Origin of the sequence: Sphingobium aquiterrae (assembly GCF_037154135.1) — a bacterium.
Lineage (GTDB): Bacteria > Pseudomonadota > Alphaproteobacteria > Sphingomonadales > Sphingomonadaceae > Sphingobium > Sphingobium aquiterrae.
The window spans coordinates 1-56,212 of sequence record NZ_JBANFL010000003.1 but is presented as its reverse complement, the minus strand read 5'-3'; the positions used below and the strand labels follow the sequence as shown (position 1 = coordinate 56,212).

Annotated in this window: 54 protein-coding genes and 1 other RNA gene (1 of these 55 cut by a window edge); 23 read left to right on the top strand and 32 right to left on the bottom strand. The window is 66.5% G+C overall.

What is annotated here, in order from left to right; genetic code table 11:
• The 3 genes from rnpB to WFP78_RS04210 form a co-directional block, all read left to right on the top strand.
• An RNA gene (rnpB, locus tag WFP78_RS04220) (RNase P RNA component class A) lies at window positions 1-87 on the top strand (it extends 306 nt beyond the left edge of the window).
• A 55-nt stretch (window positions 88-142) separates the two neighbouring features.
• Window positions 143-703, top strand: a complete 561-nt coding sequence (locus tag WFP78_RS04215; protein ID WP_336959034.1) for a J domain-containing protein — start codon at window positions 143-145, stop codon at window positions 701-703.
• Window positions 700-1,002, top strand: a complete 303-nt coding sequence (locus tag WFP78_RS04210) for a (2Fe-2S) ferredoxin domain-containing protein (protein ID WP_336959032.1) — start codon at window positions 700-702, stop codon at window positions 1,000-1,002. Before WFP78_RS04215 ends, WFP78_RS04210 begins: the two co-directional genes overlap by 4 nt.
• 223 nt (window positions 1,003-1,225) lie before the next feature.
• On the opposite strand, the gene WFP78_RS04205 is transcribed toward WFP78_RS04210, so the two are convergent.
• Window positions 1,226-1,837: a TetR/AcrR family transcriptional regulator gene (locus tag WFP78_RS04205; protein WP_336959030.1), complete on the bottom strand. Its 612-nt coding sequence runs from the start codon at window positions 1,835-1,837 to the stop codon at window positions 1,226-1,228.
• A 121-nt stretch (window positions 1,838-1,958) separates the two neighbouring features.
• Here WFP78_RS04205 and WFP78_RS04200 point away from each other — a divergent pair, with 121 nt between their 5' ends.
• The 4 genes from WFP78_RS04200 to WFP78_RS04185 all read left to right on the top strand — a co-directional run bounded on the left by WFP78_RS04200 (window position 1,959) and on the right by WFP78_RS04185 (window position 7,458).
• A complete protein-coding gene (locus WFP78_RS04200) occupies window positions 1,959-3,143 on the top strand; it encodes an acetyl-CoA C-acyltransferase (RefSeq protein ID WP_336959028.1) in 1,185 nt (394 codons plus the stop codon).
• A gap of 40 nt (window positions 3,144-3,183) precedes the next feature.
• Window positions 3,184-3,945 (top strand): SDR family NAD(P)-dependent oxidoreductase, encoded by a 762-nt coding sequence (locus tag WFP78_RS04195; protein WP_336959404.1) that lies wholly within the window; start codon window positions 3,184-3,186, stop codon window positions 3,943-3,945.
• A gap of 84 nt (window positions 3,946-4,029) precedes the next feature.
• Window positions 4,030-4,818, top strand: a complete 789-nt coding sequence (locus tag WFP78_RS04190) for an enoyl-CoA hydratase/isomerase family protein (protein ID WP_336959026.1) — start codon at window positions 4,030-4,032, stop codon at window positions 4,816-4,818.
• Window positions 4,819-4,929: 111 nt separating this feature from the next.
• A complete protein-coding gene (locus WFP78_RS04185) occupies window positions 4,930-7,458 on the top strand; it encodes a zinc-dependent metalloprotease (RefSeq protein WP_336959024.1) in 2,529 nt (842 codons plus the stop codon).
• A 6-nt stretch (window positions 7,459-7,464) separates the two neighbouring features.
• Here WFP78_RS04185 and WFP78_RS04180 read toward each other — a convergent pair whose 3' ends face one another.
• From WFP78_RS04180 to WFP78_RS04165, 4 genes are all read right to left on the bottom strand, one after another.
• Complete coding sequence (locus WFP78_RS04180; protein WP_336959022.1) at window positions 7,465-9,141, bottom strand: hypothetical protein; 1,677 nt, start codon at window positions 9,139-9,141, stop codon at window positions 7,465-7,467.
• A gap of 16 nt (window positions 9,142-9,157) precedes the next feature.
• Complete coding sequence (locus tag WFP78_RS04175) at window positions 9,158-10,288, bottom strand: glycosyltransferase family 2 protein (protein ID WP_336959020.1); 1,131 nt, start codon at window positions 10,286-10,288, stop codon at window positions 9,158-9,160.
• A 244-nt stretch (window positions 10,289-10,532) separates the two neighbouring features.
• Complete coding sequence (arfB, locus tag WFP78_RS04170; RefSeq protein WP_336959018.1) at window positions 10,533-10,955, bottom strand: alternative ribosome rescue aminoacyl-tRNA hydrolase ArfB; 423 nt, start codon at window positions 10,953-10,955, stop codon at window positions 10,533-10,535.
• 9 nt (window positions 10,956-10,964) lie between these two features.
• Window positions 10,965-11,654, bottom strand: a complete 690-nt coding sequence (locus WFP78_RS04165) for an RluA family pseudouridine synthase (protein WP_336959016.1) — start codon at window positions 11,652-11,654, stop codon at window positions 10,965-10,967.
• A 164-nt stretch (window positions 11,655-11,818) separates the two neighbouring features.
• Between WFP78_RS04165 and WFP78_RS04160 the strand changes: the two genes are divergently transcribed.
• Window positions 11,819-12,979 carry an acyltransferase family protein gene (locus WFP78_RS04160; RefSeq protein WP_419722913.1) on the top strand — a complete coding sequence of 387 codons (1,161 nt, stop codon included), beginning with the start codon at window positions 11,819-11,821 and terminating at the stop codon, window positions 12,977-12,979.
• A gap of 179 nt (window positions 12,980-13,158) precedes the next feature.
• Here WFP78_RS04160 and wrbA read toward each other — a convergent pair whose 3' ends face one another.
• Together wrbA and WFP78_RS04150 are read right to left on the bottom strand one after the other, a co-directional pair.
• Entirely contained in the window at window positions 13,159-13,758 is a 600-nt protein-coding gene (wrbA, locus tag WFP78_RS04155) for an NAD(P)H:quinone oxidoreductase (protein WP_336959014.1), read from the bottom strand.
• Window positions 13,759-13,869: 111 nt separating this feature from the next.
• On the bottom strand, window positions 13,870-14,586 hold the full coding sequence (locus tag WFP78_RS04150; RefSeq protein ID WP_336959012.1) for a pirin family protein: 717 nt from the start codon (window positions 14,584-14,586) through the stop codon (window positions 13,870-13,872).
• A 138-nt stretch (window positions 14,587-14,724) separates the two neighbouring features.
• Here WFP78_RS04150 and WFP78_RS04145 point away from each other — a divergent pair, with 138 nt between their 5' ends.
• Window positions 14,725-15,618 (top strand): LysR family transcriptional regulator, encoded by an 894-nt coding sequence (locus tag WFP78_RS04145; protein ID WP_336959010.1) that lies wholly within the window; start codon window positions 14,725-14,727, stop codon window positions 15,616-15,618.
• Window positions 15,619-15,833: 215 nt separating this feature from the next.
• Here the strand turns inward: WFP78_RS04145 and WFP78_RS04140 are convergent, their stop codons facing one another.
• A complete protein-coding gene (locus WFP78_RS04140) occupies window positions 15,834-16,610 on the bottom strand; it encodes a hypothetical protein (RefSeq protein WP_336959008.1) in 777 nt (258 codons plus the stop codon).
• Between the two features lie 307 nt (window positions 16,611-16,917).
• Here WFP78_RS04140 and ctrA point away from each other — a divergent pair, with 307 nt between their 5' ends.
• Entirely contained in the window at window positions 16,918-17,625 is a 708-nt protein-coding gene (ctrA, locus tag WFP78_RS04135; protein ID WP_336959006.1) for a response regulator transcription factor CtrA, read from the top strand.
• A 167-nt stretch (window positions 17,626-17,792) separates the two neighbouring features.
• Complete coding sequence (locus WFP78_RS04130; protein ID WP_336959004.1) at window positions 17,793-17,975, top strand: DUF4169 family protein; 183 nt, start codon at window positions 17,793-17,795, stop codon at window positions 17,973-17,975.
• A gap of 367 nt (window positions 17,976-18,342) precedes the next feature.
• On the opposite strand, the gene dcd is transcribed toward WFP78_RS04130, so the two are convergent.
• From dcd to WFP78_RS04110, 4 genes are read right to left on the bottom strand one after another with little or no spacing between them, the layout of a single operon-like run.
• On the bottom strand, window positions 18,343-18,897 hold the full coding sequence (gene dcd, locus WFP78_RS04125) for a dCTP deaminase (RefSeq protein WP_336959002.1): 555 nt from the start codon (window positions 18,895-18,897) through the stop codon (window positions 18,343-18,345).
• 4 nt (window positions 18,898-18,901) lie between these two features.
• The gene (locus tag WFP78_RS04120; RefSeq protein WP_336959000.1) at window positions 18,902-19,420 is read right to left on the bottom strand and encodes a cytidine deaminase; all 519 of its coding nucleotides are present in this window, start codon (window positions 19,418-19,420) and stop codon (window positions 18,902-18,904) included.
• Entirely contained in the window at window positions 19,417-20,127 is a 711-nt protein-coding gene (locus tag WFP78_RS04115; protein ID WP_336958998.1) for a GH25 family lysozyme, read from the bottom strand. Before WFP78_RS04115 ends, WFP78_RS04120 begins: the two co-directional genes overlap by 4 nt.
• Window positions 20,124-20,606 carry a UPF0262 family protein gene (locus WFP78_RS04110; protein WP_336958996.1) on the bottom strand — a complete coding sequence of 161 codons (483 nt, stop codon included), beginning with the start codon at window positions 20,604-20,606 and terminating at the stop codon, window positions 20,124-20,126. The genes WFP78_RS04115 and WFP78_RS04110 overlap by 4 nt, the downstream gene beginning before the upstream one ends.
• Window positions 20,607-20,755: 149 nt before the next feature.
• Here WFP78_RS04110 and WFP78_RS04105 point away from each other — a divergent pair, with 149 nt between their 5' ends.
• A complete protein-coding gene (locus tag WFP78_RS04105) occupies window positions 20,756-22,240 on the top strand; it encodes a replicative DNA helicase (protein WP_336958994.1) in 1,485 nt (494 codons plus the stop codon).
• A gap of 161 nt (window positions 22,241-22,401) precedes the next feature.
• The gene (locus tag WFP78_RS04100; protein ID WP_336958992.1) at window positions 22,402-23,232 is read left to right on the top strand and encodes a L,D-transpeptidase family protein; all 831 of its coding nucleotides are present in this window, start codon (window positions 22,402-22,404) and stop codon (window positions 23,230-23,232) included.
• Between the two features lie 350 nt (window positions 23,233-23,582).
• On the opposite strand, the gene WFP78_RS04095 is transcribed toward WFP78_RS04100, so the two are convergent.
• The 5 genes from WFP78_RS04095 to cobA are packed head-to-tail and all read right to left on the bottom strand — an operon-like array spanning window position 23,583 to window position 27,486.
• Entirely contained in the window at window positions 23,583-24,362 is a 780-nt protein-coding gene (locus WFP78_RS04095; protein WP_336958990.1) for a phosphoadenylyl-sulfate reductase, read from the bottom strand.
• Entirely contained in the window at window positions 24,355-24,795 is a 441-nt protein-coding gene (locus WFP78_RS04090) for a DUF934 domain-containing protein (RefSeq protein WP_336958987.1), read from the bottom strand. Before WFP78_RS04090 ends, WFP78_RS04095 begins: the two co-directional genes overlap by 8 nt.
• Entirely contained in the window at window positions 24,788-26,419 is a 1,632-nt protein-coding gene (locus WFP78_RS04085; RefSeq protein WP_336958985.1) for a nitrite/sulfite reductase, read from the bottom strand. The genes WFP78_RS04090 and WFP78_RS04085 overlap by 8 nt, the downstream gene beginning before the upstream one ends.
• A 6-nt stretch (window positions 26,420-26,425) precedes the next feature.
• On the bottom strand, window positions 26,426-26,713 hold the full coding sequence (locus WFP78_RS04080; protein WP_336958983.1) for a DUF2849 domain-containing protein: 288 nt from the start codon (window positions 26,711-26,713) through the stop codon (window positions 26,426-26,428).
• Entirely contained in the window at window positions 26,710-27,486 is a 777-nt protein-coding gene (gene cobA, locus WFP78_RS04075; protein ID WP_336958981.1) for a uroporphyrinogen-III C-methyltransferase, read from the bottom strand. Before cobA ends, WFP78_RS04080 begins: the two co-directional genes overlap by 4 nt.
• 293 nt (window positions 27,487-27,779) lie before the next feature.
• Here cobA and WFP78_RS04070 point away from each other — a divergent pair, with 293 nt between their 5' ends.
• Window positions 27,780-31,169, top strand: a complete 3,390-nt coding sequence (locus WFP78_RS04070; protein ID WP_336958979.1) for a hybrid sensor histidine kinase/response regulator — start codon at window positions 27,780-27,782, stop codon at window positions 31,167-31,169.
• A 240-nt stretch (window positions 31,170-31,409) separates the two neighbouring features.
• A complete protein-coding gene (locus WFP78_RS04065) occupies window positions 31,410-31,715 on the top strand; it encodes a hypothetical protein (protein WP_336958977.1) in 306 nt (101 codons plus the stop codon).
• 58 nt (window positions 31,716-31,773) lie between these two features.
• On the opposite strand, the gene WFP78_RS04060 is transcribed toward WFP78_RS04065, so the two are convergent.
• Window positions 31,774-32,406, bottom strand: coding sequence for a response regulator transcription factor (locus WFP78_RS04060; protein ID WP_336958975.1), 633 nt, complete (start codon window positions 32,404-32,406; stop codon window positions 31,774-31,776).
• A 44-nt stretch (window positions 32,407-32,450) separates the two neighbouring features.
• Window positions 32,451-34,394, bottom strand: a complete 1,944-nt coding sequence (acs, locus tag WFP78_RS04055) for an acetate--CoA ligase (RefSeq protein WP_336958973.1) — start codon at window positions 34,392-34,394, stop codon at window positions 32,451-32,453.
• Window positions 34,395-34,571: 177 nt separating this feature from the next.
• Here acs and WFP78_RS04050 point away from each other — a divergent pair, with 177 nt between their 5' ends.
• From WFP78_RS04050 to WFP78_RS04035, 4 genes are all read left to right on the top strand, one after another.
• Window positions 34,572-36,029: a DcaP family trimeric outer membrane transporter gene (locus WFP78_RS04050; protein ID WP_336958971.1), complete on the top strand. Its 1,458-nt coding sequence runs from the start codon at window positions 34,572-34,574 to the stop codon at window positions 36,027-36,029.
• A gap of 32 nt (window positions 36,030-36,061) precedes the next feature.
• Entirely contained in the window at window positions 36,062-37,729 is a 1,668-nt protein-coding gene (locus WFP78_RS04045) for an MFS transporter (RefSeq protein ID WP_336958969.1), read from the top strand.
• 184 nt (window positions 37,730-37,913) lie between these two features.
• Window positions 37,914-39,782 (top strand): AMP-binding protein, encoded by a 1,869-nt coding sequence (locus tag WFP78_RS04040; RefSeq protein ID WP_336958967.1) that lies wholly within the window; start codon window positions 37,914-37,916, stop codon window positions 39,780-39,782.
• 149 nt (window positions 39,783-39,931) lie between these two features.
• On the top strand, window positions 39,932-40,327 hold the full coding sequence (locus WFP78_RS04035; protein ID WP_336958965.1) for a globin domain-containing protein: 396 nt from the start codon (window positions 39,932-39,934) through the stop codon (window positions 40,325-40,327).
• A 233-nt stretch (window positions 40,328-40,560) separates the two neighbouring features.
• Here WFP78_RS04035 and ccoS read toward each other — a convergent pair whose 3' ends face one another.
• From ccoS to WFP78_RS03975, 12 genes are all read right to left on the bottom strand, one after another.
• The gene (gene ccoS / locus WFP78_RS04030; RefSeq protein WP_336958963.1) at window positions 40,561-40,725 is read right to left on the bottom strand and encodes a cbb3-type cytochrome oxidase assembly protein CcoS; all 165 of its coding nucleotides are present in this window, start codon (window positions 40,723-40,725) and stop codon (window positions 40,561-40,563) included.
• Entirely contained in the window at window positions 40,722-42,893 is a 2,172-nt protein-coding gene (locus WFP78_RS04025) for a heavy metal translocating P-type ATPase (RefSeq protein ID WP_336959401.1), read from the bottom strand. The genes ccoS and WFP78_RS04025 overlap by 4 nt, the downstream gene beginning before the upstream one ends.
• Before the next feature lie 38 nt (window positions 42,894-42,931).
• On the bottom strand, window positions 42,932-43,429 hold the full coding sequence (locus WFP78_RS04020) for a FixH family protein (protein ID WP_336958961.1): 498 nt from the start codon (window positions 43,427-43,429) through the stop codon (window positions 42,932-42,934).
• Window positions 43,426-44,862 carry a cytochrome c oxidase accessory protein CcoG gene (gene ccoG / locus WFP78_RS04015; protein WP_336958958.1) on the bottom strand — a complete coding sequence of 479 codons (1,437 nt, stop codon included), beginning with the start codon at window positions 44,860-44,862 and terminating at the stop codon, window positions 43,426-43,428. The genes WFP78_RS04020 and ccoG overlap by 4 nt, the downstream gene beginning before the upstream one ends.
• A 138-nt stretch (window positions 44,863-45,000) precedes the next feature.
• A complete protein-coding gene (gene ccoP / locus WFP78_RS04010) occupies window positions 45,001-45,948 on the bottom strand; it encodes a cytochrome-c oxidase, cbb3-type subunit III (RefSeq protein WP_336958956.1) in 948 nt (315 codons plus the stop codon).
• Window positions 45,941-46,117, bottom strand: a complete 177-nt coding sequence (locus WFP78_RS04005; protein WP_336958954.1) for a cbb3-type cytochrome c oxidase subunit 3 — start codon at window positions 46,115-46,117, stop codon at window positions 45,941-45,943. The genes ccoP and WFP78_RS04005 overlap by 8 nt, the downstream gene beginning before the upstream one ends.
• The gene (ccoO, locus tag WFP78_RS04000; RefSeq protein ID WP_336958951.1) at window positions 46,114-46,860 is read right to left on the bottom strand and encodes a cytochrome-c oxidase, cbb3-type subunit II; all 747 of its coding nucleotides are present in this window, start codon (window positions 46,858-46,860) and stop codon (window positions 46,114-46,116) included. Before ccoO ends, WFP78_RS04005 begins: the two co-directional genes overlap by 4 nt.
• A gap of 67 nt (window positions 46,861-46,927) precedes the next feature.
• A complete protein-coding gene (ccoN, locus tag WFP78_RS03995) occupies window positions 46,928-48,586 on the bottom strand; it encodes a cytochrome-c oxidase, cbb3-type subunit I (protein ID WP_336958948.1) in 1,659 nt (552 codons plus the stop codon).
• Window positions 48,587-48,723: 137 nt separating this feature from the next.
• Window positions 48,724-49,509, bottom strand: coding sequence for a Crp/Fnr family transcriptional regulator (locus WFP78_RS03990; RefSeq protein ID WP_336958946.1), 786 nt, complete (start codon window positions 49,507-49,509; stop codon window positions 48,724-48,726).
• Between the two features lie 76 nt (window positions 49,510-49,585).
• Complete coding sequence (fixJ, locus tag WFP78_RS03985) at window positions 49,586-50,200, bottom strand: response regulator FixJ (RefSeq protein ID WP_336958944.1); 615 nt, start codon at window positions 50,198-50,200, stop codon at window positions 49,586-49,588.
• A 4-nt stretch (window positions 50,201-50,204) separates the two neighbouring features.
• Window positions 50,205-51,344, bottom strand: a complete 1,140-nt coding sequence (locus WFP78_RS03980; protein ID WP_336958940.1) for a sensor histidine kinase — start codon at window positions 51,342-51,344, stop codon at window positions 50,205-50,207.
• Window positions 51,345-51,364: 20 nt separating this feature from the next.
• Entirely contained in the window at window positions 51,365-52,180 is an 816-nt protein-coding gene (locus tag WFP78_RS03975) for a universal stress protein (RefSeq protein WP_336958938.1), read from the bottom strand.
• A gap of 179 nt (window positions 52,181-52,359) precedes the next feature.
• On the opposite strand from WFP78_RS03975, the gene WFP78_RS03970 reads away from it, so the two are divergent.
• Window positions 52,360-52,662 (top strand): hypothetical protein, encoded by a 303-nt coding sequence (locus WFP78_RS03970; protein ID WP_336958936.1) that lies wholly within the window; start codon window positions 52,360-52,362, stop codon window positions 52,660-52,662.
• 96 nt (window positions 52,663-52,758) lie between these two features.
• The gene (locus WFP78_RS03965; protein ID WP_336958934.1) at window positions 52,759-53,277 is read left to right on the top strand and encodes a GNAT family N-acetyltransferase; all 519 of its coding nucleotides are present in this window, start codon (window positions 52,759-52,761) and stop codon (window positions 53,275-53,277) included.
• Window positions 53,278-53,722: 445 nt separating this feature from the next.
• Here the strand turns inward: WFP78_RS03965 and WFP78_RS03960 are convergent, their stop codons facing one another.
• Complete coding sequence (locus WFP78_RS03960; protein ID WP_336958932.1) at window positions 53,723-54,385, bottom strand: OmpW/AlkL family protein; 663 nt, start codon at window positions 54,383-54,385, stop codon at window positions 53,723-53,725.
• A gap of 137 nt (window positions 54,386-54,522) precedes the next feature.
• Here WFP78_RS03960 and hemN point away from each other — a divergent pair, with 137 nt between their 5' ends.
• Together hemN and WFP78_RS03950 are read left to right on the top strand one after the other, a co-directional pair.
• Window positions 54,523-55,830, top strand: a complete 1,308-nt coding sequence (hemN, locus tag WFP78_RS03955) for an oxygen-independent coproporphyrinogen III oxidase (protein WP_336958930.1) — start codon at window positions 54,523-54,525, stop codon at window positions 55,828-55,830.
• Window positions 55,820-56,059 (top strand): hypothetical protein, encoded by a 240-nt coding sequence (locus tag WFP78_RS03950; protein ID WP_336958928.1) that lies wholly within the window; start codon window positions 55,820-55,822, stop codon window positions 56,057-56,059. The genes hemN and WFP78_RS03950 overlap by 11 nt, the downstream gene beginning before the upstream one ends.
• Window positions 56,060-56,212: the final 153 nt, after the last annotated feature.

The window sequence follows — 56,212 nt, the reverse complement described above, 5'->3', positions numbered from 1 at the left end:
AGGGCGGGAGCAATCCCGCCCCTAGAGGAATGGTCGCCCATCCCCGCAAGGGGTGGACAGAACCCGGCTTACAGGCCCTCTGGCAAGATTTATCTGTCCGGCTTTCTTCCTTTGGCGGCCCGCCGCCGCTACATTGGGCGCGATGGCGCGATATTCACGATCCAATGATTGGGGTTTTCCCCGCTGGCGGGGCTATGGTTCAGGCCGGGAGGCGCAGCAGGTGCGGCTGTGCGACCGGCACGGCTGCGACCGGCCGGGCGACTGCCCCGCGCCCAAATCCCCCAACAGCCCGGAACGCTGGTATTTCTGCACCGATCATGCGGGCGAATATAACCGCAACTGGGACTATTTTCAGGGCCTGGACGCCGAGGAACGGGCGGAGCGCACGCGGACGGAACAGCGCGACGCCAGTGGGTTCCAGAACAGCGGCTTCTATGGCTGGGGCGGGCCGGGCGACGGCACCCGCTCGCGCGACGAGATGCGCGCGCTCAGCGTGCTGGAGCTGGAAGACGATGCGGATTTCGAATCGGTGAAGAAAAGCTGGCGCCGGCTCGCCAAGGAAAATCATCCCGATGTGAAACCGGGAGACGCGGACGCCGCCGTGAAATTCCACGCGATCCAGGCCGCCTATGAGGTGCTGCGCGCGGCCGAGGAGCGGCGCACATGGAAGCCCGCGGGCACCGCTGCCGGCACCACGGGTTGACGCAGCACGTCCGCTCCAACTGGCGCAATGCCGTTCTCGTCTGCCGCAAATGCTCGAAAAAACTGGATGGCGGCTTTGGCGAGAAGGGGCGCTCTTCGCTCGCCAAGGCGCTGCGCAAGCAGCTCTCGCTGAAAAAGGGCCGCAAGGCGGCTGCCGGCATCGTCGAGGTCGGCTGCCTCGGCGTCTGCCCCAAGGGCGCGGTGACGGTGGTCAACGGCAGCGCCAGCCGCGAATGGCTGCTCGTGCGCCCCGGCGCGTCGCTGGACGATCTCGTGACCGAACTGGGGCTGGATCAGTAGGGGAGGGGCTGTTCGCACGTTGCTTTGAGGGCATGGCATGACCGGAAGCGGCCAGAGGCGGACGTCTAGTCATCGTCACCCTGAACGTGTTTCAGGGTCCATTTCTCCGAATTGCGCGAAGGCGCGTGTGGCGCGATGGATGCTGAAACACGTTCAGCATGACGAAAAATGAACGTCCGCTAAGTCCCCAAAGCCGCCACTCCATCCATGAACCAACCCCCGCTCAGGGCCGCAGGCTCAGGATCAGGAAGTCGGCCATGCGCGCGGCCACTTCCTGGGCGGAGAGCTTGCCGTCGGGGCGTTGCCAGCGGGCGGGCCAGTTGAGGGCGCCGGCGAGCGCGGCGGCGGCGATGCGCACGTCCGCGACCGCTGCGGAGCCATCCGCCACGGCCTCTTCGATCAGGGCGCACAGGCTCTGGTCGACCTCCCGCTTGATCGCGCGAAATTCCGCCCGGCTCTCCGGCGAGAGCAGTTCGTCCCCGGTCCGCACCACGCAGCGCCCGAAATCGTCCATGATGACGAGGGCATAGCAGCGCAGAAATGCGCGCAGGCGCAACAGGCCGCTGCCCTCCTGCATGCGGGCGGCGCTGGCCGCGTCGGCCAGCTGGTCGACGCCCATCCTGACGCAGGCGAGCAGCACCTGATCCTTGTTGCCGAAATAATGGTAGATCACCGGCTTGGTGATGCCCAGCCGGGCCGCGACATCGTCCAGCGACGTCGCATGGAAGCCGCGCTCGTTGAACATCTGCACGGCGGCGAGCAGCACGGCGTGGCGCTTGCGTTCCCGCGCCTCCGCGCGGGCGCCGCGATCGGGGAAGGGCGATGGCTGGTGCATGTCCGCCATGGCTTGACATATACCGATCCGAAGAACAACTACCCATGAGTAAAGAAACCGCGCGTGGAGTCCCTCCAGGGCTCCCGGCCGGGCATGGCGCCCGAGATGATGAGGAAGAGAGATGCCCAACGATCCCGTGATTATCGCCAGCTATGCCCGCACGCCGATGGGCGCCTTCCAGGGTGCGCTCTCCGGCCTCACCGCGCCGGAACTGGGCGCTGCCGCCGTGAAGGCGGCGGTGGAGCGGGCCGGCGTCGCGGGGGAGGCGGTGGAGCGCATCTACATGGGCTGCGTGCTGCCGGCGGCGCAGGGGCAGGCCCCGGCGCGGCAGGCGGCACTGGGCGCCGGATTGCCGACATCGGTGGAGGCGACCACCGTCAACAAGATGTGCGGATCGGGCATGCAGGCGGCGATCATGGCGAGCGAGGCCATTGCGGCGGGCAGCATCGACATCGCCATTGCCGGCGGCATGGAAAGCATGACCAACGCACCCTATGCGCTGCCCAAGCACCGCGCCGGCGCGCGCATCGGCCATGATCGCGTGATCGACACGATGATGATGGACGGGCTGGAAGACGCCTATGACCGGGGCAAGCCGATGGGCGCCTTCGCCGAGGATGCGGTGCGCGACTATCAGTTCACCCGCGCCGATCAGGAAGCCTTCGCCATTGAAAGCCTGTCGCGCGCCAATGCCGCGATTGCGGGCGGCGCTTTTGTCGATGAAGTGGTGCCGGTGACGGTGCCGGGCCGGGGTGGCGATGTCGTCGTCGCGCAGGACGAACAGCCCGGCAAGTCAAAGCCGGAGAAGATCCCCGGCCTCAAGCCCGCCTTCGCCAAGGATGGCACGATCACGGCCGCCACCTCCGCCTCCATTTCCGATGGCGCGGCGGCGCTGGTGCTGGCGCGTGAAAGCGTCGCGAGGGCAAAGGGGCTGACGATCGAGGCGCGCATCGTCGCGACCGCCGCCCATGCGCATGAGCCTGCGCTGTTCACGACCGCGCCGGTGCCCGCGATCCGCAAGGCGCTGGCCAAGGCGGGCTGGTCGGTCGCGGATGTCGACCTGTTCGAGATCAACGAAGCCTTTGCCGCCGTGTCGATGATCGCGATGCGCGACCTTTCCATTCCGCATGAGAAGGTGAACGTGAATGGCGGCGCGACCGCACTTGGCCACCCCATTGGCGCCAGCGGCGCGCGGATCGTCGCGACGCTCATCGCGGCGCTCAAGGCGCGCGGCCTGAAAAAGGGCGTGGCGGCGCTCTGCATCGGCGGCGGCGAGGCGACGGCCATGGCGGTCGAACTGGTCTGAAAACAGACCCGAAAACAGATTTATATCCAGGGAGAATATGATGGATGTGAAGGGCTTTGCCGCAATCGTGACGGGCGGCGCCTCCGGGCTTGGCGGGGCGACCGCGAAGATGCTGGCGGACAAGGGGGCGAAGGTCGCGATCTTCGACCTGAACGAGGAGGCGGGCGAGGCGGCGGCCAAAGCGATCGGCGGTCTCTTCTGCAAGGTCAATGTGTCGGATGACGAGGGCGTGAGTGCCGGCATCGCCAAAGCGGAAGCCGCCCATGGCGTCGCGCGCATCCTGGTGAACTGTGCCGGCGTCGCGCCCGCGATCAAGACGGTCGGCCGCGACAATGTGGTGCATCCGCTCGATGCCTATCGCCGCTGCATCGAAATCAACCTGATCGGCACGTTCAACATGCTGTCGAAATTCGCCGCGACGCTGGCCGCCGCCGATCCTGTCGGCGAGGAGCGCGGCGTCGTCATCAACACCGCCTCGGTCGCGGCCTTTGACGGGCAGATCGGGCAGGCGGCCTATGCCTCGTCCAAGGCGGGCGTTGCCGGCATGACCCTGCCGGTCGCGCGCGATCTGGCGCAGCTCAAGATCCGGGTGATGACGATCGCGCCCGGCATCTTCTGGACGCCGATGCTGGCGGGACTGCCGCAGGCCGCGCAGGACAGCCTGGGCACGCAGGTGCCGCACCCCAGCCGCCTGGGCAAGCCGGAAGAATATGCGCAGCTGGTGGAAAGCATCATCGCCAATCCGATGCTGAACGGCGAAGTCATTCGTCTGGACGGCGCGATCCGTATGGCGCCGCGCTGAGGGCTGACCTATGAAATGGCTGGGGGGGGACACTCCCGCCCACGCCAAACCGATCCCGATCGCCAGTTGAGAGGCTGAAGGCCCATGACCGAACCCGTCCTTTTTTCGCAGAATGGCAGCGTCGCCACCATCACGCTCAATCGCCCGGATATCGGCAACGCGATCAATCGCGATCTTGCCCTCGCCCTGCTCGATGCGGCGATCCGCTGCGATCAGGACCCTGGCATCCGGGTGGTCGTGCTGACCGGTGCCGGGCGGATGTTCTGCGCGGGCGGCGACGTGTTCCTGATGCAGGCGGCGGGCGATGGGGCCGGGGCGGCGCTCAGCGAGCTGGCCAGTCTTGTGCATATGACGACGACTCGGCTGGCGCGGATGGCCAAGCCGTTGATCTGCGCCGTCAACGGGCCGGCGGCCGGGGCCGGGCTTGGCCTTGGCATCATGGGGGATGTCGTGCTGGCCGGTCAGTCGGCGCATTTCACGGCGGCCTATGGCGGCATCGGCCTGACGCCGGATGGCGGCGCGACCTTCCTGCTGCCCCGCCTGATCGGTTTGCGCCGCGCGCAGGAAATGCTGATCCTCAACAAACGGGTAAGCGCGCAAGAGGGCGAGGCGATCGGCCTTGTCACCCGTACCGTCGACGATGTCGGGTTGATGGATGAAGTCGCGGCCATCGCGGAGCGGCTGGCCGCAGCCCCCATCGCGGCCATCGCCACCGTGCGTTCGCAACTGCTCGGCAGTTTCGGGGCCGGGCTGGAAACCCAGCTAGAACTGGAAGCGCGCGGCATTTCCGCCGCCGCCGCCGGGCCGGAGGGGCGGGAGGGCGTCGCCGCCTTCAACGAAAAGCGCAAGCCCGATTTCACGTCGCATTGCTGAAGCGCGCATCCGCCACGGTTTCTCGATGGCGGCATGGCGGATTTGCTATCGCTCACGCGTTCACACAGCCGGCAGGCAGGCGTCAGGCTTTGCCCAGGCGGGAGTGCGGACATGAAGCGGATCAATGGGTTGCCGGGACGGGGGGTGCCGGATCGGCGGACAGCTTTTCTCGTGGCGCGGGGCGCAGGCGCGCTGACCGCACTCGCGCTGGTCCTGGCCGCACCCGCAGCCCTGGCGCAGGCGCCCGCCGCCGCCGGCACCGCACAGGCCAAGGGCGTATCGGGCCAGCGGATCGAGGGCTTCATCCCGATTATCTGGGACGCTGCCAAGGGCAAGGTCTATCTGGAGATCGGCAGCTTCGGCGAGGACATCCTCTATTATGTCTCCGCCGCGACGGGGGGCGGATCGGTGGAGCTGCCCTTCGACCGCGGGATCATGAACACCGCCGTCATCCATTTCGAGAGGGTCGGCAAGAAGGTTCTTGTTACCGATATCAACACCGATTTCCGTTCGCTCAGCGGGGACGCCGCCCATGCCCAGGGCGTGGCCGATTCCTTCCCCACCTCCGTGCTGGCCTCGTTGCCGATCGAACAGGAGGCGGGCGGCAAGGTGATCGTGGACGCGACGGCGCTGTTCATGCGCGACGCCGCCGGGATCGAGGCGACGCTGAAGCGTGCCAATCAGGGCAGCTTCAAATTCGATGCGAACCGCAGCGCCTTCTACACCAAGCATCTGAAGGCTTTCCCCGAGAATAGCGAGATCGAGACGATCTCGACCTTCTCCGCCGATGGCCCCGGCGCGCTCGTCCGCAACGTCACGCCCGATCCGACCGCGCTCACCATGCGCATCCACCACAGCTTCCTCAAGGCGCCCACCGGCTATACCCCGCGCGCGGCGGACCCGCGCATCGGCGTGAGCGCATTGCGCTTCCAGGATTATTCCCGGCCGGTCAACGAAGGGCCGGAAACCACATGGATCACTCGCTGGCGGCTGGAAAAGCAGGACCCTTCGGCGGCGATGAGCCCGCCCAAGAAGCCCATCATCTTCTATTTCGATCCCGCCATTCCCGCGCCCATCCGCCATGCGATGAAACAGGGCCTGCTGTGGTGGAACGCATCGTTCGAGGCAGCCGGCTTCATCAACGCGATCGAGGCGAAGGACGCCCCGGCGGACATGGACCCGGAGGATATCCGCTATGCCTATGTCCAGTGGATCAACCGCGACGAGCGCGGCTTTTCCAGCGGCGGCACCTATCGCGATCCGCGCACGGGCGAAATCCTGGGGTCCAAGACGCGGATGGACACCCACCGCATCCGCACCATCGCCAATTATTGGGATGCCTATATGGGTGGCCTGCCCGGCGACGGCACCGGCATCACCGTGGCCGACCCCAATCTGCTCGCGCCCAATGGCATCACCGGCATGCCGGATGGGCAGCGGGACATGCTGCTGCTGCGCCAGGCGCTGCTGACCGCGCATGAGCTGGGCCATGCGCTCGGCTTCGGCCATAATTTCGCCTCCAGCCTCAACGATCGCGCGTCGGTGATGGAATATCCCACGCCGCGCGTGAAGGTGGCGAACGGCAAGCTCGACCTGTCCGACAGTTTCATGAAGCAGATCGGCGCCTATGACACGTCGATGGTGCGTTATTCCTACACGCCCTTCGCATCCTCCGGCGAGAAGCCGGGGCTGGACGGGGTGATCGCCGACATGCGCGCCAAGGGGCTGCTTTATGTGCCGGACAGCGATCCGCGCTGGACCTGGTATGACGACCGCGCGACCCCGACCGAGAATCTGAGCGAGGCGATGGCCGCGCGCAGGATCATGCTCGACCATTATGGCCCGGACATGCTGCTGCCGGACGAGCCGATCGGTGCGCTGCGCAATGTGCGGCTGTGGATGGCCTATCTGCACCATCGCTATGCGATTGAATCGGCGGTCAAATATATCGGCGGCCTCTATACCAACATCACCGTGAAGGGCGAGGCGATGCCCGCCACGCAGTTCATCCCCGGCGCGCTGCAGAAGGATGTGCTGGGGCTGCTGATGGACGCGATCGAGCCGGCCAATCTTGCCCTGCCCGAAAGCCTGCTGGCGCAGCTGACGCCCGATCCGGGCAAGAATCTGGAAGACCTGTCGAAGGACGATGTGTTCGACCAGCTGCGCGCCGCGCGCATCCTTTCCGCGCTGGTGCTGGAGCCGCTGTTCGATGGCGACCGCGCCGCGCGGCTGGTGGCGATCGGCGCGCGCCAGAGCGATGCCGTCACCCTGCCGCAGATGGTCGACGCGGTCATGGCACATACGTGGAAGGCAGGCGGAGACAGCACGACCGCCATGAAGGCGCTGCGCCGCGTGACGCAGGAAGTGGCGCTGGAATCGATGATGATCCTGGGTGCGGACGACGATACCTCGGCGGAAGCGCGGGCCTATGTTCTGGACCAGATCGCCCAGCTCGGGGAATCGCTCAAGTCGCGCAAGGACAGCGACCCGCTGACCGCCGCCTTCTATCGCCAGACCGCGCGGACCATTGCCACCTATCTGGAAGACCCCAAGGCCCATGCGCCCAAGACGTCATCCTCGCCCTGGGGCAGCGGCCCGCGCTCCCGCTTCCCGCAGCCGCCCGGACCGCCTCTGGGCTGATCGGTCCTAGCCGATCGGCGTCCAGAAGCGACCGCGCCGCACGTCGAGGTCGCACAGCCCCGATAGCCCGGTGATATGGGCGTAGCGGCGGATGCGCGCGCGATAATCCGGCGCGTCCGGATCGGCGAAGTCCCAATGCGGCGGATTGAAGGTGGACACGCCGTTGACGGTCGGCCTGGCGAACCATTGGGCAAGGACCATGGCGTCGACATTATGGGCGTAGATCCGGTCGCCCTCGGGATCGAGCGGGGCATAGCCATGGGGCCGGGTCGACGTGACGGCGAAGGCCCGGCAAGCGGGCGGCGGCGCGGGGATGGCGGCGATCATCGCCAGTTGCTCCGCCTTGTCCAGTTGTACCGGCGCGGTCAGGCTGACCTGTTCGCCCAGCAGCAGCGCGGCGAGCGTGAGGGCCAGCGTGCGGCGGGGCATCCGCGCCAGCATCATCGTCACCAGCATGATCGCAGGGACCAGCAGCAGGATGTTGAAGCGGCCCAGCACGCGGATGCCGCTTGCGCCGGGGATGGTGGCGTGGATGATCCGCCACAGGCTGAAGCCGAACAGGTTGAAGATCAGCAGCCATGACAGCAGTAGCGCGGCCCCGATCCACGCATAGGCAGGGCCGTCCTTCCGGTCGCGCACCTGCCGCCATGCCGCGCCCAGCGCCAGCAGGAACAACAGCAGCGGCATGCCGAAAATACGGTCGCGATGGGCCTGGAGCCCCGGCAGGATCGTCTCGCGCAGCCATTGCACCGGCGCCCCCCAGACGATGTTGCCGGGCACGACATTGACATAATCGAACAGGGTGAAGCTGGTCCAGCCGACCGCGCCATAGCCATGCGCCCCGGTCTCCGCCATTTTCGGCAGATAGACGAGCAGGAAAGGGGTCAGCAGGAATATCCCCATGCCCGCAATGGCGATGATCGGCGCGCGGCATTGCCACAGCGCAGCGCCCAGCCCACGCATGCCGGCGCGTCCGCTCATGACGAACGCCGCGCCCGACAGCAGTAGGAGATACAGGCCGAAGAACCAGGCAAGATAGAAGGCGGTGCTGATCCACAAGGCGAAGAGCGCCGCGAAGCCCGCGCCCCATGCCAGCGTCGCCGCGCGGCGGCGGGCGATCAGCGCCTCGCCCGCGCGCCAGGCGAGCAACGCCGCCCATGGCACGAAGGCGACCGTGAAAAGCTGCCCATGATTGGCGTGCTGCAGCGTCAGGTCCGCGACGGTGAACAGCGCCGCGCCGAACAGGCTCCACTCCTTGCCCACGGCGCAGCACCGCCGCAGCAATGCCAGCATGCCGAAGAAGCCCGCAAGTTTCATCGCCGCATGGGTCAGCTCCGCCGCGCCCAGCAGCGACAGGCCCATGGCCCGCCCGGCGGCATGGATCATCCCGTAAAGCAGATAGCCGTCATTATAGCCCAGCGTGTCCGCCGCCGGATGGAAATAGGCAGTGGTGTTCCACGCCTCCTTGCCCGCCAGCACATTGCCCCAATGCTGCATGATCGCGATCTCGATCATGCCGTCATAGCGGTCGCCGAACAGATGGGTGAAACCCTGCGCGATCTGGAAGCGGTAGAAAAAGGCCAGCGACAGGGCCGCCACCGCCGCCGTCAGCACCGCGTCCACCCAGCATCTGCCCGTCCGCACGGGCGTGCGGTCCTCGGTCAGGGGCAGCGCGATGTCCATGGATGCGGCGGCCGGATCAGCGCGTCTTGCGCCAGGTGAACAGGCTGCCCATCACATAGTTCCAGACGGAGCCGACCACGGCGCCCGCAGCGCCCGCCACCCACCAGCTTTCCTGACGGGCGAACAGCGCCGTGCCCACGCCCACATTGGCGACTGCGCCAAGGCTGCACACCGCATAGAAGCTGAGCAATCCGCCAAGGAAGCCCCAGCCGGTCAGCCGCCTGTCGCGATAGGTGAGGCGGTTGTTGAGGATGAAGTTGAACGTCATCGCGACCAGTACGGCGATCGCCTGCCCCATGTCGAAGCGCAGGCCCAGCCCCCGGGTCGTGAGCGCGAGGATCGACAGATGCACGCCGAGGCCCAGCGCCCCGATCGTCCCGAACATGATGAAGCGCACGGGCACCCAGCGGCCGATGGATTTTTCCAGCAGCAGTTCCAGATATTCCAGCGCCACAAGGCTGTCGAGCTTGCTTTCCCCGGCATCGCGGGTGCGGAATTCATAGGGGATTTCGGCGACGTTCAGTGGGCGAGGGGCAGACGCCACCAGATCCAGCAGCACCTTGTAGCCGATGCCCGACACCTGCGGCACCGCCTCCAGCAGCACCTCGCGGCGGAGCATGAAGAAGCCGCTCATCGGATCGCTCAGCGGCGTCTTGACGATGGCGGAGGCAAGGCGGGTGGCCGCGCGGCTGATGCGGGCCCGGCTGGCGCTCCACTGGCCGATGGAGCCGCCGCCGGCATAGCGGGTGCCGACCGCCAGTTCATGGCCGCCATGGGTGATGGCGTCGAGCATCTCCGGCAGGATGCGCTCGTCATGCTGCAGGTCCGCGTCGATCACGGCGACCACTGGTGCGGTGCTGGCCAGCATCCCCTCCATCACCGCCGAAGACAGGCCACGGCGGCCGAAACGGCGGATCAGGCGGATGCGGCGGTCGCTCTGGGCCAGACGGGTGAGGATATCGGGCGTGCCGTCGCCGGAGCCATCGTCGACGAAGATCGCTTCCCATTCGACATCGGCCAGCGCGATCGCCAGCCGCTCGAACAGGCGAGTTACATTGTCACGCTCGTTGAGCGTCGGAATCACGACCGTCAATTCCAGCGCGCGATCGGGCTGGATGGTCAGAAGATCGGGTGCGAAATGGCGCATCTTGGTCCCCGGCAGGCGTCAGGGGACGGAAACTGGCACCCAAGGCCCTAAGATATGGTGAAGAGGGGGTTAAATGCGGGCCGTTGCTCGATCCTTCACCGTCACCCCTGCCTTCGCGGGGGTGACGATCAGAACGTAACCCTAGAGCATTTTCCAGTCAGACGGGATCATCTGACGACTCGGAAAATGCGGAAAACAAAAGATAAATAGAGCATGGTCCGATTCAATCTGATCGGATCATGCTCTAGTCATGCACCTTGCCGCGCAGGCTCTTGACCGTCGAACGCTTGGCCTTGCCGTCCATCCTCCTCGATTTGGCGGCTTTGGAGGGCTTGGTGGGCTTGCGCTTTTTCGGGATGAAGGTCGCCTCGCGGATCAGGTCGAGGAGCCGGTCGCGCACTTCCTGGCGATTGAGCAGTTGCGACCGGGAGCCCTCGCTGCGCAGCACCAGAACCCCCTCGCGGGTCAGCCGGCTGCCGGCGAGCGCGGCAAGCCGTGCCTTGACCATGTCCGGCAGATTGGGGGAATTGGCGACATCGAAGCGTAGCATCACGGCGGAATCGGTCGTATTGACATGCTGCCCGCCCGCGCCGCCGGACCGGGTGAAGCTTTCTTCTATTTCTTCGCTATCGATGCTGATCGAGCGGGTGACGGGAATGGACGGCATGGCGCATTCCTAGACCGTAGCTTCGCCCAGTGCCGCCAGATCGTCCGCGGTGAAGCCGGCGGAGGTGAAGCTGTCCGGCAGGGGCGCGGTCGCCGCGACCGGCGGCTTGCCGTCGCGCGCGATGGACAGGGAGAGGGCGTGGAGCAGCATCGGGCCCTCTCCGTCGCCATAAACGGGGTCGCCGGCGATCGGGAAGCCCAGCCCCTCCAGCGCATGCACGCGGATCTGGTGGGTGCGGCCGGTGGCGGGCATGAAGGCGACCAGCGCGCGGCCGTCCCGCTCCGCCAGCACCTGCCAGCGGGTGCTGGCCGGCTTGCCCTTCTTGACGTCGGGCACCATGCGCCAGCCCTGTTCGGCGCTGGAAACCTTGTGCAGCGGCAGGTCGACCGTGCCGCCCTGCGCCTGCGGCACGCCGGTCAGCACCGCGACATAGACCTTCTCCACCGTGCCGGCCTCGAACGCGGCGGCGAAGCGCTTGTGCGCCTTGGGGTTGCGGGCGAGCAGCAGGCACCCGCTGGTGTCGCGGTCCAGCCGGTGGACGGCCAGCGGCCAGCGCTTGAAGCCGAAGGCCAGCGCGTCCAGATGATTTTCCAGGCTGAGCGCGCCGTCGCGCGGGGGATCGACCGGCAGGCCCGCGGGCTTGTCGATGATGATGGCTTCACCATCGATGAAGAGCACGCGTTCGGAAAGCAGGGCCACAGGCGGGTCGGTCCTTTTCATGGAGAATTGACGTCGGTCCCGGTTGCTATAGAGCATTTTCCCGCCGGATGTCTTCATCCGGCGGCTCGGAAAATGCGGAAAACAAAAGGCAAAGGCGGCATGGCCGGATTCCATCCGATCGGATCATGCTCCAGGCACCCGGCATGGACGAGGGACGTGGCGTGAAGACCGGATCGAGGGGGCAGGATATGGCAAGCGAGGCCGGTGGCGGACAGGTTGCCCCAACCTCCGTCGATCCAGCCCCCGTCGATCTTGGTTCCGTCGATCCAGCCTCTGTCGATTTTGCTCTCGCCGATCCTGCCCCCATCCATGCCACCGCCGTCGATCCCGCCCCGGCCACCGCCCCTTGCGGCCCGTTCGCGCCGGTCGATGCGCGGATGGACTGGGTGGACGCCGCGCGCGGCATCGGCATCCTTGCCGTGGTGGTGGGCCATGTGTGGATGCGCGGCGCCCCGCATCATCTGGCCTATGCCTTTCACATGCCCTTCTTCTTCCTGCTGTCCGGCTGGCTGTGCGTGCGGGCGCGGCCGCCGCTCGCCTTTGCCCGGCGGCAGGTCGCGCAGCAGATGCCGGGCTATGTCGCCTATCTGCTGATGGTGCTGGCCGCCGATCTGCTGATCGAGGGCGCGCGCGGGCATCGCCCGATCTTCCACCACTGGCCGCAGGACATCGTGCCGCTGATGCTGGGCGGGACTTGGCTGGGCGGGCCGTTCACGGTGTTCTGGTTCGTGCCCTGCCTGGTCGTCGCGCGGATCGTGCAGAATGCCCTGCTGGCGCGCTGGCCCGACATGCTGTCGCGACCATGGCTGGGGATCGCGCTGGCCAGCCTTGCGCTCGGCTATGGCGCGGGGATGGTGACGGGGTCTTCACCGCTGGGGCTGCTCACCGTGCCGATGGCGCTGTTCCTGCTGTGGGCCGGTGGGGCATGGCGGGCGGCGGGATGGCGGCGATGGCAGCTTGTGCTGCTGGTGCCGGCGGCGGCGGCGAGCTTTCTGCTGTTCCCGGCGGTGAACATGAAGGCGGCCGATTATGGCTGGCCGGTGGCCTCCGTCGCGGGGGCGGTGGCGATTGCCTTCCTGCTGATGCGCGCGGCGCGCCTGCCCGTGCTGGATGTGGCGCCGCTGCGCCTGCTGGGCCGGGCGTCGCTGGTCATCATGTACCTGCATGTGCCCGTCATCCATTATCTGACGCCCTATGCGGGCAGGCCGGTGCTGGCGGTGCTGGCGACGCTGTTGCCGCTGGGGGCATGGTGGCTGTTCGGCCGTACCCGCTTCACGCGCCGGCTGCTGCTGGCGCAGGGGTAAAGGGGAGAGCCCCCAGGGCATTCCCGCCGCTGGTGGGGGGCGCGGCGGGAATGCGCGCGGTGGGGGACCGCGCTGGATGGGGAAAGAATGGCGCCGCAGTCCTTCACGTCGACGCCATTCTCCCCGGTGGATGCCCGGTGCGACCCAGGGCTCCCATGCTCTGACGGCGCGCGCGCCGCTTATCCGTACACCTTCATCGCGACCTCGGCGATGCGGCGGCCCTGATAGCGGGCGCCGTCCAGTTCCGCCTGGCTCGGCTGGCGGCTGCCATCGCCGCCGGCGATGGTGGTGGCACCATAGGGCGCGCCGCCGACGACTTCTTCATGACCCATCTGGCCGGCATAGCCATAGTCCAGGCCGACGATGGTCATGCCGAAGTGGAGCAGGTTGGTGATGATCGAGAACAGCGTCGTCTCATTGCCGCCATGCTGGCTGCCCGAGGAGGTGAAGGCGCCGCCGATCTTGCCGTTCAGCGCGCCGCGCGCCCACAGGCCGCCGGCTTGATCGAGGAAGGCGGCAAGCTGGCTGGACATCCGGCCGAAGCGGGTGCCGGTGCCGACGACGATCGCGTCATAATGCTCAAGGTCGGCCACGGCCGCGACGGGCGCTTCCTGGTCCAGCTTGAAGTGATTGTTGCGCGCGATCTCCTCGGGCACGGTTTCGGGCACGCGCTTGATGTCGACGGTGGCGCCGGCTTCGCGCGCGCCCTCGGCAACGGCCTTCGCCATCGTCTCGATGTGACCATAGGTGGAATAATAGAGAACCAGAACCTTTGCCATGATGATGCTCCTTTGCAGGCTGTGATGTTGAAGAAGGGGGTGCCGCCCGCGCCAAGTCAGGGAGGGGGGAGGTGGCGCGGGCGACAAGGGGGCAGGGGAGGGAAGCAGGGGTTATTCGCTGTCCACCAAAACGATCTCGCTATCCTCGATCGCGGTGATGGTGATGGGCGCCCCGCCGGTCAGGGCCGCGCCGTCCCGCGTCTCGATCGTCTCGCCGTCGACGGTGATCCTGCCGGTGGCGGGCACCAGGTAGATGTGGCGTCCGACCGCGCTGTCATGCGTCACGCTCTCGCCGGCCTTCAGCGTGCCGCCCAGCAGCCGGGCATTGGCGCGGATGCGCAGCGCTTCCCTGTCCTCGTCGAAGCCGCTGGCCAGCACCGCCAGCCTGCCCGAGCGCGCGTCCTTCGGGAAGGGGCGTGCGCCCCAGCATGGCGTGCCGCCGCGCTCGCGGGGATGAATCCAGATCTGGAAGAGCGTGGTGTCCTCATCCTCCAGATTATATTCGGCATGGCGCACGCCGCTGCCCGCGCTCATCACCTGAACGTCGCCCGCCGCCGTGCGGCCCTGATTGCCCAGGCTGTCCTGATGCGTGATGGCGCCGGTGCGGACATAGGTGATGATCTCCATGTCGGCATGGGGATGCGGAGGAAAGCCGGTGCGCGGCGCGATCCTGTCGTCATTCCACACGCGGATCGCGCCCCAGCCCATGCGGGCGGGATCATGATAGTCCGCGAAGGAAAAATGATGCCGGGCGTCGAGCCAGCCATGGTCGGCATGGCCCAGCGAGGCGAAGCTGCGCCGATCGACGCGGGTGCCAACGGTCTCCATGAGAAACGGTCCTTTGTGCGTGGCCTTTGTGGGCGCGAAAACGATCGGGGTCGCCGATGCGGTTTCGCCTTGCATGGGCATAAAATAGGCAGCAGGATCGTTTCGAAAACAGGCAGTGTCGAAACGGATTGTTTCCCCATGAGATTACCGGATTTCGAGGCTTGGGCGATGTTCGCCGCCGTGGTGGAGCATCGCAGTTTCACCGACGCGGCCAAGGCGCTCAGCGTGTCCAAGGCGACGGTATCCAAGGCCGTCACCCGGCTGGAGCAGCATCTGGACACCAGCCTGTTCAGCCGCACCAGCCGCCGCCTGGCGCTGACCGAAAGCGGCAAGCGGCTGGCCGATCATGCTGCGCGGATCATGGGCGAGGGGATGGCGGCGGAAGAGGCCGCGCGCGACGAAACCGCCGACCTCGTCGGCATCGTCCGCCTGGGCGCGCCCATGACCTTCGGCCTCAAGCGGGTCGCGCCGCTGCTGGCCGATTTCATGGCGCAATATCCGGGCGTGAATGTCGACCTGCATTTGTCGGACGAGCGGATCGACATTGTCGAAATGGGGCTGGATGCCACGCTGCGCATCGCCGACATGCCCGACAGCTCGCTGCGCGCGCGGCGGCTGGCGGATGTGGCGGCGCATTTCGTCGTCGCCCCCGCCTATCTGGCGGCACGCGGCACGCCGACCCACCCGTCCGACCTCGGCGCCCATGATTTCCTGTGCTATGCCAATATACCCACGCCCGATGTGCTGCGATTGCGCGGGCCGGGGGGGCAGCAGCTGGTCGTGCAGCTCAAGGCGCGGCTGTTGACCAACAGCGGCGAGGCGATGCTCCCCGCGCTGCGGCAGGGCATCGGCATCGCCCTGCTGCCGGATTTCATCATCGGGGACGATCTGGCGGAGGGGACGCTGGTGGAAATCCTGCCCGACTGGCGGCCGCCGCCCTTCGGCCTGCATCTGGTGACGCCGCCCTCGCGCCTGCGGCCGGCCCGCGTGCAGGCGCTGCTGGATTTCCTGATCGCCCGCCACGGTTGCTGACAGGTCGGCCGGCATGCCGGCCGACCCTGGAGCAGGGTCCGATCGGATTGGATCATGCTCTATTCGTCTTTTGTTTTCCGTCTGCTCCCAGGCGCCAGCTGAGTCCGCCCGACTGGAAATCCGCTAGAGCATTTTCAAATTGACCGTTTACGGTCAATGGCTCGGAAAATGCGACAACAAAGGACGAGAGCGTTTTCGCTCATAGTGAAAACGCTCTAGCAGGTGGGCGGCGCATAGCCTTCGGCGGCCGTCGCCTTGCCATCCTTGCCGATGCTGTAGCGCACGGTGCCGCCCGGCGACCCCTGATAGATCATGTCGAACCGCTGGCCCTTGCGCACCGGCATGATCCTGCCAGTGACGCTGCTGTGGGCCTCGCCGGCATCGGCGACCGCGCCGCCATTGTCATAGCTGACCGGGATGGCCTCCGCCATCAGCAGGGGCTTGTCCGGGGTCAGCGCCACCAATGTCATGCTGGAACAGCTATAGCCCTGCCAGGTGCCGCCGCCGCTGGCCGCGATGACCGGCACGGGCATCAGGTCTTCCCGGATCTGCCAGTCGGGCGGTGCGCCCCAGCTGCCGCCGCCGATCATGTCGGGCCAGCTGCCGGCCGGCTCGAAGCCCTTTTCGCCGACGTTCAGGTAACGGATTTCCAGCGCGCCCGAACAGCCATGGCAATCGCCGTCCCGCACCGGGTTGAGCAGCACCCAGCGGCCGTCGATCCGCCGCAGGCTGGGCGTCATGTCGGCATCTCCGGCCTGGGCCATCACTCCCGCCGCCTTCATCGCCAGCGCCAGCCGCTCGGCAGGGGGCAGGGTTTCGGGTGCAAAGGCTGCCGGCTGCCCGGCCGCGGGGGATGCCGCTGCCCCGCTGCGCGCCGGCGTGCCCTCATTGTCCGGGACGGGCGATGAGCATGAGGACAGCAGCACCGCCAATGCGACGGGCGCCAGCGCAGGGGCCGTGATGCGGCGCTGCACGAATCGGCAAAAGGCCACGATGTTTCCTTATATGCTGATGCAGTTGTTCGATCCGGGATGGCGTGCGCCGACAGGCATACACGGCAAGGCAGGATGTTTCCGTCATCGAAATTATATTGACTCGTGAAACATGAACAGCGGCATTTCATCTCACCATAGCATGTAAAGTTCCACGACTCGCCTGTTTACGCCGGTTAGAGAAAAATTAACCTTTTGCGTTCACAACTGGTTTGGTTAATAGATGCGAACGGCTGTGGCATCCGACAGGGGCCGCGTTGGGGGCAACCGGGCGTAGCTGTTGGGGTGAAAACAAGGGGCTGGCATAATGCGCGTGCTGCTGATCGAAGACGAACCGACGACCGCAAAGGCCATTGAGCTGATGCTGACGACCGAGGGTTTCAACGTCTATACGACGGACCTGGGCGAGGAAGGCCTCGACCTGGGAAAGCTGTATGACTACGACATCATCTGTCTCGACCTGAACCTGCCGGACATGCACGGCTATGACGTGCTGAAGAAGCTGCGCGCGGCCAAGGTGCAGACACCCGTGCTCATCCTGTCCGGCATTGCGGAGATGGACAGCAAGGTCCGCTCCTTCGGCTTCGGCGCCGACGATTATGTGACCAAGCCCTTCCATCGCGAGGAACTGGTGGCGCGCATCCATGCCGTCGTCCGCCGCTCCAAGGGCCATTCGCAGTCGGTCATCCGCACCGGCAAGCTCGCCGTCAACCTGGACGCCAAGACCGTGGAAGTGGACAGCAACCGCGTCCACCTGACCGGCAAGGAATATGCGATGCTGGAGCTGCTCTCGCTCCGCAAGGGCACCACGCTGACCAAGGAAATGTTCCTGAACCACCTCTATGGCGGCATGGACGAACCCGAACTCAAGATCATCGACGTGTTCATCTGCAAGCTGCGCAAGAAGCTGGCGCTGGCCTGCGGCGGCGAAAATTATATCGAGACCGTCTGGGGCCGCGGCTATGTGCTGCGCGACGAGGACGACGCCATGGAGCCCGAAATCCGCGTCGCCTGACGCTGCATATGGGGCAGTCCAGAATCTACAGGCTTCCGAACGGGGCACAGGAAAGGCCGGTATTCCAGGGGGGAATGCCGGCCTTTTCATCTTGGCGTTTCGTCAGCCCTCGCCCATCGCCACGAATGCCGATGGCGCAAGCGCCATGGCACGGGTAGAAGGGCGCCATGGCTGAGATCATCAATCTGAGGCAGGCCCGCAAGGCCAAGGCACGCGCGGACGCCGCCAGGGCCGCCGCCGCCAACCGCGCCAAATTCGGCCGCACAAAAGCCGAAAAGCAGGCCGCCGAAAGAGAAAACGCCGCCCGCGCGAAGCTGTTGGATGGGGCCAGCCTGAACGACAAGGATTGATGGTCTGGGGATGGCCGGACCAGCCTGCAAGATGTTGCGGTACTGTGTCTGTTTGCGAGCGGTAGCCGCCTATTCGCACCGTCACCCTGAACATGTTTCGGGGTCCATTTCGTCAAATGAAACCCGGGCTCGCGGGGCGTAATGGATGCTGAAACACATTCAGCATGACGCAGATGGGATCGTCCGCAATCCACCCTCTACCGTCATGCCGGACTTGATCCGGCATCCATTGGCTCGGCGGCCCCCTGTTCTCGCAGCGTTTGCGCTCATAGATCCCGGATCGGGTCCGGGATGACGAAATTGGGTGGAAGGGATGAGAACCGGACCGTCCACTTCCCACCCAAAGCCACAAACCGTCCGTCCCCCCCTATAACTTTGGCAACGTCACCCCGCGCTGGCCCATATATTTGCCCGCGCGGTCGGCATAGCTGGTTTCGCATGGCTCGTTGCCCTGCAGGAACAGGAACTGGCAGGCGCCTTCGTTGGCGTAGATGCGCGCGGGGAGCGGGGTGGTGTTGGAGAATTCCAGGGTCACATGGCCTTCCCAGCCCGGCTCCAGCGGGGTCACGTTCACGATGATGCCGCAGCGGGCATAGGTCGACTTGCCGAGGCAGATGACCAGCACGTCGCGCGGCACGCGGAAATATTCCACCGTGCGGGCCAGGGCGAAGCTGTTGGGCGGGATGATGCAGCAGTCGGTCTTGCGGTCGACCAGGCTCTTGCCGTCGAAATTCTTGGGGTCCACCACGGCGCTGTCGACATTGGTGAAGATCTTGAACTCGTCCGCCACCCGCGCGTCATAGCCATAGGAGGAGAGGCCGTAGCTGATGCAGCCGTCGCGCTTCTGCGTCTCCACGAACGGCTCGATCATGCCGTGCTCCTGCGCCTGGGTGCGAATCCATTTGTCCGACAGGATTGCCATCGCTTCAGTTCCCCTGGTTTTTCTTGTTCGGCCCGATGCCGAGATTGGCCGGGCCGAAGGCATGCGGCAGCAGCTGCGCCAGCCTGTGTTCCACCACCGCGTCGCCGCGCACCGCCGCGCAGTGGATGGCGAGCGTGCGGCCGGCCATCTGCTCCGCCTCGTTCATCACCTGCCGGCAGCGGCCGCAGGGACTGACGACGACATCGTCGCCCGACCCGTCCATCGGCGCGCCGACCACCGCGATCGCCGCCACGTCCGCCAGCCGCCCGGCGGCGTTGACGCTCGCCAGCGCCACGGTTTCAGCGCAGAGCGACAGGCCGTAGCTGGCATTTTCGAAATTGCTGCCGGTCACGATGCTGCCGTCGGTCAGCCGCACCGCCGCGCCCACGGCAAAGCGGCTATAGGGCGCATGGGCATGGCCCCGCGCGGCGCGGGCGCGCGCCACAAGGGCGGCGGTTTCGGGCGGGATGCCATTTTCAGGCGAAGGGCCGTTTTCAGGCGAAAAGGACGGGCTGTCGGTCATGGCGCAACCACATCCCATTCCACCGGCTTTTCCACGCCGTCAAGCCGCCGCATGTTCGAAGCGGTCCACATCACCCAGGGGTGGGCGGCATAATCGGGGGCCAGGAAATTCCCCTCCAGCCACAGCGTGCGGTTGATGCCGCTGCCGATGTCGTAGCTGGCGTCGAACGCCCTGGAGACGCGCAGCAGCGCGGGCTTGCCGGCATGACCCTCGATCAGGTTGAGGAAGGTGTTGAGTTCGGACAGCAGCGCGTCGCGGCTGGGGCGCGTCGCGCAGCCGGGCTCGAAATCCAGCCGCACCACGGGGGGCAGGGCGGCATTGTCGCGCGGCACCGTGGTCATGAACAGGGTCGCCTGATCGGCGGCATTGCGGCACAGGCTGAACAGATGTTCGGCGCCATAGCGCAGCCCCGCCGCCCGCGCCCCGGCCCAGTTCGCGGCAAAGGCGGGGTCGCGCCGGTCGGAACCCGTGGAGGCGCGGACATAGACGAAATCGGCCTGCCGCACGCGCACCGTGCCCCAGTCGATCGTGCCGCTGGCCGCGCTCACGGAAAGGCCCTGCACCGGATAGGTCTCCCGCGAGGGGGTCCAGTAACCGGCGTAGATCCACGCCGCCAGCGCCGCGAGCGCCAGCCCCGCAACGGGGATCGCCAGGCGCAGCAACTGCGCCCCGGCACCGCGCCGGCCATACGGCTTATAGGGGCTCATGCCTTGATATGCAGTACGCACAGTAGCGTGAAGAGGCGGCGGGCGGTGTCGAAATCCACGTCGATCTTGCCCTGCAGCCGCTCCTTCAGCATCTCCGCCGCGTCGTTGTGGATGCCGCGCCGGGCCATGTCCACCGTCTCGATCTGTTGCGGGGTCGACGACCGGATCGCCTGATAATAGCTGTCGCAAATGGCGAAATATTCGCGGATCGGGCGGTGGAAACGGCCCATCCCCATGATGATCCCTTCCAGGAAGCTGCCGTCTTCCCGCGAAATCTCGATCATCAGCCGCCCGTCCTCCACGCGCAGCCGCACGCGATAGGGGCCGGCATAGCCATCCTCATGATGCCGCTCGGGCCGGAAATAATTCTCTTCCAGCAGGTCCAGCATGGCGACGCGCCGCTCCTGCTCGATATCGGCATTGCGCCGGATGATCGTTTTTTCATCCAGCTCGATGTCTATGATGCGCGGGTCAGCCATGTTCGCCTCTGTCCCTGCGTTGCCTGCACGGAAAGATCAAGCATTAGAGCGGTCGGCCGACGGCGTCAGCCCGGCTTATCCACAGCTGCGTGCGGTCGTTTCCGCCTTGCCGCTTGCACACCCCCCCGCAAGCCCGGCATTATGGGGGGATGGCCGAACTCAAGATGCTGTCTCCCGCGCCCGACCAGGCACCCACCGAACTGCCCCGCAATGTGGAGGCGGAAGCCGCGCTGCTGGGCGCGCTGATGATCGACAACCGAATCGCGGAAGACGTGCAGATCAGGCTGCGCGCCGAGCATTTCTTCGAACCGCTGCACGGCCGCATCTATGACGCGGTGCTGAAGCTGCTGGACCGGAACATGGTCGCCAATCCGGTGACGCTGAAACCCATGCTGGAGCAGGACCCGGCGCTGAAGGAGCTGGGCGGCCCGGCCTATCTGGTGCAGCTGACCGGCAATAACGCCGCGCTGATCGGCGCGCGCGACTTCGCCCAGCAGATATTCGACCTCGCCCTGTTGCGCGAGCTGGTGGGCGTGGGGCGGGAACTCGTCACCAATGCGCTCGACACCAGCGAGGATGTCGATCCCCGCGCCCAGATCGAGGCGGCGGAAGTCGCGCTCTACAAGGTGTCGGAGGGGGAGAGCGAGACCGGATCGGTCAAGAGCTTCCTGGCCGCCTCCACCATGGCGATGCAGGTGGCCGAACGCGCGCTCAACAGCGGCGGCCATGTCTCGGGCATCACCACCGGCATCAACAGCCTGAACGAGAAGATCGGCGGCCTGCACAACAGCGATCTCATGATCCTGGCCGGGCGTCCGGGCATGGGCAAGACCTCGCTTGCCACCAACATCGCCTATAATGCTGCCTCCCGCTGGGTCAGGGACAATGCGGCGGGCATCGCGCCGGAGAAGAATCTGGGTGCGAAGACGGCCTTTTTCAGCCTGGAAATGTCGGCGGACCAGCTGGCGACCCGCGTGCTGGCCGAACAATCGGGGATCAGCGGCGAATCGCTGCGCATGGGCAAGATCAGCCGGCAGGATTTCCAGAACCTCTCCCGCGCCGCCCGCGACCTGCAGGATCTGCCGCTGTTCATCGACGATACGCCGGGCCTCACCATCGCCGCGCTGCGCACCCGCGCGCGCCGCCTGAAGCGCCGCCACGATATCGGCTTCATCGTTGTCGACTATCTCCAGCTGCTGCAGGGCACGGGCAAGGCGGGCGACAATCGCGTGAATGAGATTTCGGAAATCTCGCGCGGCCTGAAGACTCTGGCGAAGGAACTGCATCTGCCCGTGCTGGCGCTCTCCCAGCTCAGCCGTGCGGTGGAACAGCGCGAGGACAAGCGCCCGCAGCTGTCCGACCTGCGCGAATCCGGCTCGATCGAGCAGGATGCGGACATGGTGTGGTTCGTGTTCCGCGAGGATTATTATGTCGCCGCCAAGGAACCGGGGAACAAGGAAGGCCCCGAGCACCAGCAATGGGCCGAGGAGATGGAGCGCATCTACGGCCTTGCCGAAGTGATCGTCGCCAAGCAGCGCCACGGCTCCACCGGCCGTATCCGCATGAAGTTCGACGCGCGGATCACCCGCTTTTCCGATCTTGCCGAAGGCAGCTATCTGGAAGACCTGGAATAGGCGGGCGTCGGCGGGCGGTGTGGGGAAATCGCGTTCCGTCGCTGCCATCATGCGGTTCGTCCCGATTTAGCACCGATATGGTGTGACCGTGCCCGCCTTGAGGCTTGTGCATGCCCCGCCCGGCAGGCAAGCATCGGGATGTGACGTCATGCCGCCCCTTCATGATGGCCGCCGTTCTGTTGACGGTGGGCCTGCCCGCATCGGGCTTTGCCACAATGGCCCGCGCCGAAGAGGCTATCGCGCCATCCGATGGCGAGGCGGGCCTGAAACAGGCCGCGCGCAGCCTGTCGCCGGGCGCCTATCTGTGGGACGAGCGGCTGGTCGCGGCGGGTCCGCTCTCCCTGCATGTCAGCATCGGGGAGCAGCGGCTCTACGTCTATCGCGGCGGCAGGCTGGTGGCGGTGTCGACCGTGTCGACCGGCATGGCCGGGCATCGCACCCCCACGGGCACTTTCAGCATACTCCAGAAGCGCGAATGGCACCGCTCCAACCTCTACAGCAATGCGCCCATGCCCTTCATGCAGCGGCTGACCTGGGGCGGGATCGCGCTGCACGCCGGCCATAATCCGGGCCGCCCCGCCTCGCACGGCTGCATCCGCCTGCCCTATGCCTTCGCCCGGCGGCTCTTCGGCGAGACGGTGCTGGGCACGCAGGTCAGGATGACCGACAGCGTCGACGGCACGGTCTATTATCTGGAGGTGGATGACGACATCTACCGCGACAATCGCGCCGGGCCGACGTTCACGCCGCCTGTTGCAGCCCCGCCTGTCGCAATCTCGCCGTTCGCAACCTCGTCAGTCATCGCCCAGGCGCCGCAAGCACCCCAGCCGGCCGCCACGCCGCTGGTGTTGCGCTACGACGCCGGCGTCGCCACCAGCTTGCGGGACGCCGCGCCGGCCATGCCCGCCGCTCGCCCGGACAACGACCCCGCCGATACGCCGCCGCCCGATCCATGGAACGGCACGGCCCGCCCGCACTGGATCATACGCTGACGTTCCAGTTGTCGAAGGCTTGCCGCCAGGCCGCGATTGCCATGGGAATGTCTGATACGGGTGGAAAGCATTCTTTCGTCATTCCCGCGCAGGCGGGAATCCATCTCCCATGAGAAAGTACTGGATGCCAGGTCAGGAGTTGGGTTCCCGCCTGCGCGGGAATGACGGGAGTGGGTGGTTGGCGGACATTCATTTCTCGTCATGCTGAACGTGTTTCAGCATCCATAGCGCCACACACGCCTTCGCTCAATTCGGAGAAATAGACTCTGAAACACGTTCAGGGTGACGATGACTAGACGTCCGCCTCTGGCCGACAATCACCCATCCGACACAATCGCCAGCCGCTCCTCTCAGAACACCGGCTGGTTCGCCGGATCGTCCGGGTCGGCCAGCGGGGTCGTGCTGCCGTGGATGCCGCATTCCACCTTGTCCCATCCGCGCCAGCGGCCCGCGCGCGGGTCTTCGCCCGGCAGCACTTTCGACGTGCAGGGTTCGCAGCCGATCGACAGATAGCCTTCGGCCTCCAGCGGGTGGCGGGGCAGGGCGTGCGCTGCGAAATAGGCTTCCAGATCGGTCTTGGTCCAGTCGCCCAGCGGGTTGATCTTCAGCCGCCCGTCCTCGATCTCGAAGCGGGGGATGTTCTGCCGGGTGACGGACTGGAACGCCTTGCGCCCGGAAATCCAGCTGTCCAGCCCCTGTTTGGCGCGGGCCAGCGGCTCCACTTTGCGGATCGCGCAGCAGCCATCGGGGTCGTAGGACCAGCGCAGGCCAGTTTCGTCCTTCTGCGCCAGCATCGCGGCGTCCGGCGTCACCGCGCGGCTGTCGGTAAAGCCCAGCGTCGCCATCAGCGTTTCGCGATAGGCCAGCGTTTCGGGGAACATCTTGAGCGTATCGACGAAGATCACCGGCACGCTCCGGTCCGCCTGCGCGATCAGGTGCAGCAGCACGGCGCTTTCGGTGCCGAAGGAGGAGACGACCGCGACAGTGCCCAGCAGCTTTTCGGCAAAGATCGTGCGGAGCATGGGCAGCGTCTCGACGCCCTCGAACCGGGCGTTGAGCGCGTCGGCATCTGCCTGCGTGAAGGCGGGGCGTGTGTCGATGACGTCGAGGATGCGTGCGGCGTCAGCCATGGGTGGCCTCCGGATGGCGCTTGGCCCAGATGGGCGTGTGCGCGTCCACCGACTTCTGGTAGACATCGGCATAGCGTTCCAGCGACGCGGTGACGATGGCGGGGTCGAGCGGCGCATCGGGCGCGACGCTGTCGAACCCGCAACGGCGCATGGCGAGCAGCTGGTCTACCAGTACGTCGCCCACCGCCCGCAATTCGCCGGCATAGCCCGCCTCGCGCAGGATGCGCGCCGCCGAATAGCCGCGCCCGTCGCCGAACATGGGGAAGTTCACCTCCACCAGCGCGATCCGGTCGAGATGGGGGAGGAGCAGGCGCGCATCCTCGCCCGGCTCGATCCGCACGGCGGTCGCGTTGCTGACGCCGGTGAACGCTTCCACGCTCACCGCTTGTTCGGCCACGGGCGCCTCGCCACGGAAATTCAGCACATCAGCCATAGATCGCTTCCTTGAACGGGGCCATGCCCAGACGGCGATAGGTATCGACGAAACGTTCGCCATCGGTGCGGTTGGCGAGATAGACGTCCGTCACCTTCTCGATCGCGTCGACCACGCCATCCTCGCTGAAGCCGGGGCCGGTGATCTGGCCCAGGCTCACGTCTTCCGCGCCCGATCCGCCCAGCGACAGCTGGAAATTCTCGATGCCCTTCCGGTCGACGCCAAGGATGCCGATATGGCCCGCATGATGATGGCCGCAGGCGTTGATGCAGCCGGAAATCTTGAGCTTCAGTTCGCCCAGTTCGCGCTGCCGCTGCTGGTCGGCAAAGCGCGCCGCGATCTTCTGCGCCAGCGGGATCGAACGGGCATTGGCGAGCGCGCAATAATCCAGGCCAGGGCAGGCGATGATGTCGGTGATGAGGTCCAGATTGGCCTCCGCCAGCCCGGCTTCGTCCAGCGCCTGCCAGATCGTGTAGAGATCCGCCTTCTTCACATGCGGCAGGACGAGGTTCTGCGCATGGGTGACGCGCAGCTCGTTGAGCGAATGGCGTTCGGCCAAGTCCGCGACCAGGTCGATCTGGTCGGCGGAGGCATCGCCCGGGATGCCGCCGACCGGCTTCAGGCTGATGTTGACGATCGCATAGCCGGGCGCCTTGTGGGCGGCGACATTCTGGTCGAGCCACAGGGCGAAGGCGGGATCGGAACGGTCCACGGCTTCGGGCAGGCCGCTTTCATAGCCGGGATCGGCGAAGAATGCGCGGATGCGGTCCAGTTCTTCGGTGGGCGGGTTGATGCCCAGTGTCTTCATATGGGCGAATTCTTCCTCGACCTGGCGGCGATATTCCTCGACGCCCAGTTCGTGGACCAGGATCTTGATCCGCGCCTTGTACTTGTTGTCGCGCCGGCCATAGCGGTTGTAGACGCGCAGGCACGCCTCGACATAGGAAATGATCTCGTCTTCGGCCACGAAGTCCCTGATTTCCGGTGCGATCATCGGCGTGCGGCCCATGCCGCCGCCGGCGAACACGCGGGCGCCGATGACGCCGTCCTTCTCCACCAGCTCCAGGCCGAGGTCGTGCAGCCGCATCGCAGCGCGATCCTCAGGGCTCGCGATCACGCAGATCTTGAACTTGCGCGGCAGGTAAGTGAACTCCGGGTGGAAGCTCGACCATTGGCGCAGCAGCTCGGCCCAGGGGCGGGGGTCCGTCACCTCGTCGGCGGAGACGCCAGCATATTGGTCCGAACTGATGTTGCGGATGCAGTTGCCGCTGGTCTGGATGGCGTGCATCTCCACCGTGGAGAGTTCGGCCAGGATGTCGGCGGCATCGTCCAGCTTGATCCAGTTATACTGGATGTTCTGGCGGGTGGTGAAATGGCCATAGCCCTTGTCGTACTTGCGGGCGATATGGCCCAGCATCCGCATCTGCGGGCCGGACAGCGTGCCATAGGGGATGGCGACGCGCAGCATATAGGCGTGCAGCTGCAGATACAGGCCGTTCATCAGGCGCAGCGGCTTGAACTGGTCCTCGGTCAGTTCTCCGGCCAGGCGACGGCGGGCCTGATCGCGAAATTCCTCGACCCGGGCATCGACCATCGCCTGATCATAGTTGTCGTAACGATACATGGAATATCAGGCCTTTACGATCGGAATTGCAGTGTTGATGGCAAGGTCCGTCCGCACCGTCGGGCCGCTTGCCCGGATGCGTTCCTTGATATGGCTGGGCATCGGGCCGGCGGGGGTCGGCTCGGCGTCGATCACATAGCCGGCGTTGACGCGCAGCGCGGCGGTTTCCCGCGCCAGCAGGGCTTCGCCTTCCGTACCGACATCGGCGGCGTCGCCCACATGGCGCGACCAGCCGGAGCCCGTCCACCAGATGACATCGCCGCTCGCCAGATCATTCCCCGTCAGAAGCTTCACCCATTCATCTCCAGTTCGGTGGCCCATCGGGCCATGCTGTCCTTTGCGTCGGCCCGCGCCGCGACTTCGCCGACCACGATCAACGCCGGGCTCTTCACCTGTTCGCGCACGATCATGTCGCCAAGGTCGGTCAGCAGGGTGCGCAGCGCCCGGCTGTCCTTGCGCGTGCCCTTTTCCAGCACGGCGACCGGCATGGCCGGCGATACGCCGTCGGCGATCAGCTTGTCGGCGATGTCGGCGGCGGTGGCGACGCCCATGTAGATAACGAGCGTGCGGCCCACACCCGCAAGGCCCGACCAGTCCTGATCGGAAAGCCCCTTGCACTGCCCGGCGACGAAGGTGACGGCGCTCGCCGCATCGCGATGGGTCAGCGGCAGCAATGCCTCGGCCGCGCAGCCCGTCGCCGCGCTGATGCCCGGCACCACCTGCACCGGCACGCCGGCGGCGCGGCAGGCTTCGGCTTCCTCGCCGCCGCGGCCGAAGATGAACGGATCGCCGCCCTTCAGGCGGATGACTTCATGCCCGGCCAGCGCCTCGCGCACGATCAGCGCGTTGATCTCTTCCTGCGGCATCGAATGGCGGCTGCGGCTCTTGGCCACGGAAATCAGCCGCGCGTCGGCGGGCGCCAAAGCGAGGATGGCGGCATCGACCAGCCCGTCATGCACGATCAGGCGCGCGGAACCGATCAGCCGCGCGGCGCGCAGCGTCAGCAGATCCGGGTCTCCCGGCCCTGCGCCCACAAGATGGACGGTTGCGATGGCGCGTTCTTCCATGCAGCGGCAGATGCCCATGGACGTGCCCGCCCGCAACCCAGAATGAGTTGATCGGGGGGTAGGAAAAGTTTGGGAGGCGGATTTCCCCGCCTTTCGGGGCGGTCGATGCGGGGGCGGACCATCGCCTGAAGAGCGCTCCGGCACGGCCGGCTCCCACCGCTGCATCATGCGGCTTGCCCCCGGCAGGATACGCGCCAGCACCGGATTTTGCGAAATGCCGCGCCCGGCGCTAAGGTCGCGCGCGGAAAGGCCTTGCGGCGGCACCGGTCGCTGTCGACGGGGCAAGAGAAGAGATGGTCATCACCCCCTTCGTCATCGCCATTGCCTATGCCGCCGCGATGTTCCTGGGCGCGGGGTGGGCGCATCGCCGGCGTGACAGGCTGAAGCACTCGCGCTGGCGCCTGCCCGCCTATGCGCTGGGCCTGTCGGTCTATTGTACCAGCTGGACCTATTTCGGCGCGGTCGGCACGGCGGTGTCGGAAGGCTGGAACTTCCTGCCCATCTATGTCGGGCCGATGCTGCTGTTCCTGTTCGGCGCGCCTTTCCTGAAGCGGATGGTCACGGCGGTCCATGCCCAGGGCGCCACCTCCATTTCCGATTTCATCGGCGCACGCTTCGGCTCCAGCCGGGGGGTGGCGGCGCTCGTCACGCTGCTCGCGCTGTTCGGCACGATCCCCTATATCGCCCTGCAACTGCGCTCGGTCGGCATGAGCTATGCCATCGTCACCGGCACCCGGTCGATCGCCTTGCCCATCCTGTGCGCGGCGGGGGTGCTGGCGCTGTTCGCGATCCTCTTCGGCACCCGCCGCTATGAAGTCGCCGCCCGGAACGAGGCGGTGCTGTTCGCGGTCGCGGCCGAATCCATCATCAAGCTGCTGGCGCTGGGCGCGGTCGCGACCTTTGCGACATGGCTGTTCCTGCGCGCGCCGGCGCTGCAGCGGGTGGAGGGGCTGGACCGGCTGGCCACGCATTTCGCCCTGCACAAGCTGGGCATCGACTTTCCGGTCGTCACGGGCCTGGCGATCATGGCCATCCTGTGCCTGCCGCGCCAATTCTACATCGGTGTCATGGAGGCGCGCGATCCGGGCGACATCGTGCGGGCGCGCTGGCCGTTCCTCACCTATCTGCTGCTGACCGTGCTGGCGGTGGTGCCGATCACGCTGGCGGGGCTGGCGCTGCTGGACGGGCGGGCGCGGCCCGATTTCTTCATCCTGTCGCTGCCCAGCGCGTCGGGCATGCCGGGCCTTGCGACCGTCGTCTTCCTGGGTGGCCTGTCCGCCGCCGTCGCGATGGTGGTGACGGAGGCGATCGCGCTGTCCACCATGGTGTCGAACGACCTGATCGCGCCGCTGCTGCTGCGCAGCCGGTCGGAGGAAACCAACCTTGGCGGCATCCTGCTCAACGTCCGCCGCGCTGCCATTTTGTTGCTGCTCGCCGCGGGCGCCGCTTACGCGCTGCTGATCCCCTCGCAGGCGCAGCTTGCCTCCAGCGGCCTGATCGCCTTCGTCGCGATGGCCCAATATGCCCCGGCGCTGATCATCGCGGTGATGCGGGGCGACAATGACGCGATGGCGGCGAAGGCGGGGCTGACCACCGGCCTGTTGCTATGGCTCTACACCCTGTTCCTGCCCGGTATCGGCGTCAGCATCCTGCCCGATGCGCTGGCCGGATCGCTGCTCGATCCCCGCGCGCTGATGGGGGTGAACGGGCTCAGCCTCATCACCCATGGCGCCTTGTGGAGCCTGGGCGGCAACCTGCTGGTCTTCGCGATCGTGTGGGCGCGGCGAGTGCGCGACGCCGATTTCCACATCCACCTCAGCCATCAGCGCGGCATTGCGCCCATCGCCAATCTGGGCGCGCTGGCCGACATGGTGGAGCGCTTTGTCGGCCCCCATGCGATCGGCGACCTGCTCCCGCCGGGGCAGGACCGCGCCGCGCCTGTCGACCGCAACAGCGCCCGCGCGGCGGAGCGGCTGATCGCCAGCGTCGTCGGCGCATCCTCGGCCCGCGCGGTAATGGCCTCCGCTTTGTCGGGCGAGGGGCTGGGCGTGGACGATGTGGCGCAGCTGCTCGACGCTTCCGGGCAGAGCCTGCGCTTCTCGCGCGGGCTGCTCGCCGCGACGCTGGAGAATATCGACCCCGGTGTCAGCGTGATCGATCGCAACCTGCGGCTGATCGCGTGGAACAGCCGTTATCTGGAGCTGTTCGGCTATCCTGCCGGCATGGTCCGCGTCGGCGCGCCCGTTTCCGACCTCATCCGCTTCAATGCCGAGCGCGGCGAATGCGGGCCGGGCGAGGTGGAACAGCATGTCGCCAAGCGGCTGGGCCATATGCGCGACGGCCGCCATCATGCCTTCCAGCGCCGGCGGCTGGACGGGCGGGTGATCAAGACCGTGGGCGGGCCGATGCCCGATGGCGGCTATGTCATGTGCTTCACCGACATCACGGCGGAGGCGCAGGCGGTGGCCGGCATCGAACTGGCCAAGGTCGAGCTGGAGCGGCGGGTGGACGAACGCACCGCCGAGCTTTCCGACGCCAATGACAAGCTGGCGCGGGCGACGGCGGAAAAGACCCGCTTCCTGGCCGCCGCGAGCCACGACCTGCTGCAGCCGCTGCACGCCGCGCGGCTCTTTTCCGAAGCGCTGCGCCGCAAGCTGCCGGAGGGGGACCGGCCGATGCTGGGCCGTATCGACCGGTCGATCGAGGCGGCGAACGACCTGCTGCGGGCGCTGCTCGACATTTCGAAAATGGATGCCGGCGGCGTCGTGCCGCATCCCGTGCCGGTCGCGGTGCGGCCGCTGCTGCTGGAACTGGCCGAAAGCCTGGAGCCGCTGGCGGCGGAGCGCGGGCTCTCCCTGCGCGTGGCGCCGGGCACGGGCGCCGTGCATAGCGACCCGACCCTGCTGCGCTCCATTCTGCAGAACTTCCTGTCCAACGCCATCCGCTACACCCCGCGCGGCGGCGTGCTGCTGGGCGTGCGGCGGCGTGGCGTAATGCTGCGGATCGAGGTCTATGATAGCGGCATCGGCATCCCGGAGGACAAGCAGGCGCTCATCTTCCGCGAATTCGAGCGGCTGGAGGCGGCGAACGAGCCGGGCATCGGCCTTGGCCTCGCCATTGTCGAGCGTTCCGCCGCGCTGATCGGCGCGCGGGTCGAGTTGAAGTCCATGCCCGGCCGGGGCAGCCGCTTCACGCTGATCCTGCCGCGCATGGCCGATCATATCGCCGATTGCGGGGCCGGTCACATTACCGACCACATGGCCGATGTGCAGGAACCGTCGGCGCGATCCGGCGCGGTTGCCGCCAGCCCGGTGCCGGCGCGAAGCCTGCTGGCGGTGGACGACGATCCGGCCATCGGGGAGGCCATGGCCGCGCTGCTGCTGGCATCGGGCCATCGCTGCGCGTCATGCGCCACGCCGCAGGCGGCGCTGGCCCATGACGGCGCCATCGACGGCGCCCTGGTCGACTTCCATCTGGGCGGGGAGGCGATGGACGGGATCGCCCTGATCGACCGGCTGCGCGAGCGGCGGCCCGGCCTGCCCGTCGCGCTGGTGACGGCCGACCGCAGCAAGGCGATGCTGGACCGCGCCCGCCGCCGCCGCATCCCCATCCTGCAGAAACCGCTCAACCCCGCCGAACTGGACCGCTGGCTGGCGGGCGAAGACGTGGTTGCGGCGGAGTAGGGTGGGCGGGTTTACCTTCCGCGCCGTCGCTCGGTCTTTGTAGCATTGCCATTGGTTGCCTGTAGCCACTGTCGATCAACCATGCGCTGATCTCAAACATGGGAAATCAGACGACTTTCAGGACAACCGCATCGCGCTGAACCAAAGCACCCGATTGCGTGCGCAATCTCTGGCGAAATCCAGCATTCTCAGGATGATGCCATGGTGGAAACCACCCCTTGATTGGCGTATGAGGCGGACGTGTCTCTGATGTATCTTGCTCTATGGATCATTTTGCCTCTGATCACGATCTGGGTAATCAATCGGGCTGTTTCGGAGAGCGATCGATCGAGGCTGATCGCGCTGATATTCTGGACCAGCGCCTTGCTGCCGGTGCTGGCGCTCATCGGGTGGTATGGGATGTGGTACGTGCCCTTCATGGTCCATGCCCGCACGTTACCTCCCCTCGATCCCAAATTTGTACCGATGCTTCTGGCCGTTGGCTTGCCTTTGAGCCTGATAACAGCGGCCATTGCCTATTGGGGTTCAAAGGGCAGGACCACATAGCCTGCCAAGGCCCGCAGATGGTCGAAACCGCCGAAGCCGGCCATCCGCCGCCGCCCGCTCAATGCGCCAGCCCCAGCCCCAATGCCCTTGCCGCCAGCGCCGCCTGCGTGCGGTTCTGCACGCCCAGCTTGGAGAGGATGACGGTCATATGCGCCTTGATGGTCGATTCCGCGACGCCCAGATCATAGGCGATCTGCTTGTTGAGCCGGCCGTTCAGCACGCCCAGCAGCACCCGAAGCTGGGTGGGCGTGAGCGTGGCGACCTTTTGCGCCATGTCGTCCACCTCGCCGCTGCTGGCAGGCGGCGGAGGCTGTGTGCCCGCAAGCGCGGCGGCGATGGCGGCCTCTATCGCCTGCAGGTCCTGATCCTTGCCGATGAAGCCGACCGCGCCGAAGCGTGAGGCTTCCGGCGCCGCCACCTGCGCCTCGGCGCTGGACACCACCAGTATGGGGACGGACGGCCGCTCGGCATGGAGCAGGGCGACGCCGGAATAGCCGACCGCGCCCGGCATCTTGAGGTCGAGCAGGATGAGGATCAGGTCGCTGGTGCGCGCGGCGGCGTCGATCGCGGCGTCCAGGGTCGCCACCTCGATCACCCGGCACTGCGGCGCGACTTCTCCCACCGCGAGGACCAGTGCCTGGCGGAACAACGGATGGTCGTCGGCGATCAGGATCGTTCCTGCGCTCGTCACCGTCTCCCCGCCATCATGTCCGCCTTGCCGTTATGGCTTGTTCTTTAGGCGGGCACGGGGCGGCTGTCCATCACCAGCCGCTCGACCACGGATGGATCGGCCAGCGTGCTGGTATCGCCCAGGCTGCTGGTGTCGCCTTCCGCGATCTTGCGCAGGATGCGGCGCATGATCTTGCCCGACCGGGTCTTGGGCAGGCCGGGCGCGAACTGGATGACGTCCGGCGTCGCGATCGGGCCGATTTCGTGGCGCACCCATTGGACCAGCGCCTTGCGCAGCTCCGCCGAGCCTTCCTCGCCCGCGTTCAGCGTCACATAGGCGTAGATGCCCTGGCCCTTGATCTCGTGCGGGAAGCCGACGACGGCGGCTTCGGCCACCTTGGCGTGGGCGACGAGCGCGCTTTCGACCTCGGCCGTGCCCATGCGATGGCCCGACACGTTGATCACGTCATCGACGCGGCCGGTGATCCAGTAATAGCCGTCCTCATCCCGCCGGCAGCCGTCGCCGGTGAAATAATAGCCCGGATAGGTCGAGAAATAGGTCTGGAAGAAACGCGCATGGTCGCCATAGACGGTGCGCATCTGCCCCGGCCAGCTCTTGGCGATGCACAGATTGCCGTCGGTCGCGCCTTCCAGCACCTTGCCGTCCGCGTCCACCAGCACCGGCTCCACGCCGAAAAAGGGATGGGTGGCGCTGCCGGGCTTGAGGTCGGTGACGCCGGGCAGCGGCGCGATCAGGATGCCGCCGGTCTCCGTCTGCCACCAGGTGTCGACAATCGGGCAGCGATGGTCGCCGACGACGCGGTGATACCATTCCCACGCCTCGGGATTGATCGGCTCGCCCACGCTGCCAAGGATACGCAGGGAAGAGCGCGATGCCGCCGTCACATACTCGTCGCCCTCGCGCATCAGCGCGCGCAGCGCCGTCGGCGCGGTGTAGAAGATCGCGACATTCCATTTGTCGCACACCTGCCAGAAGCGGCTGAAATCGGGATAATTGGGTACGCCTTCGAACATCAGCGTGGTCGCGCCGTTGGAAAGCGGGCCATAGACGACATAGCTGTGCCCCGTGACCCAGCCGATGTCGGCGGTGCACCAATAGACTTCGCCGGGGCGGTAATCGAACACATATTCATGCGTCATCGACGCCCACAGCAGATAGCCGCCGGTGCTGTGCAGCACGCCCTTGGGCGTGCCCGTGGAACCGGAGGTGTAGAGGATGAACAGCGGGTCTTCCGCGTTCATCTCCTCGGGCGGGCAATCGGCGGAGACCTTCTCGCGCTCGGCCGCATAGAGCTTGTCGCGGCCCGGCGTCATGGCGACGCCGCTGCCGGTGCGTTCCACCACCAGCACGGTTTCCACCGACGTGCAGCTCTTGAGCGCCTCATCGACATTGACCTTGAGCGGCACCTTCTTGCCGCCGCGCAGCCCCTCGTCCGCCGTCACGACCAGCCGCGAATCGCAATCCTTGATGCGGCTGGCGAGGCTGTCTGGCGAAAAGCCACCGAAGACGATGCTGTGGATGGCGCCGATGCGGGTGCAGGCCAGCATGGCGAAGGCCGCTTCCGGGATCATCGGCAGGTAGAGCGTCACGCGGTCGCCGCGCTGCACGCCATTGGCCTTCAGCACATTGGCGAAGCGGCTGACTTCCTCATGCAGCTGCGCATAGGTGATGACGCGGCTTTCGCCCGGGTCGTCGCCTTCCCAGATGATGGCGGGCTGGTCGCCGCGCGTCGCTAGATGGCGGTCGATGCAGTTGGCCGACACGTTGAGCGCGCCGTCGGCGAACCATTTGATGCCGAAATCGGCTTCCTCGAAGCTGCTTTCATTGGTCCGCGTGAACGGCTTCATCCAGTCCAGCCGCCGCGCCTCGCGTCGCCAGAAGCCATCGGCGTCCTCGGCCAGTTCGGCGCGCATCCGCTCGGCCGTCAACGGGTTGATGCGCGCACTGGCGCGAACCTCGGGGGAAACGGGATACAGGGTTTCGCTCATCAGGGCCTCTCCAGTCTTTTGGCCATCATAGATGCCGCCATGCTCATGCCGCACCCTCTACCAAAGTCGGAAGAGGGTGCCGACCTTCGTCGGGCTACTCCCATTGCGCCGCTTGGGAAATGATCAATTCGTACAAGAAGGCCGCCAAAATGAGTGGCCGTCAAGACGGAGAGGGTCATGCCCAACTTTGCCCGGTGCGCGCTGTTATTCTCTGGCGCCGCCACCGTGTCGCTGGCGGTGGGGATCGCCCCCGCCAGCGCCCAGAATGCCAGCACACGGAACACCCCCGCCGCTGCGGCGCGATCTGCGCGCGAAGCGGAGCTGGAGGCACGGCTCCAGCAACTGGAAGCCTCCGTCGCCGCGCTGCGCGGCGAGCTGGAGCAAAGCCGCCGCGATCAGGCGGCACAGGTCGCCGCCATCGCCGCCAGCCGCCCGTCGGGCGATGTCGAGACCCAGGTGCAGGCCACGCAGGCGCGCGTCGCCGCCCTTGAAGCGCGGCCCACGCCGCCGGCCGAAGGGTTCCGCGTCGGCGCCTCCACGGTCAAGCTGGGCGGTTTCGTGAAGGTCGTGGGCAGCGCCACACGCTATGACGACGGCGAAGTCGGGGTCGGGGCACTGGGCAAGGAATTCTACCTGCCCCAGCAGATTCCGGTTGGCGGCACGAGCAGCCGGGACGTGATGGGTCACGCCCGGCAGACACGCCTGTTCGTGGACACATCGACGCCTTTCGGGGCGAAGGAACTCAAGACCCATATCGAATTCGATTTCGGCCTGCTCGCGGCGCCGGCAGGGACGCAGCGTTCGACCAACCCCTATACACCGACCTTCCGCCGCGGCTTCATCAGCTATGGCAATTTCCTGGTCGGGCAGGAATGGTCGAACTTCCAGAACCCGGCGGTGCTGCCGGAAACGACCGACTTTGTGGGGCCGATGGAGGGCACGGTGTTCGCCCGCCAGATGATCGTCCAGTACAAGGTGCCGCTGGGCAAGGGGCTGGACCTGTTCGTCGCGGCGGAAAATCCGCAGACGGAGACGGTGACGACCACGTCCGCCGCGCTGGTCGACAATGATCATGACCGCTTGCCCGATGTCACCGCCAAGCTCGCCTATAAGGGGCCGGTCGGCGAATTCACCCTGGCGGGCATCGCGCGCGAGCTGTCGGTGCGCACGGGCGCCGTCACCGACACGGCATTTGGCTGGGGCGTCAGCGCGGCCGGCCGCATTCCCTTCGGCCCGGAAAAGCGGCACGACCTGCGCTTCATGGCCACCTATGGCCAGGGCATCGGCCGCTATCTGAGCCTGGGTTATGTGTCGGACAGCGTCTATGACGTGGCGCCGGGCAGCCAGATGGGCGTGAGCGACAATTTCGCGGCCTTTGCGGCGCTCAAGATCGGCTGGAGCGCCACCGTCCGCTCGACCGTGATGGCGGGCTATCAGGATGCGCGCTATCCCGGCGGCATGATCGTGCCGGCGCTGGCGAACAAGGCGGCCTATTCGATGGCGGGCAACCTGTTCTGGTCGCCGGTCAAGGGCTTCGACCTGGGCGTCGAATATCGCCATGCGCAGCGCGAGACGGCGGATGGCGAGAAGGGGCAGATGGACCGCTTCGAGCTTGCGGCGAAATATGGCTTCTGAGGAAGTCGGCAATAGGAATGAGGAGAGGGCGAATGGCAACGATAATCGACGACCTGCCTAAGCATCACGCGGCGACCCAGAGCGAAAAGCTGGTGATCGCCGCGTCATCGCTGGGCACCGTGTTCGAATGGTATGATTTCTACCTGTACGGCCTGCTGGCCACCTATATCTCCGCCCAGTTCTTTTCGGGCGTGAACGAGACGACGGGCTTCATCTTCGCGCTGGCGGCGTTCGCGGCGGGCTTTGCCGTCCGGCCCTTCGGCGCCATCGTCTTCGGGCGGATCGGCGACCTTGTCGGGCGCAAGAACACCTTCCTCGTCACCATGGGCATCATGGGCCTGTCGACCTTCGCGGTCGGCCTGCTCCCCAGCTATGCCTCGATCGGCGTGGCCGCGCCCATCATCCTGGTCATCATGCGTCTGGCGCAAGGGCTGGCGCTGGGCGGCGAATATGGCGGCGCGGCCACCTATGTCGCCGAACATGCGCCGGAGGGGAAGCGCGGGCTCTATACCAGCTGGATTCAGACGACGGCGACCTTCGGCCTGTTCGCGGCGCTGCTGGTCGTCATCGGCTTCCGCTTCCTGCTGGGCGAGGAGACGTTTGCCGCTTGGGGCTGGCGCCTGCCGTTCCTGATCTCCATCGTCCTGCTGGGCGTGTCGATGTGGATTCGCCTGCAGCTCAACGAAAGCCCGGTCTTCCAGAAGATGAAGGACGAGGGCAAGACGTCGAAGGCGCCGCTGACCGAAGCCTTCGGCCAGTGGAAGAACCTGCGCTGGGTGATCATCGCGCTGCTGGGTGCGGTCGCGGGGCAGGCGGTGGTCTGGTATGCGGGGCAATTCTATGCGCTGTTCTTCCTTGAAAAGACGCTGAAGGTGGATGGCGCGACGACCAACATCCTGATCGCCATCGCGCTGGCGCTGGCCACACCGTTCTTCGTCTTCTTCGGCTGGCTCTCCGACAAGATCGGGCGCAAGCCGATCATCCTGACCGGTTGCGCGCTGGCGGCGCTTACCTATTTCCCGCTGTTCGGGGCGCTGACCGACGCCGCGAACCCGGCGCTGGCCCATGCCCAGGCGGCATCGCCCGTCACCATCGTGGCCAACCAGAATGAGTGCTCGTTCCAGTTCGACCCGGTCGGCAAGAACAAGTTCGATGCTTCGAGCTGCGACATCGCCAAGGCCTATATGGCGAAGACCGGCATCAGCTATGCCAATGTCGAGGCCCCGGCGGGCGCCCCGGCACAGGTCAGGGTGGGCAGCACCACCTTCGCCGCGCCCAACCCGGCCACCTTGGCCGGCGAGGAGAAGAAGGTGGCGATCACAGCCTTTCAGGACAGCCTGAAAGCGGGCCTCGCCGATGCGGGCTACCCCGCAAAGGCCGACCCGGCGCAGGTCAACAAGCCGATGGTCATCGCCATCCTGTGGGCGCTCGCCATGCTGGTGACGATGGTTTACGGCCCGATCGCGGCGCTGCTGGTCGAACTCTTCCCCAGCCGCATCCGCTACACCTCCATGTCGCTGCCCTATCATATCGGCAATGGCTGGTTCGGCGGCTTCCTGCCGACCACGGCCTTCGCCATGGTCGCGGCGACGGGCAACATCTATTACGGCCTCTGGTATCCGGTGGTGGTCGCGGCGGCGACAGTCGTCATCGGCCTGCTGTTCCTGCCGGAGACGTTCCGGCGCAACATCGACGCGTAACACCCTCTCGCGTCGATGCAGGGAGCGGCGGCAGCGATGTCGCCGCTCTTTTGCTGTCGGGCGGGGACGCAACCCTTGTGGAAATCCCTGACCGACCATGGTCGAATTGCAACGGGCGCGGCGCCGGAGCAGACTGGTTTCGAGAGCCGTACCGCTTGCATACGGCCGTCCATAGGAGTGTGTGATGTCGCAGCGATATGTCGGGGCCTATGAGCGCAGCATGGCCGATCCTGACGGTTTCTGGCTGGAGGCGGCGCAGGCGCTCGACTGGACCGCTGCCCCCGCGACCGGATGGACGGCGGATGCGGGCTGGTTTGCCGATGGCACGCTCAATAGCTGTCACAACGCCGTCGACCGCCATGTCGCGGCCGGGCGCGGCGACCAGCCGGCCATCGTCTACGAAAGCCCGGTGACGGGCACCCGCCAGAGCTTCACCTATGCGCAGTTGCAGGACGAGGTCGCACGGACCGCCGGCATGCTGGCGGGGCTTGGCGTGGAGAAAGGCGACCGGGTCGTCATCTACATGCCGATGATCCCGCAGACCGCCTTTGCCATGCTGGCCTGCGCGCGGATCGGCGCCATCCATTCGGTCGTGTTCGGCGGCTTTGCCGCGCCCGAACTGGCCAAGCGCATCGACGACGCCAGGCCGAAGCTGCTGCTCACCGCCTCCTGCGGGATCGAGGGGCAGAAGGTCGTGCCGTACAAGCCGCTGGTCGATCATGCGCTGGAGCTTGCCACCCATGCCGTATCGCATGTCGTGCTGTTCCAGCGCCCGCAGGTCACGGCGCCGATGAAGGAGGGCCGCGATCTCGACTGGAGCACGCTGCGCGCCGCCGCGCAGCCGGTGCCCTGCGTGCCGGTCGCCGCGACCGATCCGCTCTACATCCTCTATACCTCCGGCACCACGGGCACGCCCAAGGGCGTGGTGCGCGAAAATGGCGGCCACGCCGTCGCGCTCGCATGGAGCATGACGCATATCTATGGCGTGAAGCCGGGCGATGTCTTCTGGGCGGCGTCCGACGTGGGCTGGGTCGTGGGCCACAGCTATATCGTCTACGGCCCGCTGATCGCCGGGGCGACGACCGTGCTGTTCGAGGGCAAGCCCGTCGGCACGCCGGACGCCGGCACCTTCTGGCGCAGCATCGATGAACTGGGCGTCGACATCTTCTTCACCGCGCCCACCGCCATTCGCGCGATCCGCAAGGAAGACCCGGAGGCGACCTTCATCGGCGCCATCGGCACCGGCAGGCTGCGCGCCATGTTCCTGGCGGGCGAGCGGGCGGACCCGGACACGATCCACTGGGCGGAAGAAAAGCTGAAGCTGCCGGTGATCGACCATTGGTGGCAGACGGAGCTGGGCTGGCCGGCGATCGCGACCTGCTTCGGCCTTGGCGACACGCGGCGGCAGGCGGGCAGCGCGGGCTTCCCCGTGCCGGGCTATGCCTTTGCCGTGGTGGACGAAGGCGGCGTGCCGGTGGCGCAGGGCGAGACGGGCAATGTCGTGATGAAGATGCCCCTGCCGCCGGGCTGCTACACCAGCCTGTGGAACAATCCGCAGACCTACGCCAAATCCTTCGCGACCTTCCCCGGCCATTATGAAACGGGGGACGCCGGCCATATCGATGCCGACGGCTTCGTGAACATCATGGGGCGGACGGACGACATCATCAACGTCGCCGGCCATCGCCTCTCGACCGGGCAGATGGAGCAGATCGTCGCGCGCCACCCCGCCATCGCCGAATGCGCGGTGATCGGCGTGGACGATGTGCTCAAGGGCATGATCCCCATGGCCTTCGCCGTCGCCAAGACGGGGCAGGCGGATGCGCCGGGATTGGGCCGGGAGATCATCGCCAGCGTGCGCGACGAACTGGGGCCGGTGGCCGCGCTCAAGCATGTGCATATCGTGGAGGCGCTGCCCAAGACCCGGTCGGGCAAGATCCTGCGCGCGGCGCTGCGCCGGGTGGCCGCCGGCGAGGTGATCGACATGCCGCCGACCATCGAGAACCCCGACGCGCTGACGCGGATCACGGCGCTGTTCCAGCCCGTTTCCTGAAGGACATCGGCATGATCGGCGGGAGGGGTGGAAGCGGGGCGATCCCGTCCGCCCCCCCCGTCATGCTTTGATCCTGGTCAATGCAGGGATGAGGGGCGGGCGGCACCCTGATCGCCCCGCCTTTTTCGATCCACGGAGCATCCACGTCCATGAACGCCACCACAGCCCTCACGCCCTATGACGCGATCGGTGGAGAGGCGGCCGTGGTGGCGATCGTCAGCCGTTTCTACGACATCATGGACCGCGACCCCGCCTATGCGCGCCTGCGGACGCTGCACGCGGCCGACCTGGCGCCGGTGCGCAACGGGCTGGCGCGCTTCATCGCCGGATGGCTGGGCGGCCCGCGCGACTGGTTCGACCGGGGCCAATGCGTGATGTCGATCCACCGCGCCTTTCACATCGACACCGTGCTCGCCGCCCAATGGTCCGAAGCGATGAGCCGCGCGATTGCGGGGCAGGACGGGATCACGTCCGAACTGCAGGCAAAGCTGGTCGACGCGCTGGGGCACATGGCCCGCGCCATGGTGAGCCCGCTTACGGATTGAGGGGGGATGGGGTGGGAATCATCCTTTCGTCATCCCCGTGCAGGCGGGAATGACGAAATTGGGGTGGAAAGCGGACGTTCATTTTTCGTCATGCTGAACGTGTTTCAGCATCCATCGCGCCACACACGCCTTCGCTCAATTCGGAGAAATAGACCCTGAAACACGTTCAGGGTGACGATGACTAGACGTCCGCCTCTGGCCGCAAGCCGCCATCGCTTTTATCAACGCTCGCCTCAATCCTGCACCGGTCCCTCCGGCTTGTCTTCGTCGATCAGGATGCGCAACGCCGCGCCTTCCATGTCGTCGAACTGCCCGGCCCGCAGCGCCCAGAAAAAGGCGGCGAGGCCGAGCAGGCCGAGGCTGAGCGCGATGGGGATGAGGAAGGTGAGGCCCGTCATTTCGCGGCACTCCGAAGGCGCAGGGCGTTGGCGACGACGATCAGCGACGATCCCGACATGGCGAGCGCGGCGACCAGCGGTGTCACCAGCCCGCCCAGCGCCAGCGGCACGGCCAGCACATTATAGCCGATGGCGAGCGCGAAATTCTGCCTCACGACACGCAGCGTCCGCCGCGCCGCGCGGATGGCGGCGGGGACGGGGGAGAGGCTGTCGCCCAGGAACACCGCGTCGGCGGCCAGCTGGCTGACGTCGCTGGCCGAGGAGGGCGCCATGCTGGCATGGCCGGCGGCCAGCGCCGGGCCGTCGTTCAGGCCGTCGCCCACCATCAGCACGGTCTCGCCGCCGCTCGACAGGCGTTCGATCAGCGCCAGCTTGTCCTGCGGATGCATGTTGCCGGTGGCGAGCAGGCGCGTCGCCTGCGCCACGGGGAGCAGCGCTTCGGGCCGGTCGCCGCTGGCGATCATCGCCTTGATACCCATGGCCTTGAGTTGTGCGACCGCTTCAGGCGCGTCGGCGCGCAGGGTGTCCTCGAAGGTCAGCAGCAAGGGCGTCGAGCCTTCATGCGCGAATTCGGCGCACAGGCCCGGCCAGGCGACGGTGCCGGCCGGCCGGCCCAGCCGCACCCAGCTGCGGTTCCAGCACGCCTCGACGCCGCTGCCCGGCTTTTCGACAATGTCCTTGATCGGGGCGGGCCGGACGCCGCGGGCCTGCAGCGTGCGGGTGAGCGCGGCGCTCAGCGGATGGCGGCTGGCCTGGGCGAGGGCGAGCACGATGGCGGCATCCTGTTCGCACAGCACGTCCAGATTGTCGGGTTCGGGGCGGCCAAGCGTCAGCGTGCCGGTCTTGTCGAAGACGATGGTACTGGTTTCGGCGAAGCGCTCCAGCGCGGAGCCGTCCTTCACCAGCACGCCGCGCCGCATCAGCGCGCCGCACGCCACCACCTGCGCGGCGGGCACGGCCAGGCCAAGCGCGCAGGGGCAGGTGATGAGCAGCACGGCGGTCGCGATCAGCAGCGATTGATGGACACCCGCGCCCGCGATCATCCAGCCCACGAAGCCGAGCGCCGCGAGCGTGTGGACGGCGGGCGCATAGAGGCGCGCGGCGCGGTCGGCGATGCGGACATAGCGGGACTTGCCCTGGCCCGCTTCCTCCATCATCCGGGCGATGTCGGCGATCAGCGTATCGCGCCCCGCCGCCGTCACGCGGACGGTCAGCGGGGCGTCGATGTTGAGCGCGCCGGCATGCACCGTCGCGCCCGGTGCGACCCGCTGGGGCAGGGATTCGCCGGTGAGGAAAGACAGGTCGATGCTGCTGTCGCCGGTCAGGATCGTGCCATCGGCGGCGAAGCGCTCGCCCGCCGCGACCTGCATCTCCATGCCGGGGCACAGGCCGCGCGCTTCCACCCAGCGGCGATGGCCAGTCTCGATCAACCCGGCCTCGATCAACCCGGCCTCTACGACCCACGCGCCGGGCGCGGTCTGCTTGAGCAGGGCGGCAACGCCGTCGCGGGCCTTGCTGCGCATCGCGCCGTCCATCCAGCGGCCGGCGAGCAGGAAGAACAGCAGCATCACCGCGCCGTCGAACCAGGCATGATGGCCGCCGGTGACGGTTTCATACAGGCTCATGCCCGTCGCCAGCAGCACGCCGATGCTGATCGGCACGTCCATGTTCGTGCGCCCCTGCCGCAGCGCGGCGAAGGCGGAGCGGAAGAAGGTCTGGCCGGCATAGGCGACGGTCGGCAGGGCGATCAGCGCCGAGAGCCAGTGGAACAGCTCCCGCGTCGCCCCCGCCGCGCCGGACCAGATCGCGACCGACAGCAGCATGATGTTCATCGCGGCAAAGCCCGCGACCGCGAGCGCGCGCAGCAGCTTGCGGTTTTCGGCAATGCCGGCGTCGATGCCGGGATCGGCCAGCAGCTCCGCCTCGAACCCGATGCCGGCGATCGCCGATTTCAGATCGGGAACGATCATTGCCGGATCATGGTCGATCGACACTCGCCTGGCGGAAAAGTTGACGCGGGCGGAGGCGATTCCCGGCACGCCGGCAAGGCCCTTTTCCAGCTTGGCGATGCAGCCCGCGCAATGCAGGCCGGGCACCGCGAATTCGCTGTGGGCAAGCGCGGCGGCGGGGCGGTTTGCCGGGGCTGAAGCGGGTAGGGCGGCGGGCATGGCGGCGGCGGGGCCTGCCGGTTCGAGCACGGTGGCCATCAGCGAACATCCTCTATCAAGCGCTTGTCATGGCCCTGCGCCGTCATCTGCCAGTGGACGGTCCACCGGCCGGCGGGCAGCGGCGTGGTCGCGCGGTAGGTGCCGGGCGCGACAGCGACGAAGCGCAGCGGAATGTCGTCGGCCCGGCCGAGCGGGTGGATGGCCGTGGCAACGACGGTCGCGCCAAGGATCGGCGCGCCCCCGGCATCGTCCAGGGTCAGGCGCAGATGGCCGTCATCCCCGCGCACGATCTGCTGTTTCCAGCCCAGCGCGTCCTGCGCGCGCGCCTGTTTCAGCCAGCCGTTGAATTCCTGGCTGGCGACATAGCTGTTGTCGACCACCGTGCCGCCGAACGTGCCCACCGCGACCGTCGCCATATAGATGTTGACCGCGATCACGACGCCGAAAAAGGCGACGAAGATGCCCAGCACATGCCAGCCCTTCATGCGAAAGGCTTTCGGCGTCTGTCCGTCGGTCGCATGGGGTGCCTGGGTCATGGTGTCGGCCTTTCGAAGCTGGCGTGTTCGCTGTCGTTGCCGCCCTCTTTGTCCTGGGCGCGGACGGTGAAGCTGAAGTCCTGCCGATGCTCGCCGGCAGCGGGCGCGGCGACGAAGACGCGCAGCTTGGCGACGCTGTCGGCGGGCACGGTGGTGGTGAGCATGGGCGTTGCGCCTTCGCGCGTGCCTTCGTCGGTCCACATCCGCGCGCCCGGCAGGCCGGCGATGCCGACCGCCATCGGGCGCGGTCGCGCCTCCATGTTGCGCAGCTTCACCGTATAGGCGTTGCGGATATCGCCATCGGAGAGGCGCACGAAGATCGGGTTCCTGTCCTGCTGGGCGGCGATGTCGATGCGGGTGCGCGAGCCGAGGGCAAACAGCATCGCAAGGCCGATGGCGCTCCAGATGCCGAGATAGACAAGCGTGCGGACATGCAGCAGCGAACGGATGAGGGGGCGGGGGGGCTTGCCGGCCATCTCCGCCTTCGCGTCATCCTCCGTGCAATAGTCGATCAGGCCGCGCGGACGGCCGACCTGCGTCATCACCTTGTCGCACGCGTCGATGCACAGCGCGCAGGTGATGCAGCCGATCTGCGGCCCTTCGCGGATGTCGATGCCGGTGGGGCACACGGCGACGCACTGGTTGCAATCGACGCAGTCGCCATATGCGCCGGGATGGGCTTCCGCCCGCTTCAGGCTGCCGCGCTTCTCCCCGCGCCAGTGCTTGTAGGTGACGATCAGCGACTTCTCGTCCAGCATCGCGGTCTGGATACGCGGCCAGGGGCACATATAGATGCACACCTGTTCCCGCATGAAACCGCCCAACAGGAAGGTCGTGGCGGTCAGCAAGGCCACGGTGCCATAGGCGACGGGCGCGGCATGGCCGGTCCAGAATTCATGTTGGAGCGTCGGCGCGTCGGCGAAATAGAAAATCCATGCGCCGCCGGTCGCAAAGGCGATCAGCAGCCAGACCGCCCATTTGAAGAGCCGCCGGGCGATCTTCGCCGGTCCCCAGGGTGCCTTGGCCAAGCGAATCTGGGCATTGCGGTCGCCGTCGATAAAGCGTTCGACATGCTGGTAAAGGTCGGTCCACACCGTCTGCGGGCAGGCATAGCCGCACCAGGCGCGGCCCACGGCCGATGTGACGAGGAACAGGCCGATGCCCGCCATGATGAGCAGGCCGGCGACATAATAGAATTCCTGCGGCCAGATCTCGATCGAGAACATGTAGAAGCGGCGATGGGCAAGGTCGATCAGCACCGCCTGATCGGAGGCATAGGGCCCGCGATCCCACCTGATCCACGGCGTCACCCAGTAGATGGCGAGCGTCACCGCCATGATCGCCCATTTCAGGCGACGGAAGAACCCGTCGACCGCCTTGGGGTACACGCCCTTGCGCTTTTCGTAGAGGGAGGCGGTGGTGGGGGCGTTCATGGACGCGATCCTGCTTTTTGTGTTCCGTTCGTCCCCGGATCGAGTCCGAGCCCGTCGAAGCGCCGTCCTTCCCGCCGCACGGTGGCCAACAGGAAAGGACGGGGCTTCGACAGGCTCAGCCCGAACGGATGGGAGGGCTCAGGGCTGCGCATTGCCCGCTGCTCCCGACGCATTGGCCGTATCCGCCGCCGCTACCGCCACCGGCGTCGTCTCACCGCCGCCCAGGCTGTGGACAAAGGTCGCCAGCATGCGGATGGTCGCGGTGTCGAGCTTGTCGTTCCAGCGCGGCATCACGCCCTGGCGGCTGTTCCACACGGTCTGGTGGATGGTCTCCGCGTCGCCGCCATACAGCCAGATGCCGTCCGTCAGGTTGGGCGCGCCGACAGTGCGGCCACCCCGGCCCTGCGGGCCATGGCACACGGCGCAATTGTCGGCGAAGACCTTTGCCCCGCGCCGGGCGGCGGCGGTCGCGCCGTCCTGATGGCTGATGGCGCGGACATAGGCGACGACATCGTTCACCTGGTCGGGCTGCAGCAGCTGGTCGCGGCCGAAGGCGGGCATCATCGACATGCGGGTCTGCGCATGGTCGGGGTTGCGGATGCCATGGGTGATCGTGGTCTCGATGGTCTTGAGGTCGCCGCCCCACAGCCAGTCGTCGTCGTTCAGGTTGGGATAGCCCTTGGACCCTGCCGCGCCCGACCCGTGGCACTGCACGCAATGCACCTTGAAGGTCGCGCGTCCGCCCTCGATCGCGGCCTGCATCAGCTGAGGATTGCCGGGCAGGGCGGTGATGTCGGTGGCGGCGATGGCCTTGCGGATCGGCGCCATGCGCGCGTCCTGCGCGGCCAGTTCCTTGTCCAGCGAGCCCCGGCTCGACCAGCCGAGCATGCCGCGCGTATAGTCATGCACCATGGGGATCGCCGGATAGGCGACGACATAACCGATCGCGAAGACGATCGTGGCGTAGAATGTCCACAGCCACCAGCGGGGCAGCGGCGTGTCGAGTTCCTCGATGCCGTCCCATTCATGGCCCATGGTGGAGGTGCCGGTGGCTTCGTCCACCTTCTTCTTGGTCGGATCAGCCATGTTCGGCCTCCCTGTTCTCATGATCGGTGTCGAAGATCATCGTCGCGGCGCTGCCGCTGCGATGCCGGGCGCCGGGGCGGAAATGCCAGCCGACGAGGATCGCGTAGGAAACGCCCATGAAGACGAGGCCCCAGCTGTCGGCGAAATGCCTGAGCGCGTCGTAGCTCATTGCGGCTTCTCCTGCGCGGCGGCGGCGTTGGTATCGACCAGCGTGCCCAGCATCTGGAGATAGGCGACAAGCGCATCCATCTCGGTCAGCTTGCCCGGATCGCCGTCGAAATCGCGGACCTGCGCCTTGGGATAGCGCTTGATCAGCGCGGCCGTGTCGGCGGTCGGGTCGGCCTGCGCCTTCAGGTCGTCATTGGCCGCGGCGATCGCTTCCTTGCTGTAGGGCACGCCGACATCGGTGAGCGCGGTCAGATGCTGCGTCATGTCGCCCGCCTTCAGCTCGCGCTCGGCCAGGAAGGGATAGGTCGGCATGATCGATTCGGGCACCACCGCGCGCGGGTCCTTCAGATGCTGGACATGCCATTCATCCGAATATTTGCCGCCCACGCGGGCCAGGTCCGGCCCGGTGCGCTTGGACCCCCATTGGAAGGGATGGTCGTACATGCTCTCGGCCGCCAGGCTGTAATGGCCGTAGCGTTCCGTCTCGTCGCGGAAGGGGCGGATCATCTGGCTGTGGCAGTTGTAGCAGCCCTCGCGGATGTAGATGTTCCGGCCCGCCAGTTCGAGCGGGGTGTAGGGGCGCATGCCCTCCACCTTCTCGATCGTGCTGTCGATCCAGAACAGCGGCGCGATCTCCACGATGCCGCCGATGGCGACGGTGACGAGCGCGGCGATGCCGAGCAGCGAGATGTTCCGCTCCAGCCTGCCATGGTCGAAGAACTTGCCCTTTGATTGTTCTGTCATTGTCTGGTCCTCGAAAGGAAGCCCACCGTCCGTCCGGGCCGGGCGGCCCGAACGGAGGAGAGGCAGGTCATGCAGGCTGGGCTGCCAGGAGGGGACGGTCGGCGGCCGTGTCATGGGCGGTCTCGCGCATCGGCTTTTCCTCGCGCAGCCTGCCGGCGATGGTCATGCCGATGTTGATCGCCATGATGATCGCGCCGGAGAGGTAGAGCAGGCCACCGGCCGCGCGGATCAGGTACATCGGGAACATCGCGCTCACGACTTCGGAGAAGGCGTAGACGAGGTAGCCGTCGCTCCCATATTCCCGCCACATCAGGCCCTGCATGATACCCGCGACCCACATGGCGGCGGCATAGAGCACGATGCCGATGGTCGCGCACCAGAAGTGCCAGTTCACCATCCGCAGCGAGTAGAGCCGCTGGCGGTTCCACAGGCGCGGGGTCATGTAATAGAGGCAGGCGAAGGTGATCATGCCGTTCCAGCCCAGCGCGCCGGAGTGGACGTGGCCGATGGTCCAGTCGGTATAGTGCGACAGGCTGTTGACCGACTTGATCGACATCATCGGCCCTTCGAAGGTGCTCATGCCGTAGAAGGCCAGCGCCATCACCATCATGCGGATGATCGGATCGGTGCGGATCTTGTCCCATGCGCCGTTCAGCGTCATCAGGCCGTTGATCATGCCGCCCCAGCTGGGCATCCACAGCATGATCGAGAAGACCATGCCCAGCGTCTGCGCCCAGTCGGGCAGCGCGGTATAGTGCAGATGGTGCGGACCCGCCCAGATGTAGAGGAAGATCAGCGACCAGAAGTGGATGATCGACAGGCGATAGCTGTAGACCGGCCGTTCCGCCTGCTTGGGCACGAAATAATACATCATCGCCAGGAAGCCGGCGGTCAGGAAGAAGCCCACCGCATTATGGCCGTACCACCATTGGGTCAGCGCATCCTGCACGCCGGCAAAGGCGCTGTAGCTTTTCGACCCCAGGAAGCTGACCGGCACCGACAGGTTGTTGACGATGTGCAGCATCGCGATGGTCAGGATGAAGCTGAGGTAGAACCAGTTGGCCACATAGATATGCGGCTCGCTACGCTTCAGGATGGTGCCGCCGAAGACGACAAGATAGGCGACCCAGACGATCGTCAGCCACAGGTCGACATACCATTCGGGCTCGGCATATTCGCGGCCCTCGGTGATGCCCATCAGATAGCCGGTGGCGGCCAGCACGATGAACAGCTGATAGCCCCAGAAGACGAACCGGGCGAGCGCCGGGAAGGCGAGCCGCGCGCGGCAGGTGCGCTGCACGACGTAGAAGCTGGTCGCGATCAGCGCATTGCCGCCAAAGGCGAAGATCACCGCCGATGTGTGCAGCGGGCGCAGGCGGCCGAAGCTGGTATATTCAAAGCCCAGGTTCAGCGCCGGATAGGCGAGCTGGAGGGCGATGTAGAGGCCGGCAAGGAAACCCGCCAATCCCCAGAAGACGGTCGCGATCACGCCCCAGCGGATCGGATCGTCATCATATTCGCCCTGATTGGACGGCATCTTCAATATACCGCGGGCGATGCCCAGATAGTCGGCGCCGCGCATGGTCACGATCGCGACGAGCAGCGCAGCCACTGTGACGATCCCCATATGCACGGCAAAACCGCTGTCGACGGCGAACAGGGCGGCCATGAAGGCCGCCGTCGCCAGGGCGAACCATCCGCCCGACTTCATCACCAGCTTTTCCATAAATGTCCCCGCTTTGGCCTTTGCGGCGGGTCATGCTGTACCCGCCCGGTCATGGCATTGACCTCTGTCAAAAGCGGCGGAGCGGGTCTTTACGGAATTGTCCCTAATCCCTTGGTGTTGAGTATAAGTGTTTGGAATCAGGCGCCTTCGGCCAGGTTTTCCAGCCGATTCAGGTCACGGATCTCCACGCCGCGGCGGCCGCTCAGGGCGATCACGCCGGTGCGGGCCAGCTGCGTCATCTGGCGCGAGACCGTCTCGATCGTCAGGCCGAGCACATCGGCCATCTGCTGGCGGGACAGGGGCAGGTCGAAATGCCGGCGGCCCTCTTCGTCCTGGTCGCCGGCCATGCGCCGGGCGATGTCCTGCAGGAAGGTCGCGACCTTCTCCTGCGCGCTCTTGCGGCCCAGCAGCAGCATCCAGCTGCGCGCCCGGTCCAGCTCGTCCAGCGTGCGCTGCAGCAGCCGGTGTTCCAGGTCGGGATGCTCGCGGGCAAAGCCGTCGAACGCGCCGCGCGTGAACAGGCAGAGCCGCGCATCGGTCAGCGCCGTCACGCTGTGCGGCGTGGTGCGGCCGAAGGGACGGCCGATGAAATCGGAAGGGTAGACGACGCCGACGATCTGCTCGCGCCCGTCGCCCGTGGCGGTGGAGAGCTTCAGCGTGCCTTCGATGACATTGGCGACGACCGTGGAATCATCGCCTTCCCACATCACCGTCTGCCCGGCCTGCAGTGTGACGCGGCGGCCGATACGGTTCATCGCGGCGATCTCCTCGCTGTCCAGCGTGGCGCAGATGGCGCGGGTGCGCACGGCGCAGCGTTCGCACGCGTTCTGGCTCGGTGCGGGCGTGCGGCACATGTCCGCGGCGTCGCAGGACGCGGGGCTGGGCGCGGGCGCGTTTTGCGCCATGTCAAAATGCATGTCCATGGTCGCTGCTTGGCGCGATGCTGCGTCGCAACCTATCCGTAATAGTCCCTACCGGCGCGCGCGCGTCGCCCGCGGCTCATTCCATGCCGGACTGGAAGGCGATGCGCAGCGCTTCGGCAAGGCTGCGGACCTCCAGCTTGGTCATCAGGTTGGCGCGGTGGATTTCCACCGTGCGCGGGCTGATGCCAAGATCATAGGCGATGGTCTTGTTGGGCAGGCCCTTGACCAGGCCCTGCAGCACTTCGCGTTCGCGCTCGGTCAGCACGTTCAGCCGGTCGCGCGCTTCCTCGGCGCGGGCGCCCACGCCGCGCTGGGCAAAGGCTTGCTGCGTCGCGGCCTCGATACAGGCGAGCAGCGCGGCTTTTTCAAACGGCTTCTCGATGAAATCGCTGGCGCCCGCCTTCATCGCCGCGACCGCCATGTCGACGTCGCCATGGCCGGTCATGATGACGACCGGGATCATGATGCCCCTGGCGCGCAGTTGCGCCTGGACCTCCAGCCCGTCGATATCGGGCATCCGCACGTCCAGCAGGACACAGCCGGGCTCAAGTTCCGCGGCTTCCTTCAGGAAGCTGGTGCCGCCATCGTAGAGGCGGACGGCATAGCCGCTGGTCTTGAGCAGGAAGCTCAACGACCGGCGGATCGCCTCATCGTCATCGACGACATGAATGGTGCCCTTGTTGTCGCTCATGCTGTTACTCGGCATTGTCTATGGTGAAATGGAATGCGGTGCCGCCCCATTGCGATGGCTCGGCCCAGATGCGGCCGCCATGCCCCTCCACGATGGTCTGGCTGATCGAAAGGCCCACGCCCATGCCGGTGGCCTTGGTCGTACTGAACGGGGTGAAGAGCCGCCGTGAAATATCCGGGTCCAGGCCCGGCCCGCTGTCGGCGACGGTCACCTCCACGCGACCGTCCTCGGTCCTGTTGGCGGAGATGCGCAGGATGCGCACCGACCGGCCCGCCATCGCCTCCACCGCATTGCGGACAAGGTTGATGATGACCTGTTGCATCTGCACCCGGTTGACCATCACCATGCCGATGGCGGCATCGACATGGATGTCCATGTCGATGCCCCGGCTTTCGATGCTGATGAAGGCCAGCGCCGCGCCCTCCGACAACAGGCTGCGCAACGGTTCGGGCTGCCGGTCCGGCTCGCCCCGGCGGATGAATTCGCGCAAGGAGCGGATGATCTCCCCCGCGCGCAGCGCCTGTCCGGCGCTTTCGTCCATCGCTTCGGCCAGGAGGTCGCGGTCGACCGGCCCATCCTGCGCGAGCAGGTCGCGCGCCGCCTCCATATAATTGGCGATGGCGGTCAGCGGCTGGTTCAGCTCATGGGCGAGCGCCGAGGCCAGCGTGCCCATGGCGGTGACGCGCGTGGTATGGGCCAGCTCCGCCTGCAGGTCCTGCAGGCGCCGTTCGGTGCGCTGCCGCTCGGTCAGGTCGCGGATGAAGCCGGTGAAGAAGCGCCGGCCATGGTCATGCACTTCACCGACCGAAAGCTCGATGGGAAAGGTGGAGCCATCGCGCCGCCGCGCCGTGGTCAGCCGGCCGATGCCGATGATGCGCCGCTCGCCGGTGTCCAGATAATGGCTGATATAGCCGTCATGCCGCTCGCGATCGGGCGAAGGCATGAGCATCGAGATATTCTCGCCCACCACTTCGCTTTCGGCATAGGAGAACATCCGTTCCGCCGCCGCGCTGAACGACACGATCGTGGCCCGTTCGTCGATGACGATCAGCGCATCCGGAACGGTCGCCAGAATGGAGCCGAGCACGGCCTGTTCAAGCGTACCGGGCTCGGCTTCAGGTTGCTGGACTTCATGTTCGGCCATGCCCCGACCATGGCGGTATTTTAATGCGCCAGCAAGAGGGGAACCCGTGCCGCGCCAAGGAGATAGCGGGTCACGCCGCCGAACATCGTCTCGCGCAGGCGGCTGTGGCCAAAGGCGCCCATGACGATCCAGTCCGCCGCCAGTTCGTTGATCGCATTGGCAAGCGCTTCCTCGATCGTCCGGTCCTTGCGCGGCCATTCATGCAGTTCGGAATGGATGCCGTGGCGCGACAGATATTCCGACGCATCGGTCGCCGGGAAATCGCGCTTGCCCGGCTCCTCGACGGTCACGATATGCACCTGTTCGGCGACCTTGAGCAGCGGCACCGCGGCGCTGAGCGCGATGGCTGCCTCATGCGATCCGTCCCAGGCGATCACGGCGTGACCGGCGCAGTTGAACGCCGCCACGTCATGGGGCACGGCCAGCACCGGATGGCGGCTGCTGACGGCCAGATCGGCGACGATGGAGAGGGGGCCGTCATCGGCCCGGCGCCCGGCGGGCGGCAGGGTGACGACGACGACGTCGGCAAGGCGCGAGGCATGGAGCAGGCAGCGCACGACGTCTCCGTCCATGTGCCGCCAGTCCCACGACACGCCCTCGCGGGTCAGCCGGGTCTCGATCTCCGTCCGCTCCTTCGCCTCCTGCTCGCGAATATAGGCGATGTCCGCCGGCAACACATAGGAGCCGCCGAACATATCCATCGCGACATAGTCCTGGATCGGCGTCACCTGAAGGCAGCTGATGTGGCCTCCGGTCGCACGGGCGATGTCGAACGCGGCCTGCAGGCGGCTTTCCTGGGCGGTGTCGTCGTGGATGTGCAACAGGATGGTCTTCATGGCGTGGCTCTCCCGGGCCGGGCGAAATTGCTCTTCCAGGGGCTACAACCTCGCCGATCTGCACTCCATCCGGGATTGTCCGTATTTCTCTTTACGCGGGAAATCGCGATCTCTCATCGATGATGTGGAAGACGATAAGGCTTGAACTTGCCCGTACGGCTGATTTCCCCAGGGGGTCCGTGGCGCGCAGCTATGTGCTGCGCCTGCCGCTGCAGAAGGACGGGATGATTGACGAAGCGGCGCTGTGCCGCAATCCGGAACTGGCGACCGTGCGTCGTTTCTGGCCCAATGAGCCGGACCGGCATGGCTATGTGACGCATACGCCGCAGGGCTTGGGCTTTGCGACGGTGCCCGATGTGCCGCCCCATCCCGTGCCGCGCCAGCCGATCCGCCGGGGGGCCGTGCTGATGCTGACGGAGCCGGGCGGCCATGTCATGCCCTATGAGGTGAAGGAGTGCATCGGCGCCCCGAACGAGCTTTGACCCCGGTTTACGGAACACTACGGATGGCCGTGCATGGCCGCAAAAGGCATCAGGCCGCCAGCGCCCATATCGGGTGAAATGCAGGAGCTGCTAGCCATGGACTCTTCCGCCACCACGCTTGAAACCCTCGAAACCCGCACCGGATTCCGCTTCCTGGTCCGTCCGGTCGTGGAGGCCGACGCCCAGCCCCTCGCGCATTTCTTCGCGTCGGTTTCCGATGACGACCGCCGTTTCCGCTTCCTCAGCTCCGCCCCGGCGGTGACGAGCGCGCAACTGCACGACATGACCCATTGCGACCATCATCATCGCGAGAATTTCCTGGCCTTCGCACCGGACAGCAACGAGATCATCGCGGCGGGCACGCTGGCCGCCGACGCCAGCCTCGACGTCGGCGAGGTCGCCATTTCGATCCGCTCGGGCTTCAAGGGGCGCGGCATCGGCTGGACGCTGCTGCAATATCTGGCCGATCAGGCGAAGGCCCGCGGTGTGAAGCGGCTCCAGTCCATCGAGAGCCGGCAGAACCATGCCGCGATCGACCTGGAACGCGAACAGGGCTTCGTGGCGCGCGAGCTGGAAGGCGATCCCTCGCTGATGCTGCTCGAACGCACGCTCTGAGGCCGGCGCAAGCGACCAAGGGGCGGCTCCGACGGATGGTCGGGGCCGCCCTTTTTTTGTGGCGTATTTGTCATGGGTGGAATGTGGCCACATTTTCGCTGCCGTCATGCCGGGCTTGACCCGGTATCCATTGGCTCACCGCTTGCGCGTCAAGGGAAGGTTGAGGCTCATGGGTCCCGGATCAAGTCCGGGATGACGGCTAGGGGGTGGTTGGCGGACATTCATTTTTCGTCATGCTGAACGTGTTTCAGCATCCATCGCGCCACACACGCCTTCGCTCAATTCGGAGAAATGGACCCTGAAACACGTTCAGGGTGACGATGACTAGGCGTCCGCCTCTGGTCGAAATCAGCCATTCAATCCTCAATCCTCTTGAACAGCACCGGACATGACAAAAGGGGCGGGCCTTGCGGTCCGCCCCTCATGCCTTGCCCCTCCCGGGAAATCAGAAGCGCATGCCGACGCCCACGCCGAAGACCAGCGGGTCGAGGTTGACCTTGACGCGCTGCACGCCCGCCGCGGTGGTGTTGAGGCGCGTCGTGGTGTCGATGTCGATATATTTGACGTCGAGGTTCAGGAACATCTTGTCGTTGAGGTCGATGTCCACGCCCGCCTGCGCGGCCCAGCCGAAGCTGTCGGACATATGCACCTTCGTCTTGCCGACGGCGGCTTCCAGCCCGCTCGATGCATTTTCGGAATAGAACAGCGTATAGTTGACGCCAGCGCCGACATAGGGGCGGATCTTGCCCTCCACGATCGGGTGATATTGCACGGTCAGCGTCGGCGGCAGCACCCAGGTGGAGGCGAGCTTGCCGATGCTGCCGGTGGTGCCCGTGCGTCCGCTCGCCGTATGCTTGGTAGTCGCCGCGATCAGCTCGAAGCCGATATGATCGGTCGCCATATAGGTGACGTCGATTTCCGGCATGATCGAATTGTCGACCTTCACCTTCTCACCGGGGAAGGCGGGCAGCACGCTGCCGCTCTTTTCGTTCGGCGCCACCATGATGCCGCGCAGGCGTACCAGCACATCGCCCTGCTTGGCCTGTGCCGGGGCGGCGAAGCCTGCCGCGACGGCGGCCGTGGCCAGCAATATCATCTTCATTTTCATGGGTTTTCTCCATCCCTTTTCATGAACTTGTGGGATGGCGTGTGCGCTTGCGGCGCGGCGCGGTCATTGATCCTGCGCAAGCGATTATTTGACCTGCCTCAATGCCGGGCGGCCGCGCCTGTGGGATGGTGCAGGATATGAGGCATTATTATCCCGATCTGCTGGAAGCGTCGGTTCCGCGCTACACCAGCTACCCGACGGCCGCGCAGTTTTCCGAGGATGTCGGCGCGCAGGCGCTGGCCGGGCGGCTGGAGGAGATCGCGGCGGACACCGACCTGTCGCTTTATCTGCACATCCCCTATTGCCACGACATTTGCTGGTATTGCGGGTGCAACACCGGGGCGGCGGGGCGCGCGAGCCGCCTGTCCGCCTATGTCGAGGCGCTGGAGCAGGAGATCGCGCTGGTCGCCGCGCGATTGAATGGACGCGGGGTTGTACGGCATATCGCCTTTGGCGGGGGCAGCCCCAACGCGCTGCCGCTGGTCGATTTCGTGCGGATCTTCCAGCAGCTGACCTTGTGCTTTGCCATTCGCGACGCGGAAATCTCGGTGGAGATCGACCCGCGCCGCTTCGACCGCCAATGGGTGGCCGCCATGGGATCGCTGGGCGTGCGGCGGGTCAATCTGGGCGTGCAGACCTTTGCCCCGCATGTGCAGCAGCGCATCGGCCGGGTGCAGCCGCGCGAGATGGTGGAGGCGGTGGTGAAGGGCCTGCAGGCGCAGGGCATCGCCGTGGGGTTCGACCTGATGTACGGCCTGCCGGGCCAGAGCGTCGATGATCTGGACGATACGCTCGCCGCCGCCATCGCCATGCGGCCCGCGCGCATCGCGCTGTTCGGCTATGCCCATATGCCGCGCCTGCTGCCGCGCCAGCGCCGCATCGATGCCGGGGAACTGCCCGCCAGCCCGCAGCGCTTCGACATGGCGGCGCTGGGCTATGACCGGCTGACGGCGGCGGGCTATCGCGCCATCGGCTTCGATCATTTCGCGCTGCCCGGCGATTCGCTCGCCCTCGCGGCGGAGCGGGGCGTGCTGCGCCGGAATTTCCAGGGCTTCACGGATGATACCAGCGATCATCTGATCGGCCTTGGCACCAGCGCGATCAGCATGTTTCCCGACCTGATCGTGCAGAATGAAAAGAATGCCGGCGCCTATCGCGCGCGGGTGGCGCGGGGTGAGCTGGCGGCGGTGCGCGGCGTGTGGCGGACCGAGGCGGATCGCGCGCGCGGCCGCATCATCGAGGATATCCTCTGCCGGGGCACGGCGGAGACAATGGGCACCGCGCCGGTCTCCGGCCTCGACCGCTTCACCGAGCGCGGCCTTGCCGAGCGGACCGAGAGCGGGCTGCGGCTGCTGCCCGGCGGCCTACCCTATGCGCGGGCCATCGCCTCGGCCTTCGACAGCTATCTGAAGCCCGCCGAGGCGCGGTTCAGCAATGCCATTTAGGGCCATCCCGTCCAGGGTCGCGGCCGTGCTTGGCCTGATGGCCGCCGCGACCATGGGCAATGCCGCGCCCATGCCGGCATCGCATGGCCTGCGCGTGCAGCTATGCGGCGGCGGCACCGTGGAACTGCCCGTGCCGGGGCGCAAGGACGACCGCCAGGACCGCCCGATGGGCTGCCATGCGCTGTGCGAACATCGCCGTGGCCTGCGCCGGGGTTGCGGCCCGGCGTGACGGCCTGCTTCAGGGCATGCTCTTTTTTTCCGCATTTCCCGAGGCGTCAGGTGAGGCCACCTGACTTAAAAATGCCCTAGGCAGCGTGGACAAATTCAGAGTTATGCCGTCATCAGGAAAGAGCTATCTGCCGGTCGGTTGAATCAGGTTGTC

Coding starts and splice junctions, on each gene's coding strand:
- WFP78_RS04200 (WP_336959028.1), top strand. CDS start 1,959: ATGCCCAACGATCCCGTGATTATCGCCAGCTATGCCCGCACGCCGATG.
- WFP78_RS04180 (WP_336959022.1), bottom strand. CDS start 9,141: ATGGACATCGCGCTGCCCCTGACCGAGGACCGCACGCCCGTGCGGACG.
- WFP78_RS03965 (WP_336958934.1), top strand. CDS start 52,759: ATGGACTCTTCCGCCACCACGCTTGAAACCCTCGAAACCCGCACCGGA.
- WFP78_RS04175 (WP_336959020.1), bottom strand. CDS start 10,288: ATGCGCCATTTCGCACCCGATCTTCTGACCATCCAGCCCGATCGCGCG.
- WFP78_RS03960 (WP_336958932.1), bottom strand. CDS start 54,385: ATGAAAATGAAGATGATATTGCTGGCCACGGCCGCCGTCGCGGCAGGC.
- WFP78_RS04050 (WP_336958971.1), top strand. CDS start 34,572: ATGCCCAACTTTGCCCGGTGCGCGCTGTTATTCTCTGGCGCCGCCACC.
- acs (WP_336958973.1), bottom strand. CDS start 34,394: ATGAGCGAAACCCTGTATCCCGTTTCCCCCGAGGTTCGCGCCAGTGCG.
- ccoG (WP_336958958.1), bottom strand. CDS start 44,862: ATGAACGCCCCCACCACCGCCTCCCTCTACGAAAAGCGCAAGGGCGTG.
- cobA (WP_336958981.1), bottom strand. CDS start 27,486: ATGGAAGAACGCGCCATCGCAACCGTCCATCTTGTGGGCGCAGGGCCG.
- WFP78_RS04085 (WP_336958985.1), bottom strand. CDS start 26,419: ATGTATCGTTACGACAACTATGATCAGGCGATGGTCGATGCCCGGGTC.
- WFP78_RS04100 (WP_336958992.1), top strand. CDS start 22,402: ATGATGGCCGCCGTTCTGTTGACGGTGGGCCTGCCCGCATCGGGCTTT.
- WFP78_RS04070 (WP_336958979.1), top strand. CDS start 27,780: ATGGTCATCACCCCCTTCGTCATCGCCATTGCCTATGCCGCCGCGATG.
- WFP78_RS04145 (WP_336959010.1), top strand. CDS start 14,725: ATGAGATTACCGGATTTCGAGGCTTGGGCGATGTTCGCCGCCGTGGTG.
- dcd (WP_336959002.1), bottom strand. CDS start 18,897: ATGGCAATCCTGTCGGACAAATGGATTCGCACCCAGGCGCAGGAGCAC.
- WFP78_RS04110 (WP_336958996.1), bottom strand. CDS start 20,606: ATGGCTGACCCGCGCATCATAGACATCGAGCTGGATGAAAAAACGATC.
- WFP78_RS04035 (WP_336958965.1), top strand. CDS start 39,932: ATGAACGCCACCACAGCCCTCACGCCCTATGACGCGATCGGTGGAGAG.
- WFP78_RS03975 (WP_336958938.1), bottom strand. CDS start 52,180: ATGAAGACCATCCTGTTGCACATCCACGACGACACCGCCCAGGAAAGC.
- WFP78_RS03980 (WP_336958940.1), bottom strand. CDS start 51,344: ATGGCCGAACATGAAGTCCAGCAACCTGAAGCCGAGCCCGGTACGCTT.
- WFP78_RS04045 (WP_336958969.1), top strand. CDS start 36,062: ATGGCAACGATAATCGACGACCTGCCTAAGCATCACGCGGCGACCCAG.
- WFP78_RS04005 (WP_336958954.1), bottom strand. CDS start 46,117: ATGAGCTACGACGCGCTCAGGCATTTCGCCGACAGCTGGGGCCTCGTC.
- WFP78_RS04160 (WP_419722913.1), top strand. CDS start 11,819: ATGGACGAGGGACGTGGCGTGAAGACCGGATCGAGGGGGCAGGATATG.
- WFP78_RS04040 (WP_336958967.1), top strand. CDS start 37,914: ATGTCGCAGCGATATGTCGGGGCCTATGAGCGCAGCATGGCCGATCCT.
- WFP78_RS04095 (WP_336958990.1), bottom strand. CDS start 24,362: ATGGCTGACGCCGCACGCATCCTCGACGTCATCGACACACGCCCCGCC.
- WFP78_RS04105 (WP_336958994.1), top strand. CDS start 20,756: ATGGCCGAACTCAAGATGCTGTCTCCCGCGCCCGACCAGGCACCCACC.
- ccoP (WP_336958956.1), bottom strand. CDS start 45,948: ATGGCTGATCCGACCAAGAAGAAGGTGGACGAAGCCACCGGCACCTCC.
- WFP78_RS04090 (WP_336958987.1), bottom strand. CDS start 24,795: ATGGCTGATGTGCTGAATTTCCGTGGCGAGGCGCCCGTGGCCGAACAA.
- arfB (WP_336959018.1), bottom strand. CDS start 10,955: ATGCCGTCCATTCCCGTCACCCGCTCGATCAGCATCGATAGCGAAGAA.
- hemN (WP_336958930.1), top strand. CDS start 54,523: ATGAGGCATTATTATCCCGATCTGCTGGAAGCGTCGGTTCCGCGCTAC.
- WFP78_RS04185 (WP_336959024.1), top strand. CDS start 4,930: ATGAAGCGGATCAATGGGTTGCCGGGACGGGGGGTGCCGGATCGGCGG.
- WFP78_RS04020 (WP_336958961.1), bottom strand. CDS start 43,429: ATGACCCAGGCACCCCATGCGACCGACGGACAGACGCCGAAAGCCTTT.
- WFP78_RS04025 (WP_336959401.1), bottom strand. CDS start 42,893: ATGCCCGCCGCCCTACCCGCTTCAGCCCCGGCAAACCGCCCCGCCGCC.
- fixJ (WP_336958944.1), bottom strand. CDS start 50,200: ATGAGCGACAACAAGGGCACCATTCATGTCGTCGATGACGATGAGGCG.
- WFP78_RS04130 (WP_336959004.1), top strand. CDS start 17,793: ATGGCTGAGATCATCAATCTGAGGCAGGCCCGCAAGGCCAAGGCACGC.
- WFP78_RS04205 (WP_336959030.1), bottom strand. CDS start 1,837: ATGCACCAGCCATCGCCCTTCCCCGATCGCGGCGCCCGCGCGGAGGCG.
- wrbA (WP_336959014.1), bottom strand. CDS start 13,758: ATGGCAAAGGTTCTGGTTCTCTATTATTCCACCTATGGTCACATCGAG.
- WFP78_RS04215 (WP_336959034.1), top strand. CDS start 143: ATGGCGCGATATTCACGATCCAATGATTGGGGTTTTCCCCGCTGGCGG.
- ccoO (WP_336958951.1), bottom strand. CDS start 46,860: ATGACAGAACAATCAAAGGGCAAGTTCTTCGACCATGGCAGGCTGGAG.
- ctrA (WP_336959006.1), top strand. CDS start 16,918: ATGCGCGTGCTGCTGATCGAAGACGAACCGACGACCGCAAAGGCCATT.
- WFP78_RS04190 (WP_336959026.1), top strand. CDS start 4,030: ATGACCGAACCCGTCCTTTTTTCGCAGAATGGCAGCGTCGCCACCATC.
- WFP78_RS04195 (WP_336959404.1), top strand. CDS start 3,184: ATGGATGTGAAGGGCTTTGCCGCAATCGTGACGGGCGGCGCCTCCGGG.
- WFP78_RS03950 (WP_336958928.1), top strand. CDS start 55,820: ATGCCATTTAGGGCCATCCCGTCCAGGGTCGCGGCCGTGCTTGGCCTG.
- WFP78_RS03990 (WP_336958946.1), bottom strand. CDS start 49,509: ATGGACATGCATTTTGACATGGCGCAAAACGCGCCCGCGCCCAGCCCC.
- WFP78_RS04150 (WP_336959012.1), bottom strand. CDS start 14,586: ATGGAGACCGTTGGCACCCGCGTCGATCGGCGCAGCTTCGCCTCGCTG.
- WFP78_RS04115 (WP_336958998.1), bottom strand. CDS start 20,127: ATGAGCCCCTATAAGCCGTATGGCCGGCGCGGTGCCGGGGCGCAGTTG.
- WFP78_RS04120 (WP_336959000.1), bottom strand. CDS start 19,420: ATGACCGACAGCCCGTCCTTTTCGCCTGAAAACGGCCCTTCGCCTGAA.
- ccoS (WP_336958963.1), bottom strand. CDS start 40,725: ATGACGGGCCTCACCTTCCTCATCCCCATCGCGCTCAGCCTCGGCCTG.
- ccoN (WP_336958948.1), bottom strand. CDS start 48,586: ATGGAAAAGCTGGTGATGAAGTCGGGCGGATGGTTCGCCCTGGCGACG.